The sequence below is a fragment of the Nonomuraea terrae genome, from assembly GCF_044465245.1.
GTDB classification, from domain to species: domain Bacteria; phylum Actinomycetota; class Actinomycetes; order Streptosporangiales; family Streptosporangiaceae; genus Nonomuraea; species Nonomuraea terrae.
In genome coordinates, this window is sequence record NZ_JBITLL010000009.1 from 247,562 (window position 1) to 303,984 (window position 56,423).

A 56,423-nucleotide genomic window follows, 5' to 3' on the forward strand; every position below is an offset into this window, starting at 1 on the left:
ACCGTACGAGGGTTACGAGGGCCAGTAGGTGTCGCCGGCGAGGAGGAGGGCGGCGGCGCCGACCAGGCCGGCCTCCTGGCCGAGTGCGGCGGGCACGACCTCGACGCGACGGGCGAACCCCATCCGGGCGTGCTCGCGCAGCGCCTCCTCCAGCGGGCCGAACAACGGCTGCCCCGCTTGGGAGAGCCCGCCGCCGATGGTCACCAGGTCGAGGTCGCACAGGTGCGTGGCGGAGGCGATCGCGATACCGATCGCCCGACCGGCCCGGCGCATCGCCCGGGACGCGATCTCGTCCCCGGCCCTCGCGTCCGCCGCCAGCTGCCGCGCCGTCACCACCCGGTCCTCGCGGTACGCCTCGTCCTGTTCGTACGGCCGCGCCCCGTGGTCGTGCGTGGTGAGGCGTGGCGCGGGGACGCCTGTGGGTGCGGTTCGGCCGGAGTGCGCCCCACCGGGGACGGCCACGGGCGCGGCCGCCGGACTCTCGGTCCTGCCGGCCCGCGTACCGGTCCAGTTGTCGGTGCGAGCCGATGGGACGCGGTCGGCGCCGGTTCCCGGTGGCGTGTCGAAGGCGGAGTCGGGCGCTGAGGCCTGGGTGGGGATGGCCGCACTGGGCACCCAGCCCTGGGCCAGGGCCCAGGTGGCGAGGGCGGGGCCGCGGGCCATCGCTTCCAGGCAGCCGTGGCCCCCGCAGCCGCAGCGGGGCCCGCCGTCCGGTTCCACCACCACGTGGCCGATGTGGCCGGCGTTGCCCGTACGGCCGTGCACCAGCCGGCCGCCCAGGATGAGCCCACCGCCCACGCCCGTCGACACGACCATGCCGAGCATGTCCTGGGTGCCCTGGCCGGCGCCCCTCCAGTGTTCGGCGACGGCCAGGCAGACGGCGTCGTTGTGGACGCGTACCGGAAGGCCGGGGAAAAGGGCCGTGAGGCGGGCGCGCAGGGGGAAGCGGCGCCAGCCGGGGATGTTCAGGGGGGAGACCTCGCCCTCGGGCCAGGCCATGGGGCCTCCGCAGCCCACGCCCACCCCTTCGACGTCGTCGGAGAGCGGGGCGATGAGGTCGGTGACGGTGTGCCACAGGGTTTCGGCGCCGGCGCCCTGGGGGGTGGTGACGCGTCTGGAGGTGACCACGGTGCCGTCGCGGGCCACCAGCCCGGCGGCCATCTTGGTGCCGCCTATGTCGATCGCGAGGATCACGGGCGGCCCGCCGTACCGGACGGGATCATGGCCCGTCCGCAGCGCTGGAGAACACGAGCAGGGACGCGGTGAAGCCGTGCACGTGGTTGTGCCCGGCGACCGGGCCGACCTCGCCGGCGGCGAAGAAGCCGGCCACGCCGACGGGCCCCAGCGTGTCGCGCACCGCGATCGCGTCGTGGTCGGGTGTGCCGAACATGGCCGAGCCCCGCCCGTTGCAGGAGAACAGCAGCGCCCCGTCCACCTTGCCGATCTCCTCGCGGTGGGCGTCGAGCAGGTCGTACAGGTCCTCGTCGGCGGTGGCGGCGTCCCTGACCTGGAAGCGTACGGTCCTGCCGACCTCGACGATGTCGCCGATGGCCACGGCCTCGCGTTCGGGGTCGATGCCGATGACGCCCCGGATGAGGAAGTCGCCGCGTTCGTGGCGTTCGGCGTATTCGTCCATCGCCAGGCCGATCTGCAGGCCGGCGGCGACGAGGTCGCGGTCGTCCTCGTCCAGCTCGGTGACGATGTCCTCCAGGCGGGCCAGAGCCGGCTGGCCGGCCAGTTCGAGCAGCAGGTTGTCCTCCGACGCGGTGACGACCATGCTCGGCCCGATCGGGCGGCAGCCCTGGCTGACCACGGTGCTGATCTTCACCGGGCCGCTGATCAGCACCCCGATCGCGCCCTCGGTGTAGACCTCGCCGTCGGCGAACAGCCGTACGGAACCGCGTCCCTGCAACCCGTTGGCGAGCCCCCCGACCAGCGGCAGGTCGCCCAGGACGTCGACCGAGCGCTCGACGAAGGCGTCGGTCGGAAAGCTGTACGGATCGGTCAGCAGAATCGCCACGTGGTCGTCCTGGCCGCGTTCCGGCAGCCCGACGACCACGAACCTGTCCTCGGCCGTCAGCGTCTCCAGCGCGAACGTCGTCAACCGGGCCCCGTCCAAGGTCGCGGCCCAGGCACTGACAGCGGGCGTCAGCTCGATCCCCTGCCCGTCGCCGATCACTCCCGTGGCGCTGCATCCGATCACGTTCGCCTCGGGCGCGAGTTTCATCGCGGCCTCTCCGGCCCGGGCGACGTCATCGGGATCGTCGCCGCAGATGAAGAAGCAGACCAAGTCGGCAGGGCCGCTGAGCCTCGACAGTGCCTGACCGACGGCGTTCTCCGCGGCCTCCACCAGGTCAGAACCCACGGCGAGGCCGTCGGCGAAGCGGCTTGTCATCAAGGCCACGCGTCTCGCCTCCTCGTCATGTCCAAGTTCCCTAGGCCCGATTCTCCCCACAAAGGGGACAAGCACGCGCACGAACCGTCACCTAATAGTCAAGATCCGAAATCTCCGCCAGGTGCGAAACTCCCTGCCACATTCTCCGTGGGGGACGTAGTCTCGGTTCCGTGCATCAGCCACGAATTCTCCGCGAGTTGCGAGAGAGCGGCCACGTTCATCGCACCGTCAAAGCCGAGGTCCGGGAAAACCTGCTGGCCAAGCTACGGGCCGGTGAGCCACGCTTTCCCGGCATCGTGGGCTTCGACGACACCGTCCTGCCACACCTGGAGCGGGCGCTGCTCGCCGGGCACGACCTCGTGCTCCTCGGCGAGCGCGGTCAGGGCAAGACCCGGCTCATCCGCACCGTGACGGGCCTGCTCGATGAATGGACGCCGATCGTCGAAGGCTGCGAGATCAACGACCACCCGTACGCACCGGTCTGCACCCGCTGCCAGGCGCTGGCGCGGGAGCTGGGCGACGAGCTGCCGATCGCGTGGAAGCACCGCGACGAGCGCTACGGCGAGAAGCTCGCCACGCCCGACACCTCCGTGGGCGACCTGATCGGCGACGTCGACCCGATCAAGATCGCCGAAGGGCGAACGCTCGGCGACCCTGAAACGGTCCACTACGGCCTCGTCCCGCGCACCAACCGCGGCGTCTTCTCCGTCAACGAGCTGCCCGACCTGGCCGAACGCATCCAGGTCTCGCTGCTCAACGTGCTGGAGGAGCGCGACATCCAGGTGCGCGGCTACAACCTGCGGCTGCCTCTCGACATCCTGCTCATCGCCAGCGCCAACCCGGAGGACTACACCAACCGGGGCCGGATCATCACGCCGCTGAAAGACCGGTTCGGCGCCGAGATCCGCACCCATTACCCGATGACCGTCGAGGACGAGCTGCGGCTCATCCGTCAGGAGTCCATGCCGGACATCGGGGCCGACATCCCCGAGCACCTGGTCGAGGTGATCGCCCGGTTCACCCGGCTGGTCCGCGAGTCGACGGCCGTCGACGCCCGTTCCGGCGTGTCGGCCCGCTTCTCGATCGCAGCCGCCGAGACCGCGGCCGCCTCCGCGGTGCGCCGGGCGGCCATCGCCCGCGAGGAGCAGGCCGTCGCGCGGGTGGTCGACCTCGCCTGCGTCGTCCACAGCCTGCGGGGCAAGGTGGAGTTCGAGGTCAGCGAGGAGGGCAGGGAGACCGAGATCCTGGCCCATCTGCTGCGCCGGGCCACGGCCGAGACGTTCAGGAACCGGCTGGGCGGCATGGACCTGTCGGCGGTGATCGACAAGTTCTCCGAGGGCAACCAGGTGGAGTCGGGTGAGCTCGTCCCGGCCGCCGAGCTGCTGCACCGTATGGGCCCGGTCACCGGGCTGGCCAAGGTCATGTCGCGGCTCGGCATGGGCGCGGGCGAGGAGTCGCCCGGTCACGCCGCCGCCGCCCTGGAGTTCGCGCTCGAAGGGCTCTACCTCATGCGGCGCCTGTCGAAGGAGGACGTCGACGGGGTGAGCGTTTACCGCACCTGAAAACATATGGGCGGTCTCCCGCGTCAAAAGGGATGACTGATCAGCAATCTCGGGGGAGACCGTCCATGCGTTCGTTCGTCTGCGCCGCGGCTGCCGCCGCGCTGGCCGTGAGCGGCTGCGCCGCGCCCGTCATGTCCGCGCCCACCACTGCGGGGGCTTCCGCCTCCACCCAGGTCGTGTACGGCTACGCCTGGGCCGACGGCGAGGGCCGCCTGCGGGTCGTGCCCAAGTCGGAGACCTTCGAGAAGCACGAGGGCGGCTTCTCCGGCTACCGGCTCTCGCCGGTCGCGGGGGCGAAGGAGCTGCGGCTCGACTACGGCGCGGCCACGTACGGGCGGGTCACGGTGGCGTGCGACCTGAAGGAGACCGAGGGGCAGGTCGCGCTCGACGACAAGGGCCTGGGCCGCACGGCGTGCAAGCCGTCCGATCTGGCCACCGAGCTGGAGCGCGGCCCGGTGGCGCTGCGGGCCGAACACCGCGACGGCAGGGCGACCCGGATCAACGAGATCCTCGTCCCCGACTGGCCCGACCTGAAGACGGCGCAGGGCACGATCCAGCGGGTGGACGACAGGACCGTGCTGTTCTCGTCCGGGGGCAAGCAGGTCAAGCTTGGCTACACGTACGCGACGGTCTTCTTCCGCACCACGGCGAAGTGCGGCGACGGCTGGCTCACCGGCCGGCCCGTGAACGCGAACCAGGACGGCCTCGGCACGAAGCAGTGCGCCGCCGACGACCTCTCCGAGGCGCTGTCGAAGCTGCGCCACCCGGTGCTGGTCAAGGTCGACTACACCCCGGAAGTCGACTCCCTGGAGCAGGTCTGGGAGGTCTTCGGGGACGCATGACCGGGCCCGGGGGGCACATGGGAGCGTTTCTCGGGTTAGCGTGGGTTTCGTGATGGCCTTCCGCTATGGCGAGTTCCACGACGGCCCTGACCCCCTGGCCCCTCCCTACGACGTACGCGCGGCGCTCGACGAGATGGGCGACGCCATCCTGTCGGGCTCGACGCCGGTCCACGCCCTGCGCGACCTGCTCAAGCGCGGCCTGCCCGGCGCCCAGGAGCGCCGCGGCCTCGACGACATGCTCAGGGAGGTCCGGCGGCGCCGGCGCGACCTGCGCGAGAGCGGGCGACTCGACGGCACGCTGGAGCGCGCCAGGGCGCTGCTCGACAAGGCGATCGGCCAGGAGCGGGCGGAGCTGTTCCCCGACCCGTCCGACGACGCCCGCATGCGGGAGGCGGGGCTCGACGCGCTGCCGGACGACACCGCCAGCGCCATCCAGGAGCTGAGCACGTACGACTGGCGGTCGGCCGCGGCCCGGCAGACGTTCCAGGAGCTGCGCGACCTGCTGCGCCGCGAGGTGCTCGACAGCCAGTTCAGGGGCCTGCGCGACGCCCTGGCCGACCCGGATCCCGAGGCCATGGAACGCGTCCGGCAGATGATGGCGGACCTGAACGACATGCTCGCCAAGGACGCCCAGGGCGAACACACCCAAGAAGACTTCGACGCCTTCATGGGGAAATATGGTGACCTGTTCCCCGAGAAGCCGCGCAACCTCGACGAACTCGTCGACATCCTGGCCCGCCGCGCCGCCGCCACGCAGCGCATGCTGGCCTCGATGACCCCGCGCCAGCGCGAGGAGCTGGCCGGCCTCATCAACCAGACCCTGGAGCAGACGGGTCTGTCCGACGAGATGCGCCGCCTCGGCGAGGCCCTCTACGCCCGCCGTCCCGACCTGGCCTGGAACGCGCCCGAGCGTATGACCGGCGACGAGCCGCTGTCCATGGGCGACGCGGTGACGGCGTTGGAGGAGCTGGCCGACCTGTCACAGCTGGAGTCCGCCCTGCGTCAGGACTACCCGGGCGCGCGGCTCGACGACATCGACGAGGCCGCCGTACGCCGTGCGCTCGGCCGCTCGGCGGTCGACGACCTGGAGGGGCTCAAGCGCATCGAACGCGAGCTGGAGGAGCAGGGTTACCTGCTGCGCCGCCGCGGCAAGCTGGAGCTCACCCCGAAGGCGGTGCGCCGACTGGGCGAGACGGCGCTGCGCCGGGTGTTCTCCTCGCTCGACGCCGGCCGCCGCGGCGACCACGACCAGCACGACGCGGGCTCGGCCGGCGAGCTCACGGGCTCCTCACGGCCATGGCGCTTCGGCGACGAGCAGCCCATCGACGTGGTGCGCACGCTCGTGAACGGCGTCCGCAGCGGCGGCGTCACCACCGGCGAACGCGTCGGTGTGCGGCTGTCCGTGGACGACTTCGAGGTGGCCGAGACCGAGCGCCGCAGCGCCGCGGCGGTCTGCCTGCTGGTGGACCTGTCGTACTCGATGGCGCTGCGCGGCACGTGGGCGGCGGCCAAGCAGACGGCGCTCGCCCTGCAGGCGCTGGTGGCCTCGAAGTTCCCGCAGGACGCCGTGCAGATCATCGGCTTCTCCAACTACGCCAGGGTGCTGCAGCCCGACGAGCTGGCGGGGCTCGACTGGGACATGGTGCAGGGCACCAACCTGCACCACGCGCTGCTGATCGCCGGCCGCCATCTCGACCGCCATCCCGACTTCGAGCCGGTGGTGCTGGTGGTGACCGACGGCGAGCCGACCGCCCACCTCATGCGCAACGGCAGGTCGGCGTTCGAGTGGCCGCCGTCGCGGGAGACGCTGGAGCTGACGCTGGCCGAGGTCGACAAGATGTCCCGGCGGCGGGCCACGATCAACGTCTTCATGCTGGCGGCCGACGAACGGCTGAAGGAGTTCGTGGACGAGGTGGCCCGCAGGAACGGCGGCCGCGTCTTCTCCCCCAGCGCCGAACGCCTGGGCGAGTACGTCGTCAGCGACTTCCTGCGCCTGCGCCGCGCCCGCTGACCCGGACTGTCGGTGCCGGCTGCCAGACTCGTCTGCCATGGAGGACATCGGGCTGCGTGACGTGGTGGAGGCCGACCTGGAGGTGTTCCTGGCGCAGGAGCACGACCCGGAGGCGGTGCGGCGGTCGACGTTCCCGCCACGGGAGCGGGAGGCGTTCATCGGTCACTGGAAGGCGCGGGTCCTGGGCGACCCGACCGTGCTGGTGCAGGCCGTCCTGGTGGGCGGCGAGCTCGCGGGCAACGTCGTGGCCTGGTGGGAGGGCGAGCGGCGGTTCATCGGCTACTGGCTCGGCAGGGAGTTCTGGGGCCGCGGGGTGGGCACGCGGGCGCTGGAGCTCTTCCTGCGCAAGGAGGCCAACCGGCCGTTGCACGCCGATCCGTTCGAGGGCAACACCGCGTCGGTGCGGCTGCTGGAGCGCCACGGGTTCCGCCGCGCGGGCGTCACCGACGACGGGCACGTCCTGCTGGTGCTGGGCGGGGAGGATCAGGCGTCGACGAGCCGGGAGTAGAAGTCGAGGGCGACGTCGAAGCCGTCGCGGCAGTTGCGGTGGGAGCGGTAGCAGGGCCGCCAGGCCGAGCTCGCGCCGACGCCCGATCGCGCGTCCTGCAACGCCTGGGGCACGCGCTCGGGCCTGGGCAGCAGGCCGTGACCGAGGTAACGCACCCCCGACAGCTCGGTGTGCTGCCCCGGGCCGCCGGAGACGAAGGTGCCGAGGCGCCAGCCGCTCTCCTCGTCCCACACCAGCGCGGTGCCGTCGGTGAGTTTCACGGTGGCGTCACGCGGCTCAGAAGGGCCCTCCCACCAGTCCGCGACCTCTGACCCGAGCAGGCCGACGACCCGCCGCACGTAGCAGATCGGCTGGTGCAGCCACTCATCGGTGTACGGCTCGACGTGCTTGATGGCCACGGACGGCACCCCCCTGCGCCCAAAAACGGTCGCCCAAATAGTGAGGAAACTGCGACGGGACCCAACCATACCCGCGCCTGAACTCAACCGGTCACAGAGCGTCTAGTCATAATGGACGATATTTGCGGCTGAATCGGGGAAGCAGTAGTTCCCATGATTGCCACGGTTCTCCTCATCATGTTCATGCTCTTCGCGGTGGTGAGCACGGAGCTGTGCATGCGTAGCTCCGCGGAGAGCAAAGAGAGTGTCGAGTCTCCGAGGGAGATCGTCGGCGACTAGTCTCAGCGGCATGGACCTGCTTCTCTGGCTGCACATCGGGTTCGCGATCTTCACGATCGGCCCGATCACCGCCGCGACGATGGCCGCGCCGCGCGTCATCCGCAACAAGAACGTCCCCGCGCTCCAGTTCATCCAGCGGACGACCCGGATCTACAGCATCGGCGCCCTGGGGGTCTTCGTCTTCGGCCTGGTGCTCGGCATCGTGATGGGTGGCGGGATCCTCGGCCGGTGGTACATGTCGGCCTCGATGACGCTGTTCATCGTGGCGGCCGTGCTGCTCGTCATCATCGACCGCGACCTGCGCGCCGCCGTACGCGCCCTCACGAGCGAGAGCGCCGAGGACGACGCGCAGGTGCAGAACGGCCGGATCGCCGCGATCAGCGGGCTGGTGTCGGTGATCTGGCTGGTGATCCTCTTCCTGATGGTGGTGCCGGAGTAGGCGCCTAGCCCAGCGCGCGGGTGAGGTCGGCGAGCAGGTCGTCGACGGTCTCGATGCCGACCGACAGGCGTACGAGGTCGGCGGGCACCTCCAGCGGCGACCCCGCGGCCGAGGCGTGCGTCATGCGGCCGGGGTGCTCGATCAGCGACTCCACGCCGCCGAGCGACTCGCCCAGCGTGAACAGCTCCGCCCGGTTGCACATCTCCACGGCTTCCGCCTCACCTCCGGCGACGCGGAACGACACCATGCCCCCGAACCTCTTCATCTGCTTGGCCGCCACCTCGTGGCCAGGGTGCTCGGCAAGCCCCGGGTAGAGCACCTCCGTCACGCGCGGGTGGGCCAGCAGCAGGTCGACGACGCGTTCCGCGTTGTCGCAGTGGCGGTCCATGCGGACGCCGAGGGTCTTCAGGCCGCGCAGTGTGAGCCAGGCGTCGAACGGCCCGGCCACCGCGCCCATCGCGTTCTGGTGGTAGGCGAGCTGCTCGCCGAGGCCGCTGTCGGCGGCCACGAGCGCGCCGCCGACCACGTCGGAGTGGCCGCCGACGTACTTCGTGGTCGAGTGGACGACCACGTCGGCGCCCAGCGCGATCGGCTGCTGCAGGTACGGCGAGGCGAAGGTGTTGTCGACGACCAGCAGCGACCCGTTGTCGTGGGCGAGCTGCGCCAGGGCGGCGATGTCGGCGATGCCGAGCAGCGGGTTGGTGGGCGTCTCGACCCAGACGACCTTGGTCTTCTGCGTCATGGCCGCGGCCACGGCGTCGAGGTCGTGCAGCGGCACGGGGTCGTAGTGCAGGCCCCAGGCCTCGTGCACCTTGGCGAACAGGCGGTACGTGCCGCCGTACGCGTCGTTGGGGATGATCACGTGGTCCTGCGGCTTGCACACCGCGCGCAGGAGGGTGTCCTCGGCGGCGAGCCCAGAGGCGAACGCCAGCCCCCTCGCCCCGCCCTCCACGGCGGCCAGCGCGGCTTCGAGCGCGGTCCTGGTGGGGTTCGCCGAACGGCTGTACTCATATCCGGAACGCAGGCCGCCCACGCCGTCCTGCTTGTACGTGGACGTGGCGTAGATCGGCGGCACGACCGCGCCGGTCAGCGGGTCGGGCTCCTGACCTGCGTGAATGGCCAAGGTCTCAAAACCGTTGCTCATACACCACACGTTAGTGGAAGCCGGCCCGCGCCTCGGTCCCCACCGAGTCGCGGGCCGCTCCAGGGCCGCCGTCCCCCGACGGCCCACCTGGGGCCCGCACGCCCTGCACACGCGAGCCCGAGGTCGTCAGGCGTCCGTACGGGAGAGCAGCACGGGGTCGGCCAGCGCCAGCAGCACTCCGACGACCAGCAGCACGATTCCGATGGCCAGCATGTCCATCTCCTTCCGACCTCTCCAGCATCCGCGACGCGCCCAGGCCGCCGCCTCCGCTGAAGGACGGGTTCGCGGCCGTGCTGTTCGGCCGAACGGTGGATACGAGCGGTACGACTCGCGGCCTAGGCTCGACACCGTGGCCGACTCCAAGCGCATCGTGTACTGGGTCCGGCGGCTGGGCGAGATCGCCATGCTCGGCTGCCTGGCCATGATGCTGCTGATGGACGTCCTGCTCGGCGTCGTCGTCGGGACGCTCCAGTGGGTGGTGCCGGTGTGCGGCGCGGTCGGCATGGTCGCCGTGATCCTGCGGCGCAGGTGGCGGCTGGGCGGGTTCGCCGTGATGCTGGCGCTGTCGCTCGCGACGTCGCTGCTGGTCGGCATCACCGGTTTCCGGGGCATACCGGGGGCCGCGGAGACGGGGGCGCTGCTCGTCCTGCTCATCGGGGTCCTGCGGCACGTGGAGCCGGTACGCCAGGCGGTCGTCCTGTCGTTCGGGGCGCTGGTCGTGCTGATGACCGAGGCGAGCGCGCGCGACTACAACGGCTCGGGCCTGGCGTTCTCCTTCCTGCTGTTCGTGGGCTGGTCGACGGCCGCCGGGATCGGCGGCTACCTCCGCTTCCAGCAGGAACGCCGGGTGGAGGCGGTGCACGCGGTGCGCAGGGCCGAACGCCTGGAGATCGCCAGGGAGCTGCACGACCTGGTCGCCCACCACATCACCGGCATCGTGGTGCAGGCCCAGGCCGCGCGTACGGTCGCCGCGACCAAGCCCGAGGCCGTGTCGCCCGCGCTCGACGCGATCGCCACGGCCGGGTCGGAGGCGCTGACCTCGATGCGGCGCATGGTCACGGTGCTCCGCACGGAGGACGACGCGGCCCGCACGCCGGGCGTCACCATGGCCGACCTGCGGATGATGACCGACCGGTTCTCCGCCGACGGGCCGAAGGTGGCCTTCGAGATCGGCTCCGGCTTCGACGACCGCACGCTGCAGCCGGAGGTCATGACGACCGTGCACCGGGTGCTCCAGGAGGCGCTGACGAACGTGCGCAAGCACGCGCCGCGGGCCGCCTGGGTCGAGGCGTCCCTGCGCCGCCACGAGGGCAGCGCGGTGCTGCGGGTGCGGAACTTCGGGTCCGGCTCAGACCCGCGGCTGGCCGGTCTGGGCGGCGGGTTCGGTCTGGTCGGGATGGCCGAGCGGGTGGAGGCGCTGGGCGGCCGGTTGTACGCCGGGCCCTCGCCGGAGGGGGCCTGGGAGGTGTTCGCCGAGTTCCCGCTGTCCTGACGCGACGGCCCGCTCGAACGCCTCCTCGCCCAGCCGGTCCCGCAGCCGCGCGACGATCCGTTCCACGTCGAGCCGCTCGGCCGCGGGCAACGGCACCCCCACCTCCTGCCGGATCGCCCCCGCCACCCCGACCAGCTCAGCCGCCCTGACGACCCAGGCGTCGGACGACGTTTCCACGCCCGACAGTGACAGGGCGCCGGCCAGGCCCTCCAGGGCCAGGGCGACGGCGCGGGGGTCGGCGGTGGCGCGGGCCGCCTCGTGGCCCTCGCGGTGGCGGGCCAGCGCAAGCCGTGCGTCGCCGCGCTGCTCGGCGGCGAACCCCAGCTCGGCCATGATGAACGCGATCCCGGACGTCCCGCGCACGTGCCGCAGCCAGCCGAGCACGGGCAGCAGGTACGCCTCGGCCTCGTCGTACCGGCCCTGCCTGCGGGCGCTCATGGCCAGGCCGAGCAGCGCGTTCTCCTCGGCCGACTTGTACGACTGCGCCACCGCCAGCCGCCTGGCCCGCTCGTGCAGGTCGTCGGCGGCCGCGTAGTCGCGCTCCAGCAGCGCGATCCGCCCCAGCCCGGCCAGCTTGTACGACACCTCGAACCCGAGCTCCTCCGCCAGCCGCAGCCCTTCCCTCCGCAGCCGGGCGGCCTTCGGGTGGTCGCCGCGGATCTCGGCCGCCCGGTCCAGCACGTCCATGGCCTCGATCTGTCCCCAGCCGTCACCCAGCTCCCGGAACAGCGCGAGGCCCCGCTCCCCGTCGCGTTCCATCGCGGCCAGGTCGCCGCGGCCGACGGCGAGCTTGGCCCGCAGGCACAGCGCCGCCGCGATCCCCCACCGATCGCCCAGCGCCTCGTACGCCGCCAGCGCCCGCCCGGCCGCCGCCTCATGCGCGGCGTGATCGCCGTACGCCCAACGGACGTGCGTCAGCAGCCAATCGGCCAGCGCCTCCCCCGCCAGGTCGAGCTCCTCCCGCCGTACGGACACGGCGGTCTCCCCGATCAGCGACTCCACCCCGGCCAGCCAGACCGCCGCCCGCCCCGCGTCGCCATCCGTGCCGGCGACCCGTGTGGTCGCCTCGGGGGCGTTCATGGCGGTGGTCAGGGAGCGGCGGGCTTCGCGGAGGCGGCCGCGCAGGATCCAGTACCAGGCCAGCGCGTTGACCAGGCGCAGCGGGTAGGGCCCCGCGAGCGCACGGCGGAGGTTGGCGGTTTCCGCGTCGAGCCGTTCCAGCCACTCCCGCTGCCTCGGCCCCCGGAGATCGGCGCGCTCGGCCAGCGCCGTGTAGTAGCGCGCGTGCCGCGCCCTGACCAGGTCGTACTCCCCTGCCTCGCGCAGCCGCTCCACGCAGTACGCGGCCACGGACTCCAGCAGGCGGAACCGTGGCCCGGGGACGCGGACGACCAGCGACCGGTCCACCAGGCGGGCCAGAGTGTCCAGCACGTCCACCCCGGGTTCCGCGGACACCTCCTCGGCGGCCTCCAGCGTGCACCCGTCGGCGTGCACGGCCAGCCGCCGCAACACCACCCGCTCGCCCTCGCCCAGCAGCTCCCAGCTCCAGTCGATGACCGCCCGGAGCGTACGCTGCCGGGCGGGGGCGTCGCGCGTCCCGGCGCTGAGCAGCCGGAACCGGTCGTCCAGCCGGTCGGCGAGCTCCTGAACGCCCAGCGCGCGCACGCGGGTGGCGGCCAGTTCCAGGGCCAGCGGGAGGCCGTCGAGCCGCCGGCAGACGGTGGCCACGGTCTCGTCCGGCTCGACACCGGCCCGTGCCGTGAACAGGCGTACGGCCTCGGGCTCCGGAAGCGGCGGCACGACCCGTACACGCTCGCCGGTCACCCCGAGCGGCTCCCGGCTGGTCGCCAGCACCCGCAGCCCGGGAACGGCCCGCAACAGCTCCGCCACGAGCCCGGGGACCGTGCTGCCACCAGCACCATCGTGCGTGGCCCGGCTGCCGTGCGGCGGGTTCGCCGCGGCCCCGCCTTCCCTCTCGCGGGTGGCCGGGTCCAGGAGGTGTTCGCAGTTGTCGAGGATCAGGAGAACGTCTTTGCCGGTCAGTGCGCCGGCCAGGCGGGAGGCCGGCGGGAGCGTGTCGTCGTCGCGTACCCCCAGCACCGCCGCCACCGCCTCGGACGGGTCGACCGCCCCGGCGAGCTCCACCAGCCACACCCCGTCGGGCGCGGTCACACCGCGGGCGGCCTCCAGCGCGAGGCTGGTCTTCCCGACGCCGCCCGGCCCCGTGAGCGTCACCAGCCGGGCGGCGGCCAGCAGCCCGCGCACGTCGGCCACGTCGGCGTCCCGTCCGATCAGCTCCGTCAGGGGCGCGGGCAGGTTCGTCGGTCCGCTCCTGACCGCCGAAGCCACCGGGCGGTGCAGGGCGGTGTCCTGGCGGAGGACGGCCTGGTGGACGGCGGTCAGCTCGGGCGACGGGTCCACCCCCAGCTCCTCGGCCAGCCGCCCGCGCAGCTCCGCGTACGCCGCCAGCGCCGCACCCTGCCGCCCGCCCCGGTACAGCGCCCGCATGTGCGCCGCCACCAGCCGCTCCCGCAGCGGATGCCGGGCGACCAGCGAGCCGAGGTCCACGGGCTCCCCCAGGTCGAGATGGAGCTCAGCCTGCTCCTCCAGCGCCGCGAGCCGCGCCTCCTCCAGACCGGCCGCCTCGGCGCGCACGAACTCCGCGTCGGCGAACTCCTCGTACGCGGGCCCGCGCCACAACGCCAGTGCTTGCCCGAGCTCCCCCGCCCGCACCCGCGGGTCACGCGAACGACGCCCGACGAGCTCCCGGAACCGCCCGGCATCACAGTCACAGCCCGCCAGCCGATACCCCCCAGGACCGTGCGGAACGGCGCCACGGTCGCCGAGCGCACGGCGCAACTCCGAGACACGAGCCTGAAGGGTGCCGAGCGGGTTACGACCGGCCCGCTCCCCCCACAGGTCCTCGATCAGCCGGTCCGCCGAAACCGGCCCGCCCCCGTGGACGAGCAGGTCGGCCAGGAGCGCCCGCACCTTGGGCTCGGCCACCTCGACAGGACGGCCGTCCTCCGTACGGACCAGCAACGGCCCGAGCACTCCGAAACGCAACACACCCGACCCAACCCGTGGCGGGCCCGAAGGATTTCCGTAGCGGCCGGCGGGATGGTCGAGGGCATGAGCGAAGTGACAGTGGTGGGACTCGGCCCGATGGGGTCGGCGATGGCCGTGGCATTCCTGGCCGCGGGCCACGAGGTGGCGGTCTGGAACCGCACGGCGAGCAAGACGGACGCGCTGGTGGACAAGGGCGCCAGGCGGGCGGGGTCGGCGGCCGACGGCGACCTGCTGGTCGTCAGCCAGACCGACTACCCGGCGATGTACGACAGCTTCGGCGAGGCGAGGCTCGACGGGAAGGTGGTGGTCAACCTCAGCTCCGGCACCCCCGAGGAGCTGCGCGCGGCGGCCGGCTGGGTCGCCGGGCGCGGCGGCACGCTGGTCACCGGGGGCGTCATGGTGCCACCGCCGGCGATCGGGCAGCCGGGGGCGTACACGTTCTACAGCGGCCCCGAGGACGTGCTCGACCGGCACGCCGGGACCCTGAAGGCCCTCGGCCAGGTCACCTACGTGGGGGCCGACCAGGGGCTGGCGATGACGTACTACCAGGCGCAGCTGCTGATGTTCTGGTCGAGCCTGACCAGCTTCATGCACGCCCTCGCCCTCATGCGCAGGTCGGGCGTGCCGGCGAGGGACTTCCTGCCGTTCGCGCGGGAGCTGTTCACCTCGATGGGCGGCGACGGCCCCATGGGGTACGCGAAGATCCTCGCCGAGGAGGTGGAGGCCGGCGTCTACCCGGGCGAGCTCAACTCCCTGCACATGCAGGCCGTGGGCCTCGGCCACGCCGTGGACACGCTGGCCGAGGCCGGTCTGGAGACCACGGTGCCGCAGGCGCTGCGGCGGCTCTTCGAGCGCGCGGACGCCGAAGGCCGCGGCGGTGAGGGCCTCGGCACCGTGATCGAGTCGATCATGAAGCCCTAGCGGTTGGCCAGGAAGGCGAGCAGGTCCTGCCGGGTGATCAGCCCGGCGGGCTTGCCGTCGTCCAGCACGACCGCCGCATCCGCCTTTTCCAGCGCTTCCACCGCACGAGCCACGGGTTCACCACTGCCGATCGTGGGTAGCGGGGCCGACATATGTTCGGAGATCGGGTCGTCGGACGAGAGCTTTCCGCGGTAGAGAGCGTCGAGGAGGTCGCGCTCGACGATCGAGCCGACCACCTCGGCCGCCATGACCGGCGGCTCCTCCTTCATCACGGGCAGCTGCGAGACGGAGTACTCGCGCATGATCGAGATGGCCGTGCCGACCGACTCGTGCGGGTGGGCGTGCACGAACTCCGGCAGCCCCGGACCCTTGCGCGCCAGCACGTCGCCGACCAGCCCCTCCTCCGACGACTCGGTCAGGAAGCCGTAGTCGGCCATCCAGTCGTCGTTGAAGATCTTGGACAGGTAGCCGCGGCCGCCGTCGGGCAGCAGCACGACCACCATGTCGTCGGGCGAGGCCGCGGCCGCCACCCGCAGCGCCGCCACCACGGCCATGCCGCAGGAGCCGCCGACCAGCAGCCCCTCCTCGCGGGCGAGCCTGCGGGTCATGGTGAAGGAGTCCTTGTCGGACACCGCGATGATCTCGTCGCAGATGGTGGTGTCGTAGGTGGCCGGCCAGATGTCCTCGCCGACGCCCTCCACGAGGTACGGGCGGCCGCTGCCGCCGGAGTAGACCGAGCCCTCCGGGTCGGCCCCGATGATCTTCACGCGACCGCCGGAGACCTCCTTGAGGTAGCGGCCGGTGCCGCTGATCGTGCCGCCGGTGCCGATGCCGGCCACGAAGTGCGTGACCCGGCCCTCGGTCTGCTCCCAGATCTCCGGCCCCGTCGAGTGGTAGTGGGAGTCGGGATTGTTGACGTTGGAGTACTGGTCGGGCTTCCAGGCGTTCGGGATCTCGCGGGCCAGCCGGTCGGAGACCGAGTAGTAGGACTCGGGGTGGTCGGGCGCGACGGCGGTCGGGCAGACGACGACCTCGGCGCCGTACGCCCGCAGGACGGAGATCTTGTCCTGGGCCACCTTGTCGGGCACGACGAACAGGCACCGGTAGCCCTTCTGCTGCGCCACGATGGCCAGCCCGACGCCGGTGTTGCCCGAGGTGGGCTCCACGATGACGCCGCCAGGGCGCAGCTCACCGGACTTCTCCGCGGCTTCGATCATGCGCACCGCGATCCGGTCCTTGACGGAGCCGCCCGGGTTGAAGTACTCGACTTTGGCGAGCACCTGCGCAGGCACCCCCGCATTGACTTTGTGCAGCCTGACGAGTGGGGTGTTCCCCATCAGCTCGACCAGGGAATCGTAAACGCGCACCGAGGTGTTCACCTTCTTTGCCGAAGCTTGATCAGCTTGTCGTCGGCCGAGGTCCCCTGGGGGTGACAGGGCCTCGGTTACTTTCAAGCAAACGCTACCGCCGAGTTCGACCGGGGAGGGCACGTACGTGGTGTGGCCAGCAGGGATGGCGCGGGCGGCACGCAAGATCGCTACCGCGGCGGCGCTCGGAGGGGGCGGGCTCACCGCCCTCGGAGCCACGGCGTACGGCCTGCTGATCGCTGAAGGACTGCTCGCACGCAGGGTCATCGGCCAGCCGCACGGCCTGGACGGCCCGGTCTCCGACGGCCTGTACGGCGACTTCCCCGGCGAGCCGATCAGGATGGCCATGCTGGGCGACTCGACGGCCGTGGGCCTCGGCATGACCGACCCGGCCAGGACCCCGGGCGTGCTGCTGGCCAACGGCCTGGCCTCGGTGGCCGAGCGCCCGGTGCGCCTCGTCGTCGCCGCCAGGTCCGGCACGCCGTCGGCCGAGCTGACCGAACAGGTGGACGTCGCCCTCGCCATGGAGGCCGACCTCGCGGTGATCTTCGTGGGGGCCAACGACATCATCACGCAGACGCCGCCCGCGACGGCCGTACGGCATCTGACCAAGGCGGTGCGGCGGCTGCGCGACGCGGGGGCGGAGGTGGTCGTGGGCACCTGCCCCGATCTGGGCACGGTGCGGCCGATCGCCCAGCCGCTGCGCTGGGTGACGCGGCGCTGGAGCCGCCAGCTCGCCGCGGCGCAGACGGTCGCCGTGGTCGACGCCGGAGGGCGTACGGTGGCGTTCGCCGACGTCCTGGGGCCCGAATTCGACGCAAATCCGGCAGAAATGTTCGGACCGGATCGTTTCCATCCATCTGACCGAGGTTACGCGCAGGCCGCTTACGCGGTGCTACCGTCGGTGTGCGCAGCGTTGGGGCTTTGGCCTGAACCGCACCCCCGGCGCGGCGAAGCACTGCAACCGATATACCTCGCGGCGGCGACGGCCGCGGAGGAGCCCGGCACCGAGGTCACCGCGACCCGGGTCGACGGGCGGGCGACGGGCCTGCACGGCAAGTGGGTGACGTTGTTCCGCCGGCGGCTCGGCGAGCCGCTCAACGACGCCTGACGGCTCAGCGAGACCGCGCCCGGTCACCCTCCGGGCCGGAGTCGCCACTCCCCGTTCTCATTGGAGTGGATTGCCTGTGCTCCGGTCCCTTTGGAAACCGTCCCTCGCCCTCGCCGGAACCCTCGCCGCGACGGCCTGCTCCGGCAGCGACGCGGCCACCACCGAATCCACGACCTGGCACAACACCCACGTCAACGCCGTCAGCCGGATGGCCGTGGCGGCCGGGGTCGTGGCCGCCACCTCCATGAAGCCCGACGGCACGCTCGAGACGGTCGCCCTCGGCCTGCGCGACGGCAGGAGGCTGTGGGCCCAGCCGGCCACGATGGCGGGCCGCCTGCCCGGCATGGGCGTCTCCACGCCGGCGGTCGTCGAGACGTCCCCGGGCAAGGCCGTGGTCGTCGCGCTCGACCCGGTCAAGAAGGGCCGCTGGAACGCCACCCTCACCGCCCGCGACGCCCATTCGGGCGCGCGCAAATGGAGCAGGCCGGTGCACTCGACGTTCGGACCGCAGCGATGCGGGCCCTATGTCTGCCTGTCGGAGCACACCGCCCTGGCCAAGGCGCGCATGGTCGTGCTCGAACCGTCGACCGGCAAGGTGCTGTGGCGGCTGCCCGGCATCTCGGAGGTCGAGTGGTACGACCGCTCCCGCGTGCTGCTGCTGCGGCTGTCCGCCAGCCCCTCGGTCGAGTCGTACGAGCTCAAGACCGGCAAGCTGCAGTGGCAGCAGCCGATCGAGCAGGCGCTCGGGCCGGGCATCGACATGTCGGGCGGGTGGGCGTTCGGCGCGGCGGGCGACGACCTGGTCGGCTACGTCGCCCCCTACACCCACCCGCAGACGCGGAAGGTCTCCACGTTCGGGCTGTTCTCCGTCAGGATCTCCGACGGGACGATCAACTGGATGCGCCCCTCGGTCGTACGCGTCTATCCGAGCGGCAACCCCGGCCACGCCCCCGTCGTCCGCCCGGTCGACCCGCAGGGCTCCTACGGCGGGTTCGCCCGGCTCGACCCCCAGAGCGGACGGGTGGTCGGCCAGATCCCGGCCGCCGATGTGCCGGGCTCCGGCTGGTGGCTGGCCTTCCCCGAGCGCATGGACAAACTGGGCTTCCTCACCCACAACGCCAAGGGCACGGCGTTCGACCTGGCCTCCGGCGGCCCCGTCTCGGTGGAGGAGCAGCGCGGCTGGTCGTTCTGTGTCACCGACCCCAAGCCGCTGCCCCTGCGCGGCCAGCCGCCGGGCTTCTACTCCACGGCCGCCATCTGCGAGTACGACCTGGCCACGGGCAAGCGCGTCTCGCCCGCGGCGGCTCCGCCGCTGTGGTTCACCGGCAGCCAGGAGGGCTGGCGGCTGTGGCGCGACGAGAAGGGCGCCGTCCACGCGGTGCACGACCACACGGGGACGACGCCGGGTATGTACGGATAACGCCGGGGGCGGCGCGGGCCCTGAGCGAAGAACTGGAATATAGTTCTACTATTAGCGCCGACAAAGGAGGGGCCATGCCCGAGGCAGTCATCGTCGCAACCGCGCGTTCCCCGATCGGGCGAGCCTTCAAGGGCTCGCTGAAGGACATCCGGCCCGACGACCTGACCGTGCAGATGATCCAGGCCGCGCTGGCGAAAGTGCCCCAGCTCGACCCGTCGTCGATCGACGACATCATGCTCGGCTGCGGCCTGCCCGGCGGCGAGCAGGGCTTCAACATGGCCCGCGTGGTGGCGGTGCTGCTCGGGCTCGACAACGTGCCCGGCACCACCGTGACGCGTTACTGCTCCTCGTCGCTGCAGACCACGCGGATGGCCTTCCACGCCATCAAGGCGGGCGAGGGCGACGTGTTCGTCTCGGCCGGCGTCGAGACCGTGTCGCGCTTCACCAAGGGCAACTCCGACTCGCTGCCCGACACGCACAACCCGGCCTTCCTGAGCGCGCTGGGCCGTACGAAGGAGTTCGGCAAGGGCGGCAGGACCTGGCACGACCCGCGTGAGGACGGCGAGGTCCCCGACGTCTACATGGCGATGGGCCAGACCGCCGAGAACGTCGCCCAGATCAAGGGCATCTCCCGCCAGGAGCAGGACGAGTTCGGCGTGCGCTCGCAGAACCTCGCCGAGAAGGCGCTGGCCGACGGGTTCTGGGAGAAGGACATCACGCCGGTGACCCTGCCCGACGGCACCGTGGTCAGCAAGGACGACGGCCCGCGGCCCGGCACCACGTACGAGAAGGTCTCCTCGCTGCAGCCCGTCTTCCGCCCCGACGGCACGGTCACGGCCGGCAACTGCTGCCCGCTGAACGACGGCGCCGCGGCGGTGGTCGTGATGAGCGACGTCAAGGCCGCCGAGCTGGGCATCACGCCGCTGGCCCGGATCGTCTCCACCGGCGTCTCCGGCCTGTCGCCCGAGATCATGGGCCTCGGGCCGGTCGAGGCGACGAAGCAGGCGCTGGCCAGGGCCGGCATGGCGATCGACGACATCGACCTGGTCGAGATCAACGAGGCGTTCGCGGCGCAGGTGATCCCGTCGTACCGCGAGCTGGGCATCGAGCTCGACCGGCTCAACGTCAACGGTGGCGCGATCGCGGTCGGGCACCCGTTCGGCATGACCGGCGCGCGGATCACCTCCACGCTGATCAACGGCCTCCAGCACCACGACAAGAGCATCGGACTGGAGACGATGTGCGTGGGCGGCGGCCAGGGCATGGCCATGATCGTCGAGCGCCTCGGCTGACCGACGCACCGCGTTCGCCCGGCGCCCGGCCTCGCGGCCGGGCGTTTGGCGTGTGCCCTTCCGGTCAGCCGTGGTGGTCGGGGCCGGCGTGGGCCGGGGTGACGCTCATGATGACGCGGTGTTCGCGCTCCATCGCGGCGCGGTAGTCGTCCCAGTCGGGGTGTTCGCCGGAGATGCCGCGGTAGTAGGCGATCAGGTGCTCCATGGCGTCCGGCAGAGCGATGATCTCCGTCGTGCCGTCGAGCTGGATCCAGTCGCCGTAGAAGCGGTCGGTGAAGACGCACAGCGAGACCTGCGGGTCGCGGCGGGCGTTCTTCACCTTGATCGCGGTTTCCCTGGAGCTGATGACCACGCGGCCGTTCTCGACCCCGGCGACGACCGGGGACATCTGCGGGCGCCCGTCGCGATGCCTGGTGAGCAGGACCGCGTGGTGGTTGGCGCGAAGGAAGTCAAGTGCCTTGTCGAGATCCATTCCCTCATGATGACGCGCCCGCGCTGGCAGCGCGGGCGCGGGGGACGGTGTGGGGTCTAGATGAAGCCCCGACGGTTACGGCGGTTCCGCTCGTGTTCGCGCACGATGGCGGCGGCATAGCCGTGAGTGAGCCCGTGCTCGTCGGCGAGCCAGTTGGCCCGCTCGTCACACCGTAGGAAAGACGGGCCGTTGTCGATGGCTTGGAACCACTCGGGGAGTTCGCGTCCCGTTATCGTTGGGACCCTTGCGATGAGCTTCGTCTGCGTCTCCGGTGAGTGGTTCAAGATCATGGGCACCTCCGCGGTTAACGCTTCTTTGCTTGACACTGCAACACAGATGTACAGATGGCAACCCCCCGTAAGGGCATCATTCCGTGACGGTCGGTAGATCTTCGATCGCACAGCGAAAAGGGCCCCGCCGGATCGGCGAGGCCCCCATCACGTCGCGGACGGTCAGTCGCTGTTGTTGAAGTAGTAGACCAGCCGCAGCACCTCGAGGTAGATCCACACGAGGCTGAGCGTCAGGCCGAACGCGCACTGCCAGGCGAACTTCTCCGGAGCGCCCTGGCGGACGCCCTGCTCGATCGAGTCGAAGTCGAGCAGCAGGAAGAAGCAGCCGAGCAGGATCATCGCGGCGCTGAAGATCCAGCCGAGCGGGGAGTCGGTGCGCAGCCCCAGGCCGCCGTCGACGAAGAAGCCGGCGACCAGGTTGACCAGCACCAGGGCGAGGGCCGCGAGGCCGGCGGCGATGGTGAACTTCACCAGCTTGGGTGTGACGCGCACGATGCGCAGCGAGTAGACGGTCAGCACCGCGCCGAAGGCGAACGCCGTGCCGAGCACCGCCTGCAGCACGATGCCGCTGACCATGCCCTCGAAGAGGGAGCTGATCGTGCCGAGGAAGACGCCCTCGAACACCGCGTACGCGAGGATGAGCGCCGGGTTGGTGCTCATGGTGAACGAGGCGATCAGCCCCAGCACCAGGGCCACGACGGCGGCGCCGATGGCGATCATCGGCGGGACCTGGAGATACCAGGCCGCGGCGGCGGCCACGACGAGTGCCCCGAGGGTCAGGAACCCTCGAACCACGACGTCGTCGAGCGTCATGGTGCGGAACGCCGGCCGGGACGGGGTGTACGACGGCGTGTCGTACATGTTCTGCAACTGGTCGGGGGACGGGGTGGGGCCGGCCCAGCCCGTCGCGGCCTGCTGCCGCGACCTGCTGAATACGGGGTTCTTGCTCTGCATCGCTGCCTCCTGTGTCGCCGACCTGCGGGGCCGACGGCACCTTGGTCAACTGTGACGCTCAGTCAGATGTTCCTACGAAACCTACGGCTGCGTTCACAACGAACATGCCCGTCGTGGAGTTCCCATGGTCATCCCGAGACGGAGAAATCTTCGTCATGGGAGCTCCTCGGCGGCGCCCACCGGGGGCGGCGGGCGGGATCGGGGGGCGACTATAGGCGCCGCCCGGGTTTTCACCGTCGAAAAGTCTCGCCGTGAAGCGTAGTCAACCTTTCACGGAAAGAAACGACGGGGCTCTCCCCAGAGAATGCAGAAGACCGGCGCGAAGTCAATATCGAGAGGAACACGATAAGTTTTCAGCCACGCAAACATGGACCGCCTGTCCGGCCCCGAGAGGGAGACTGCTGACCGCGTGCTCAGCCCCTACGCCACCGGGGCTGAAGCGCGTCGCGCCGCCTCGACTCAGTAACAACTCGATATCGGCTGCGCGAGTCCGTCCGTCGATCGCGGTAAACCTCCAGGTCAGTGACCTAAAGGGAAGGTAAAGAGGCAGTGCCCCCGGCGGGATTCGAACCCGCACGTCAACCCTTTTAAGGGGTTTGCCTCTGCCATTGGGCTACGGGGGCGCCGCAATCATACGAAACGGACCATGCTTCCGAGGAGCACAACTTCGCATCAAGCGTCACAACTGTGAAGACTAGTGTGAAGTGATAGGACTCCAGGCACTCTGTCCAAGAAGAGTAGACCGTCCAGATGGTCCAGTTGGTGCTGAATGCAGCGGGCTTCGAAGGCATCCGCTTCGATGGTGACGGCCTCCCCCGTACCTGGCAAATGCCCATGTACGGTGATACGCGTCGCGCGGGGGACGTCCGCGGTCAGCCCCGCTACGGAGGCGCAGCCCTCGCGCCCCTCGTTCCAGTGGGCGGCGCCGGCGAGCCGTGGATTGGCCACCACGAGCTCTCCGGCCCTTGACCGGGCCTTGGGGTGGCGACCGGCGTCGAAGGCGATGAGGCGCCAGCTCAGGCCGATCTGGGGGGCCGCGAGGCCCGCCGCGGCGGGCTCGTTGCGCAGGGTCGCGAGAAGGTCGGCCGCCGCGGCCACGACGTCGGGCGCGGTCGGGTCCACCGGTTCCGCCACGGCCGACAGCACCGGGTGGGGCGCCCCGAGCACCTGCCGCGGGGTTCCCTTCACAGCAGGTCCGGTTCGACGGGGCGGAAGGTGATCTGCGAGTCGAGGCTCGCGCCGACGGCCGCGAGCCTGCGCATGAGCGCCGCCACGTCCACGTCCTTGGGCAGGTCGACGTCGGCGATCAGCACGTAGAGGCGGCCGGTGAGCCGGGTGCTCATGCCGGTGATGTTGCCGCCGTCGGCGGCGAGCACGGCGCTGATGGCGGAGATGATGCCCGGCCGGTCGGGCCCGTGGACGGTCAGCACGTAGCCGACTCCTTCCGGGCCGCCGCCGTCGTCGCAGAAGTGCCGGCGCGCGTCGATGGCGGAGGCGGTCACGACCAGGTCGGGCGCGCCCAGGCGTTTCCTCAGCTCGGCGGGGTCGAGCTCGCCCGACACCAGCAGCATCATCGCCACGTGCCCGCCGAGCAACGTCATGGTCGAGTCCTGGATGTTCGCTCCGCACTCGGCCAGCGAACCGGTGACCGCGGCGATCACGCCGGGCCGGTCGACGCCGAGCACGGTCACCGCTGAGAGCCCCACCCCTTGTGCCCCTTCCCTTGCGACCAGGGGCGCCGAGACGCCCCGGCGGTGATCGCCGGGGCGTTGCCGTTCCCGGGCTAGCGGCGAGTCGTCGCCACGGCGGCCCTGAAGCCCTCGCGTGGATGTTCCATCTCACCCAGCGAGATGGTCTCGCGCTTGAAGAACAGGGCCAGGGTCCAGTCGACGACGACGCGGACCTTGCGATTCAGCGTCGGCACCCGCGACAGATGGTAGGTGCGGTGCATGAACCACGCAGGGAATCCGCGAAGCTTGACGCCGTAGACGTTGGCGACGCCCTGGTGCAGGCCGAGACCTGCGACCGATCCGACGTACTTGTGGCGGTATTGCAGCAATTCCTGACCGCGCAGGTGGCGGACGATGTTGTCGGCCAGCACCTTGGCCTGGCGGACGGCGTGCTGGGCGTTGGGTGCGCAGAACTGGCCCGGGTTGGTCACGTCGGGCACCCCGGCGGCGTCGCCGGCCGCGAACGCGTCGCGCGTGCCCGCCACGGTGAGCAGGGCGGTGGTCTTGATCCGGCCGCGCTCGTCGAGCGGCAGGTCGCTGTCGTTGACGACCGGGCTCGGCTTGACGCCGGCGGTCCACACGAGGGTGTCGGCGTCGAACTCCGTGCCGTCCGAGAGCACCACGCGGCCGTCCGTGCACGACTCCAGGCGGGTCTCCAGCCGGACGTCGATGCCACGCTCGCGCAGCTGCTCGAGGGTCCACCTGCCCATCTCGGGCCCGACCTCGGGCAGCACCCGGGTGGTGGCCTCCACCAGCACCCAGCGGATGTCGGACGGCTTGATGTTGCGGTAGTAACGGGTGGAGTCCTTGGCCATGTCCTCCAGCTCGGCCAGCGCCTCGACGCCCGCGAAACCGGCGCCGACCACGACGAACGTCAGCGCCCTGCGCCGCACCTCGGGGTCGTCGGTCGACTCGGCCACGTCGAGCAGGTGGAGCACGCGGTTGCGCAGCGCGATGGCCTCACCCACGGTCTTGAAGCCGATGCCGATGTCGGTGAGACCGGGGATGGGCAGCGTACGCGAGATGGAGCCGGCCGCCATCACGAGCACGTCGTAGGAGAGCTGGCGGGCCTCGCCCTCGGCCGGTTGGAACGTGACCGTGCGCCCGGCGTGGTTCACCTTCGTCACCGTCCCGTTGAGGATGTGGGCCTTCGGCAGGATCCGCCGCAGCGGGGCCACCATGTGGCGCGGCGAGAGGTTACCCGCCGCCGCCTCCGGCAAGAAGGGCTGGTAGGTCATGTAGGACTGGGGGTCGATGATCGTGATGCGGGCTTCGCCACCGCGCAGCTCACGGTGGAGCTTGCGCTGCAGCCGCAGCGCCGTGTACAGGCCGACGTATCCGCCGCCGACGATCAAGATGTGCTTGTTCATCCTGAGGCCCCATCCCTCGTCGAGTGCTTGTGAAAGCATTCACAAGCTTACGTCAAGCGCTCTCGACGAAGCCAATCCGGGCGTGGTGGGACGCGTCACACAGCCAGTGACCTGGCCCTGGTGAAGACGTCGTCCAGCATGTGGGCGGTGACGCGGCCGGTGAAGGTGTTCTGCTGGCTGGGGTGGTAGCAGCCGAGCAGGGTCACGGGGGCGCCGGCGTGGCTGAGCTCGACCTCGGCGCCGTGACCGAACGGCGGGCGCAGGCGCGGCAGCTCGTAGCCGGCCTCTTTCAGCACCGGCCACACGGCCTGCCAGGCGTAGCCGCCGAGCGCCACGATCACCCGCACGTCCTCCGCCACGAGCGCCAGCTCCCGCGACATCCACGGCTGGCAGGCGGCCTTCTCGGCGGGCGTCGGCTTGTTCGCCGGCGGGGCACAGCGCACCGGCGCCATCACCCTGGCGCCCAGCAGTCTCTGCCCGTCGCCCGCGTGTGTGCTGGTGGCCTGTGCGGCCAGCCCGCAGCGGTGGAGCGAGGCGAACAGCCAGTCGCCGCTGCGGTCGCCGGTGAAGATGCGCCCGGTCCTGTTGCCCCCGTGGGCGGCCGGGGCCAGGCCCACCACCAGGATCCGGGGATGCTCGTCGCCCCACCCCGGGACGGGCCGGCCCCAGTACGTCTCCTCCGCGAACGCGCGCCGCTTCACCCGGGCGACCTCCTCGCGCCATTCCACCAGGCGCGGGCAGGCACGGCAGACCGACTGCCTGGCCGTGAGCTCCGCGAGGGTGTCGCTGGCGGCGGCGAGGCGGCGCACGTCGGCGGGGTCGAGGGCGACGGGCGTGTCGGCGGTCGCCGGATCGTCGGGCCAGCCGGTGCCCGGGGGTACGAAGCTCATGACACCGATCTCATCACCTTGACCGGGCCGGTGAGGGCGTCGGGGTGCCGCTGGGCACAGGGCGTACGGTGACGGCCGGGTCAGGGGTGGCGGCCGGCGTCGCGGTGGGCCCGGGCGCCGGGCACACCGAGGGGGCCGGTCTGGGCATGCCCCGGTGATCGCGCGGGACGGCCTGCTCGTCGATCAGGGGCAGCGGGTAGCGGTTGAGTATCGGCTCGCCGCACGAGCGGTCGACCGTGTGGCCGTAGCGCTCCGGGTGGGTGATGAGGGGGTTGCCGTCCTGGTCGTAGAGGTAGACGTCGGCCAGCGGGGTGCCGTCCTTGGCGTACGGCTTGATGTTGTAGACGCCGTCGGACGACGCGTTGCGCACCCACACCTCGGGACGGGCGACGGCCACCTGCGTCCTGTCGCCGGCCGATGCCGCGAGGTCGAGGCCCGCCATCAGGGCGATCACGGCCAGCGCGTTGGCCGTGACCGCCACCACGCGACCGGCGCGCCGTCCGCGACCGCTGCGCCGGCCGAACCACACCGAGGCCCAGACCGCGACCGCGACCACCACCCAGCCCACGACGTCACCGGGGACGAGACCGCCGTTGTCGGTGACCATCAGCAGCAGCATGGCCAGCAGGTAGCCGCGCAGCACCCACCATCCCGGCCGCAGCTCCGGCAGGAAGCCCGCGAACGAGCGGTAGGGCGCCTGGGCCATCAGCCGGGTGTGCGCCCCCACGGCCCACCCGCGCGGGTCCACCCGGCGCCGGCGGACCCGCTGGGGACGCTCGCCGTACGCGGCCGCCAGCTCCTCGGCGTAGGCCTGCGGCGGGCCGAGCCTGGACTCCAGCGGCTGGTCGGTCTCGGCGGCGATCTCGGCGAGGTGCTCGTCGAGGTCCTCCAGCAGCTCGTCCCGCTCCGGGTGGTCGGCCAGGGCGGCGCGTACGGCCTGCGCGTACTGGTCGGGGGTCATTCTGCCTCCTTGAGCAGGGATGCCATGGTGGCCGAGAATTCGGCCCACGTCCTGGCCGAGGAGGCGTGCATGCCGCGGCCGACGTCGTTGAGCCCGTAGTACTTGCGGTGCGGCCCCTCGTCGGAGGCCACCACGTAGGAGGTCAGCGCGCCCGCCTTGAACAGGCGGCGCAACGTGCCGTAGACGGAGGCGTCGCCGACCCCGTCGAGCCCGGCCTCCCGCAGCCTGCGCACCACGTCGTAGCCGTAGCCGTCACGCTCCTTGAGCACGGCCAGCACGGCGAGGTCGAGCACTCCTTTGAGCAGCTGACTGCTATCCACGCGAAGCACACTACTGCGCTTTGCGTAGTAGTGGCAACAAAAGAGAACCGGGTGGCGCCCGAAGGCCCCACCCGGTTCACCTGATCAGCGTCGCGCCGCTCAGGCGGCCGACGGCGAAGGCGAAGGCGTAGGCGTCGGCGTCGGAGCCGACTCCACCTTCTGCGTCTCAGCCGGCTTCTCCACCTGGGTCGTGACCCCGCAGGACCGGTAGCTCTCGCTGTCGGAGCTGCTGTTGTTCGGGCCGGTCACCGACAGGGTGACGGTGCCGCCCTTGACGGCCTCGCCGCTCACCGTGGTGGCGACCCCGGGGATGCTCTTCGTGCCGCCACCGCGGCCGAAGTAGACCTCACCGCCGCCGAGCGAGCTGCCGTTCACCCGCCAGGTGTACGACACCTTGCCCGCGCCGGTCGCCGAGACGAAGCCGCTCGCCTTGACGGCGCAGCTGTCGTCCACGCTCACCGAGGCCGAGGCGGACACCTTGGTGCCGTGACCCTCGGGCTTGTGCGGGGTGTAGTCCTTGCACCAGACCTTGTAGCCGGCCCGGTTCGAGTAGGAGCCGTCGGAGCCCAGGATCTGCAGCTGCGCCCAGCCACGCTGGCTGTGCCGCGGCGAGAAGGCGAAGCCCACCTTGCGGGCGTCGTGGACCTTGACCTTGCCGTAGTCGACCGCGTCACCGTTGAGCAGCCAGCGGTAACGCACCCACGTCGGGCGGTCGGCCTTGATCAGGCCGACGAAGCCGATCTTGTTGCCGGGGGTGCAGCGGCCGGCGTACGAGCTCGGGGTGGCCCAGGCGCGGGCCGTGACCGACACGTCGAGGTGCGTACGGACCTCCTTCAGCGGCTCCTGGCAGGAGACGGAGAAGTAGCCCTTCTTGGAGGTGACCTTCTTCGGGCCGAGGACCTGGATGGCCTCCCAGCCCTTGACGTCTTCGTCGAAGGTGACGGACTGCTTGACCGTCACCGACTTGACGCCCTTGCCCTTGAGCTTGACCGTGTAGACCTTGCTCTTGGACCCGTCACCGTGGAGCCAGCGGTAGGCCAGCTCCGTCTTGCCCTTGACCGGGACGTTGATCTTGGCCGAGAAGTCGACCTTGGCCGGACAGGACCCTTCGAACTTCCCTGGCGTGGCCTTCGGCGCGGACACCGAGACCTTCGGCGCCTTGCCGGCGGTCGCCGCCTGCGCGGGACCGGCGACCAGGCCCGCGGACAGGGTGGCGAGCACCGCGGCCGACGCGCCGAATGCGGCGGCCTTACGAGCTAACCCAACAGAAACCATGTGAGAGTGCTCCATTCCGTGAGGGAAAAGACGCGCTCGGGAACGGTCGCCACGCCGGCACCTTCCGCGCACAGCGATATGGCAAAGCCCCCGTAATGCACCTTTACCTAATCACAATACTGATTGCACACTCAACACGATCGAGACAGGAGAAATGTCCGGATTTTTCGTCATCTATCGGGCAATAGACCAGGCGATTCCGTCCAGAATGTCGTGTTCACTCACCACGACCTGGGAAAACCCGAAACGGCGTACGATGCGGTCCAAAATGAGCGACCCCACTCCGATCACGTCCACGCGTCCCGGATGCATCACGGGCAGGTCGGCGCGCTCACGATGGGTCATCGCCAGCAGCCGCCGCGTCACGTCGTGCACCTGCTCGGCCGAGATCCGCGAGTGGTGGATGCGCGCCGGGTCGTAGGACGGCAGGTCGAGCGCGATGCCCGCGACCGTCGTGACCGAACCCGCCAGGCCCACGAGCGTGTGCGCCCGGCGTACCGGCACCTCGGCCTCGACGCGGTCGAGCGCGGCCTCGATGTCGGCCACCACCGCCTCCAGGGCGGGCGCGGACGGCGGGTCGCCGGCCTCGCGCAGGTGACGCTCGGTCAGGCGGACGCACCCGATGTCCACCGACAGCGCCGCCTCCGCGTGCTGGGAGCCGATCACGAACTCCGTGGACCCGCCGCCGATGTCCACCACCAGGAACGGCGGCAGCGGCCCCTGCGGCACCTCCGTCTCCGGCGACAGCCGCACCAGGCCCTTGGTGGCGCCGGTGAACGACAGCTCGGCCTCCTCGGCCCCCGTCACGACCTCCGGCTCCACCCCGAAGATCTCGCGTACGCCGGCGGCGAACTCCTCGCGGTTGGCCGCGTCCCGCGTCGCGCTCGTCGCCACCACCCTGGTCGCCGTCGCGCCGTGCCGGTCGATCAGCTCCCGGTAGGAACGCATCGCCTTGAACGTGCGCTCCAGCGCGTCGGGCGCCAGCCTGCCGGTACGGTCGACGCCCTGGCCCAGGCGGACGATCTCCATCCGCCGGTCGACGTCGACGATCTCGTCATCGCGCACGTCGGCGATGAGCAGGCGTACGGAATTGGTGCCGCAGTCGATGGCGGCTACACGCATGGTCCGTCACTCCACCAGTCGGGGAGGGCGTCGAGCGCCTCCCTGCCGAACGGGTTGACCCCGGGCGCCGCGAGCTCGTGCGCCACGAGCGCGTGCAGGCACTTGACCCGCTCCGGCATGCCTCCCGTGCTCTGCATGTCGCGCGGCAGCGGCTCCAGGCCCTGCTCCTCGGCGGCCCTGTCGCGCCGGGCGACGTAGTCGTCGTGCGCGGCCCGGTAGGCGGCCGCCAGGTCGGGCTCGGTGGCCAGCCGGGCCTGCATCTCCCGCATCAGGCCCGAGCCCTCCAGCGTGCCGATGGCCGAGGCCGCCTTGGGACACGTCAGGTAGTAGAGCGTCGGGAACGGCGAGCCGTCAGGCAGCCGCGGTGCGGTCTCCACCACGTCGGGGTTGCCGCACGGGCAGCGGTGGGCCACCCCGCGCAGCCCTCGGGGCGGACGCCCGAGCTGCTCCTGCACGATCTCGACGTCCTTAGCGTCCAACGCTCTCCTTCCCGGTGACCGCCCTGCGCCCGGTGCCCTTGTCGGCTGCCTCCACGGACTCCCAGAGCGTCTGGTACCACGGCGGCACCGCCGCCGGCTGTTTCGCGGCCGTCTGTTCCTTGCCCTGGTGGGGCTCCATCACCACGTAGCACTTCTCGCCGGGGCCGCAGTAGTGGAGCCGTTCCTTGGCCGTCTTCTTGATCCAGTTGGGGTCGTCGCTCTGCCGGTCGCGGGCCAGCAGCTCCTGCCGCTCGGCCTCCACCCTGGCCTTCTCCGCCCGCAGCTCGGCGATGCTGCGGCGCAGGCTGATGTACTCGCGCACCGGGTAGGCCAGGCTCATCGCGATCGCGCAGACCACGATCGCCAGGATGGCGGCCCGCCCAGTGAGCTGCGGCCTTTTCGTGCCCATCGCCCTCCCTGCTTATTTGGCCTCGCTCCGCGAGGCCGGCTCGGTCGCCCCCAATGCCGCCGCGTGCCTATTGGCCTCGCTCCGCGAGGCCGGCTCGGTCGCCTCCAATGCCGCCGCCTTCCTCCGCTCCGGTCGCTGCGCTCCCTCCGTTCCCCCAGGCGACGGCAGCTCCCTCGCGTGCCTACTGGCCTCGCTCCGCGAGGCCGGCTCGGTCGCCTCCAATGCCGCCGCCTTCCTCCGCTCCGGTCGCTACGCTCCCTCCGCTCCCCCAGGCGACGGCAGCTCCCTCGCGTGCCGTCGCCTTTTCGGGGACTTTTTGAAACTAGCGGCGGAAACGGGGGAACGCGGCGCGGCCCGCGTAACGGGCGGCGTCGTCGAGAAGCTCCTCGATGCGCAGCAACTGGTTGTACTTCGCCACCCGGTCGGAACGGGCGGGCGCGCCGGTCTTGATCTGGCCGCAGTTGACCGCCACCGCGAGGTCGGCGATCGTCGTGTCCTCGGTCTCGCCGGAACGGTGGCTCATCATGCACCGGTAGCCGCTGCGGTGGGCCAGGTCGACGGCGTCGAGCGTCTCCGACAGCGTGCCGATCTGGTTGACCTTGACCAGCAGCGCGTTGGCGGCGCCGTCCTTGATGCCGCGCTCCAGCCGCTCGGGGTTGGTGACGAACAGGTCGTCGCCGACGAGCTGCACCTTGGCGCCCAGCGAGGCGGTGATGGCCTTCCAGCCCTCCCAGTCCTCCTCGTCGAGCGGGTCCTCGATGGAGACCAGCGGGTAGTTGGCGACCAGGTCCTCGTAGAAGGCGATGAGCTCCTGGGCCGACAGGCCCTTGCCGTCGATGGTGTAGACGCCGTCCTTGTGGAACTCGGAGGCGGCCACGTCGAGGGCCAGCGCGACGTCCTCGCCCGGCACGTAGCCGGCCCGCTCGACGGCGACCAGGATGAGGTCGAGCGCGTCGCGGTTGGACGGCAGGTTGGGCGCGAAGCCGCCCTCGTCGCCCAGGCCCGTGGCGTACCCCTTCTCCTTGAGCACGCTCTTGAGCGCGTGGTAGACCTCGGTGCCCATGCGCACGGCCTCGCGGAACGTCTCCGCCCCGATCGGCGCGATCATGAACTCCTGGATGTCGACGTTGGTGTCGGCGTGGGCGCCGCCGTTGAGGATGTTCATCATCGGCACGGGCAGCACGTGGGCGTTGGGCCCGCCGAGGTAGCGGAAGAGCGGCAGGTCGGCGCTGTCGGCGGCGGCCTTGGCCACGGCCAGCGAGACGCCGAGGATGGCGTTGGCGCCGAGCTTCGACTTGTTGGGCGTGCGGTCGAGGTCGATCATGATCTGGTCGATGATGCGCTGGTCCTCGGCCTCGATGCCGTTGATCTCCTCGAAGATCTCGTCGGTCACGGCGAGGACGGCTTTTTCCACGCCCTTGCCGCCGTAACGCTTGCCGCCGTCACGCAGCTCGACGGCCTCGAACTGGCCGGTGGACGCACCGCTCGGCACGGCCGCCCGGCCACTGCTGCCGTCGTCGAGCACGACCTCGACCTCCACCGTGGGGTTGCCCCGGGAGTCGAGGATCTCGCGAGCGTATACGACCTCGATGGTAGCCACGGGATGCGCTCCTAATTCGATCAGGCGATATGCCCTCAGAGCCTATCGGTAGGCCCGCTCGCGGGTGCGGCGCGCCTCACCCGGCCGACGACTCCCAGCTGCGGACACGATCCCGGTAAGCCCGCGCCGCCGCCCGCAGCTCCGCCTCGGCGTCGACCCCGGCCTCGGCGGCCCGGCGTACGAGGTCGAACAGCTCGCGTGCGACGCCCTGCCCGACCGCGGCCGCCAGCGATTCCGGCGCACCGGCCCGCTCGGCCCTGCGCAGCAGCTGGGCCGCCAGCGACAGCGCCGGCTGACCCATCGGCACGCCCTCCAGCACCGACTCGCGGCCCTTGGACGCCCGCTCGGCGGCCTTGATGGCCTCCCAGTTGTCGTTGACCTCGTCGGCGCTCTCGGCCCGCACCGAGCCGAACACGTGGGGATGGCGGCGTACGAGCTTGTCGACGATGCCCGCCGCCACGTCGTCGATGTCGAAGCCCTCGGCCACCCGCGCGTGGAAGACCACCTGCAGCAGCAGGTCGCCGAGTTCTTCGCGCAGCGCCTCGTGGTCGGCCTGCTCGATCGTCTCGAGCACCTCGTACGCCTCTTCCAGCAGGTAAGGGACCAGCGACTCGTGGGTCTGCTTGCGATCCCACGGGCACTCGGTGCGCAGCCGGTCCATCACCGCCACGAGGCCGAGCACCCGGCCGCCCGGCAGGTCGTACGAACCGGGCACGACCTCGATCACCGGCGGCTCGTCGAGCGCGAGCGCGGCGTGCCCCACCGCCCGCATGAACGCCTCGTCGTCGGCCTCGGACTCCGACGCCAGCCACACCACGGTCTCGGCGACCGCGCGCGCGACCAGCCCTCGCGGGTCGGGCTCGACCACCTCGGCCTGGATCCCGGCCTCGGCAAGGTAGGGCAGCTGCCGCTGCGCGGCGGAGGCGGTGAGGACCGGCCCCGAGCGCAGGGCCTGCCAGGCCTGGTGGCTCAGCAGGCCCGGCGCGACCGTGGGGGAGGTGGTGACGACGATCAGCGGCACGGTCAGCCCTGCGCCTGCGCCTGCTGGGTGAGCTTGCCGAACCTGCCGGTGTCGACGAACAGCGCGGGGTTCTCCTGCGTGCGCTGCGGGTTGAGGGCGCCGTAGCGGGGGCTGAAGACCGGCTTGATCGAGATGAACTCCTGGGTCAGGCGCTGCTGCCCCGCCTGGCCGCCGAACTGCTGCTGCAGCTTCGACAGGCCGACGATCGCCCGGCCGTAGTCTCGGGCGTCGGTCGGCGTGACGCCGTTGGCCAGCAGGTTGATCTCGGGCGACTCGAACTGGCCCGGATCGCGCAGCGCGGCGTCGACCTCCGACTCGCTCACCTGCACCTTGTAGCGCGCCGCGAGCTGCCGGGACACGCTCACGTTGACCAGCCGCTGCAGCACGATCTGGCTCGCCGGGACGCCGCCGAGCGCCGACTCGTCCAAATTGGCCCGCTTCAGCGCGGCGAGATAGGCCTGCGTGTCCTCGCTGAGCTCACTCGTCGAGATGCGTTCCTTCCCGACCACGGCCGCGGCCCCGGCCTGCATGGGAGAGGAGCAGGCGGTCAGTGCCATGGCCACCGCGGCGGCGGCCACGGCCACTCGTATCGACTTCACGTAAGTCCCTTTCCGACCCGAAAACCGCCGCTAGCTTACCCGGGCGGGCTCGAGGAACATCGCCTCGACCAGGTCGCCGCACCATTTGAGCAACTCGAGATCGCGCAGGGGCTGACCGCCCAGCGGCTTGGTCTTGGGCACCGGCACCAGCAGCGTCTCCGCCGCCTGCTTGTATATCGCCTTCTTGTACAGCCGGTCGAGCCGGACCTGCTGCGACTCCTTCAGCCTGGCCGGGCCGAACTTGATGTTCTGCCCCTGCAGCGTGACGTCGGTGAGCCCGCCGGCGCGCGCCTTGATGCGGAACCGCGCGACCTCCAGGAGGTTCTCCACCTCCGCCGGCGGCCTGCCGTAGCGGTCGGTCAGCTCGTCGCGCACCTCGTCGATGTCGGCCGTCGTGGCGATGGCCGCGATCCGCTTGTACGCCTCCAGCCGCAGCCGCTCGGAGGTGACGTAGTCGTGCGGGATGTGCGCGTTGATCGGCAGCTCCACCTTGACGTCGGGCTGCTCCTCGCGCACCTCCTCGCCGGACAGCTTGGCCCGCTGCTCCTGCACGGCCTCGGACATCAGCCGGACGTACAGGTCGAAGCCGACGCCCGCGATGAACCCGGACTGCTCGGCGCCCAGCACGTTGCCCGCGCCGCGGATCTCGAGGTCCTTCATCGCGACGTACATGCCGGCGCCCATCTCGGTGTGCTGCGAGATGGTGGCCAGCCGTTCGTGCGCGGTCTCGGTCAGCGGCTTCTCCGGCGGATACAGGAAGTACGCGTATCCGCGTTCCCTGCCTCGGCCGACCCGGCCGCGCAGCTGGTGGAGCTGCGACAGGCCGTAGTTGTCGGCGCGGTCGACGATCAGCGTGTTGGCGTTGGGCACGTCGAGACCCGACTCGACGATCGTGGTGGAGACGAGCAGGTCGTACTCGCGTTCCCAGAAGCCGACCATGATCTTTTCGAGCTGGTGCTCGTTCATCTGGCCGTGGGCCACCGCGATGCGCGCCTCGGGCACCAGCTCGCGCATCCGCGCGGCGACCCGGTTGATCGAGGCCACCCGGTTGTGCACGAAGAAGATCTGGCCGTCGCGCATCAGCTCGCGCCGGACCGCCGCCGCGATCTGCTTCTCCTCGTACGGCCCCACGAACGTCAGGATCGGGTGGCGCTCCTCCGGAGGCGTGAGGATCGTGGACATCTCGCGGATGCCCGTCAGGCCCATCTCCAGCGTGCGCGGGATCGGCGTGGCGGACATGGCGAGCACGTCGACCTGCGTGCGCAGGTGCTTCATCGCCTCCTTGTGCTCGACGCCGAACCGCTGCTCCTCGTCGACGATGATCAGCCCGAGGTCCTTGAACCTGACCTCAGGGCTGAGCAGCCGGTGGGTGCCGATCACCACGTCGATCGCGCCCGACCTGAGCCCCTCGATGGTGCCCTTGACCTCACCGTCGGTCTGGAAGCGCGAGATCGGCTTGATCGTGATCGGGAAGCTGGAGAACCGCTCGGCGAAGGTGGACATGTGCTGCTGCACCAGCAGCGTCGTCGGCACGAGCACCGCGACCTGCTTGCCGTCCTGCACCGCCTTGAACGCCGCCCGCACCGCGATCTCGGTCTTGCCGTAGCCGACGTCGCCGCAGATCAGGCGGTCCATCGGGACGCCGCGCTCCATGTCGCGCTTGACCTCGTCGATGGCCTCCAGCTGGTCGGGCGTCTCGGCGTACGGGAAGGCGTCCTCCATCTCGCGCTGCCACGGCGTGTCGGAGCCGAACGCGTGACCCGGCGAGGCCATGCGGGCGGAGTAGAGGCGGATCAGCTCGCCGGCGATCTCCTTGACCGCCTTCTTCGCCCGCGACTTGGCCTTGGCCCAGTCGGCGCCGCCCATGCGGTTGAGCGTGGGCGCCTCGCCGCCGACGTAGCGGGTGACCTCGTCGAGCTGGTCGGTCGGCACGTAGAGGCGGTCGCCCTTGGCGTACTCGATGACCAGGTATTCGCGGGTCGCGCCCTGCACCGTGCGCTGCACCATCTCGACGTAACGGCCGACGCCGTGCTGCTCGTGCACCACGTGGTCGCCCACCTTGAGCTGCAGGGGGTCGACCATGTTGCGGCGGCGCGACGGCAGGCGGCGCATGTCCTTCGTGGACGCCTTCTGCCCCACCAGGTCGAGGTGGGTCAGGACGGCGAGGCCCGGCGTGACGAAGCCGTGCTCGATCAGACCGGTCGACACGTGCACGACCTTCGGCTCGGGCGCCTTGTCCAGATGACTCTGCAGACGGGCCGGGACGTCGACGCCCTTGAGCACCTCGACCATGCGCTCGGCCGGGCCGTGGCCCTCGCTGAGCAGCACGACCGCCTTGCCCTCGGACAGCCAGCCCTTGATGTCGGCCAGCGCCCGCGCCGTCTCGCCGCGGTAGGCCTCGGAGTCCTGTGCGTCGAGCTCCACCCCGCCGCCGAACGGCGCCATCGTCCACCACGGCTGGCCGAGCGCGCCCGCGTGCTCGCGGATCTCGTCGAGCGTGCGGAACGCCGCCGCTCCCAGATCGATCGGCGCCTCGCCGCCGGCCGCCGCGTTGATCCAGGACGCCTCCAGGAACTCCTGCGAGGTGCGTACGAGCTCCTCGGCCCGGCCCCTGATCCGCTCGGGGTCGCAGACGAACACCGCCGACCTGGCCGGCAGGTGGTCGATCAGCAGGTCCATCTCGCCCGCCAGCACGGGCGCGAACGCCTCCATGCCCTCGACCGGCGTGCCCTCGGCGAGCTGGTCGAGCACCTCGGCCAGCGCCGGATGTTCCTCCGCCAGCGCCCGCGCCCTCGCCCTGACCTCGCCGGTCAGCAGCAGCTCGCGGCACGGCGGCGCGAACAGGCCGTCCTCGGCCGCCTCCAGCGAACGCTGGTCGGCCACCTTGAACCAGCGGATCTCCTCGACCGTGTCGCCCCAGAACTCCAGCCGCAGCGGGTGCTCCTCGGTCGGCGGGAACACGTCGAGCAGCCCGCCGCGCACGGCCACCTCGCCGCGCTTCTCCACCATGTCGACCCGGTGGTAGCCGTTGTCGACCAGCTGGTCGACCACGTCGTCGAGGTCGGCCTCGTCGCCGGCGCGCAGCCTGATCGGCTCCAGGTCGCCGAGCCCCTTGACGATCGGCTGCAGCAGCGCCCTGACCGGCGTCACGATCACGCTGAGCGGCCCGGCGGCGGCGTCGCCCTTGACCGGGTGGGCCAGCCGCCGCAACACCGCCAGCCGCTGGCCCACGGTGTCGCTGCGCGGCGAGAGCCGCTCGTGCGGCAACGTCTCCCAGGCCGGGAACACCGCGACGGAGCCGGGCTCCATCAGACTGGTCAGCGCGGCGGCGAGGTCTTCCGCCTCGCGCCCGGTCGCGGTCACCGCGAGCACGGTGCGCTGGTCGTGCGTGGCCAGCGCGGCCACGCCGAACGGCCGCAGCGCGGACGGCGCGACGAGCGCGACGTCGCCGCCCTCTTCGAGAGCGGCGGTCAGCTTCGGGTCGGCGCGAACAAGGTCAAGTAGCCCGGAAAGACTCATCAGATACGTCCACAGCCCCACGACGGCAACACGACTACCCCCGGCCGGGTCAGGTCGCGGGGGTCTTCCACCAGGGTACCCGCCCCCCACCCACCGAAGACGCCGTCCACCGCGCCCCCGGCCCCGCCCTCAACCACCCTGAACGCGGGACCGTTCGCCGTCCGGAGCCTGGGTGCCGTCACCGTCCGGCACCCGTGGGCCGTCGCCCTCCGGAACCCGATAACCGGGCACGGAGGGCCACCGTACGGTCAGCACGGTCGACGGCTCCTCCGCCCGCCACGAGTGGTCGACCCCCTTGCCCCAGACCACGTAGTCACCGGGCTCGGCCAGCAGCACACCGCGTCCGGGCAGCTCGACCCGGAACCGGCCGCTGATCAGCACCAGCAGCGCCGTACGCTCCTCACCCCGGACCCACTCCGCGCGCTCGTCGCCCGCCGGGTGCACACCCCACTTGATCTCGACGTCGTCGCTGTGCCTGGGGTCTCCTGGAGGCTTGAAGTGGCCGAGCAGCCACCCTCGATCAAGAGCCGCATCGACCCCGGCGTTCCCGACGTAGACCTCACCACTCACGCCCAGCGACGCTAGCAGCCCCCTCGCTTCGCCAGCCCCACGGCGCCGAACGCGGGCCGAGGTCCCTCGGGGAGGAGATCGGAGCGGGGGTGGCGGGGTAAATGGCTCACTGATCGGGATCGGTTGATTACTGTAGGTGACATGTCTGAGGTGAAATCGGTCGCCCGGCGAGGCGACCTCTTCGGTCAGCGGGTCCGTGAGCACTGCGCCGGGCAGCCGATCAGGCGGCTCGACGTGCTGGTCGCCGGCTGCGCCTACGACGAGCCGCTGGTCCTCGACCACATCGAGATCAGGGCCACCGGGGTCGACGAGGACCTCCCGGCGATCAGGAAGGTGCTGGAGGAGCGGGCCGACCTGGTCGCCTGGTCCCTCGGCGACCTGCGCAGCGTGGCGCTGCCGCCGAGGTCCTTCGACGTCATCCAGCTGTCGTTCCTGCTCGAACGGGTGCACCACGCCGAGCTGGTGCTCGACCGCCTGCTGCGGGCGCTGCGCCCGGGCGGCCTCGTCCTGCTGCGCATGCGCGACCGCAAGTCGGCCTACGGCCTGCTCGACCGCATGACGCCGCCGTTCCTGCGCCGCCTGCTGTGGCCGGCCATGGTGCCGGCCGGCACGCCTGGCCCGCTGCCGGCCGTGTACGAGCCGCTGGCCTCCGGCGACGGGATGCACGCGTTCTGCCTGAGCCGCGGGCTCATGATCACTGACGACCGGCGCACCACGAGCGGGCCCGCCAGGTCGCGCAGGCTCGGCGCCGCGGCGGTGGCGATGATGTCCAACCTGACCAGCGGCCGCTTCCCCTCCTCCCACGACGAGATCACCATGGTCATCAGGAAGCCTCAGCACCACTTCGCCCGGCTCATCTAGTGACACACTGGCATCAGCCGGTAGACTCCTTCCCCACCAATTCAATCGGAATAGTTGGGATGTAGGAACCGTGGAGTGGACCCCCGACCAGCGCGAACTGGCCGACCTCGAGCTGCTGCTCTGCGGAGCTTTCGAGCCGCTGACCGGGTTCCTCGGCCACGACGACCTCCATACGGTGCACGAGCGCGGCACCCTCGCCGACGGCACCCCGTGGCCCGCGCCCGTGACCCTCCACCTGCCCGCCGACGTCTCTCCCGGCGACGAGGTCGCCCTGCTCGACCCCGAGGGGCTGCCGCTGGCCGTGCTGACCGTGACGGCTCACGAGCCCGACGGGCTGACCTCCGGGCCGATCAAGGCGCTGAGCACGCCGGAGCACGGCCCTTTCGCCCGGCTGCGGCGTACGCCCGCCGAGGTCCGGCAGGAGCTCGGCGGCCGTCCGGCGCTGGGCGTCACCATGCGCGGCCCGCTCGACGACCTGTCCGAGGTGATCGCCACCGCGAAGGAGCTCGACGCGGTGATCCTGCTGCTCCCGCTCGCGTACGGCGAGGCCGGCCCCGCGGTCGTGCGCGCCGCGCTGCGGGCGAAGGATCAGCTGCCCGAGGGGACGCTCGTCGTCCCGGTGCCGCTGGCCCCGCGCGACGAGCCCGAGATCGACCTGGAGCTGCGCGAACACGTCGCCACCCGCTACGGAGCCACGGAACACCTCGCCGGCCCCGACCCCGTGCACATCCCGGGCCCGCCCCACCGCCGCGGCCTGGTCGTCTTCTTCACCGGGCTGTCCGGCTCCGGCAAGTCCACGATCGCCCGCGGCCTGCGCGACGCGCTGCTGGAGCTCGGCTCCCGCACGGTGACCTACCTCGACGGCGACGTGGTGCGCCACCTGCTGTCCAAGGGCCTGACGTTCTCCAAGGCCGACCGCGACCTGAACATCCGCCGGATCGGCTTCGTCGCCGCCGAGGCCGCCCGCCACGGCGGCCTGGCGATCTGCGCCCCGATCGCGCCGTACGAGGCCACCCGCGCGGAGGTGCGCGAGATGGTCGAGTCCGTCGGCGCCGACTTCCTGCTGGTGCACGTCGCCACGCCGCTGGAGGAGTGCGAGCGGCGCGACCGCAAGGGCCTGTACGCCAAGGCCCGCGCCGGCCTGATCCCCGAGTTCACCGGCATCTCCGATCCGTACGAGGAACCGGACGACGCCGATCTGGTGATCGACACCACCCACATGTCGATCGAGGCGGCCGTCTCCAGGGTGCTCGACACGCTGAAGTCCGGGAGGTGGGTCCGTTGATCGATCTCCCGCTGATCGCCGGGTCCTTCGTCGTCGCCATCGTGGTCGGCCTGACCGGCATGGGCGGCGGCGCCCTGATGACCCCGATGATGATGCTGTTCTTCAACGTGCCGCCGCTGGCCGCGGTCTCCAGCGACCTGGTCGCCTCGGCGGTGATGAAGCCGGTCGGCAGCTTCGTCCACCTGCGTCACGGCACCGTCAACCTGCGCCTGGTCGGCTGGCTGTGCGCGGGGTCGGTGCCGACGGCCTTCTGCGGGGTGTTCCTGGCCAGGGCGTTCGCGGTCACCGACGCGGTGAAGTACGCCCTCGGCGTGGCGCTGCTGCTGGCCGTGGCCGGCATGGCGCTGAAGAGCTGGTTCGCCGGGCGGGGTGGAACGTCGAGCCCGCACGAGATCGTCGTGCGCCCAATGCCTACCCTACTGGTCGGTATGGTAGGCGGGTTGGTGGTCGGTGTGTCCTCCGTCGGCTCCGGATCGCTCATCATCGTGGCCCTGCTCGTGCTGTATCCGGCGCTCAAGGCCAACCAGCTCGTCGGCACGGACCTGGTGCAGGCCGTGCCGCTGGTCGCCGCCGCCGCGCTCGGCCACCTGCTGTTCGGCGACTTCCAGCTCGACCTCACCGTCTCCCTGCTGATCGGCTCGATCCCGGGGGTCTACCTCGGCGCGCGGATCTCCTCACGCGCCCCCGGCGGCCTGATCAGGGCCATGCTGGCGATCGTCCTGCTCGCCTCGGCGCTCAAGCTGCTCGACGCCGGCAACACGTTCACCGTGTGCGCCCTCGTCGTGGCCGTCGCGGTCACCGTCGCCGGCTGGCGGCTGCGACGCCGCGCGGACGCCAGGCGCGCGGCGGCGGAAGCCGACGGCGCCCCGGCGGCCGGGCAGCCGCATGAGGTCAGCCCCTAGGCTACGGACGCGGCACCGGGGTCGAGCGGAAGTACGGATCCCGGGCCAGCCCGGCGAAGGCGCGGTCGGCGCCCTGGTCGGAGTCGAAGCTCGTGTCGCCCCGCGGCGCCTGCGGCGAGTCGAAGTAGAGCAGCGCCTTGATCTGCGGATACCGCTTGATCTGCCGGCTCACCGACTCGAAGAAACGGCGCTTGAACGACCGGTCGTGAGGACGTTCGAACACCCCCCACTCGGCCACCATGACCGGCTTGCCGGGGAAGCGCGCCTGCATCCACCGGTAGAACCCTGGCCAGTCCGGATATTCCTTGCGGGTCTTGTTGACGAGGCCGTCGAAGTCCTGCACCCGATGGTCGGCGTACGGGTCCATGGCCACCCAGTCCACCACGTCGTCACCCGGGTAGAGATCCTCGAACCAGGGCTTGGCCGCCCAGTTGGGCGCCCCCATGTACGTCATGACCACGACCGCGTTCCTGACCCCACGCTCGCGCAGCCGCAGCACGACGTGGCGGAACATGGCCGCGTAGTCGGTGGCCTGCATGCCCGAGCCCCGTGCGGGGTTCACGTCGTTCTCGGGCTCGTGGTGCACGGTGAGGAAGAAGCGCTCGGGGAACTTGCGCCTGAGGTGGGCGGCCAGCCGGTCGATGCGGCGGTCGAGGGCGCCGCCCGCGATGTCCGCCCACGTGTGCTCGAACGACGGCTTCCAGTTGATCATGAGCAGCCGCGGCCGCTCGGGGTCGCGGGCCAGCCTGATCTCCGCGCCGGTCGGGAACAGCTCACTGCCCCGGTGATAGACGTGCAGCACGTCGGCGGCGGTCCCCATGCGCGCCTCGGCGCCGTGCAGCGCCTGCTCCACCGGGGCGCCGGTGAAGACCTCCGGCGCGATCCCCCACCAGGCGCCGCAGGACGGGATGAGTTTCGAGGTGGCCGTGCAGGTGGGCGAGCGCACGGCCGGCCGCACCGAACGGCTCTCGACCGGCGGCACACTTCCGGCGCCCTCCGCGCCGGAGCAGGCGGCCAGCACCGTGACCACGGCCATGGCGGCGCCCGTGAGCGCGGTGTGCGTAGTTTTGTGAGTTTTACCCCGTAGCTGCAAAGCCTTCCTACCCCCTTGTCGAGTGACCCCCGCCTATCACACCTGAACCTTGCCACGCCATTCTTGGAACGTCAGCCAGTGTGAGAGTCTCCCCAGTTCATGACAGGGATCGGGTCGCCCGACTTTTTCTGATATTTCGATTTATCAGGTGCCTTCTTTCTGGCCGTACCGGAGAAAATCTTGCGTATTCCACCTGGGTGATAACCGTCCGTCCTATAGTGAGCGCGCGTCCGGACAGTGACGCAGTGTCGCCGGTCCGCGACGATCCGCACACATCCCAGGAGACCTCCCATGAGCTCCGGCACCGGCCTGGACGAGCACCTCGCGCTGTTGCGCCGGCGGTGGCTGCCGTTCGTGGGCTGCGTCGTGTTCGGCGGCGTCGCGGCGCTCGCACTCCTGTTGCTCACACCGGCCGTCTACACCGCGACCACCCAGGTCCACGTCCTGCCGGTGGGCGTGCCGGAGCCGCTCAACCAGGTCACCAACCGCCAGCGTGAGGCGCTCAACCTCGACACCGAGGCCCAGGTCGCGCAGTCGGCGGCGGTCGCCGCCCGCGCGGCCAGGGTCCTCGGCGGTGAGGAGCCCGAGCCGGCCGAGGTCTTCGTGCCGCCCAACTCGGGGGTGTTGTGGATCTCGGTGACGGCGGGTGACCCCGACAGCGCGGCCGCCCGGTCGCGCGCGTACGCCGAGGCGTACCTCGACCATCGCCGCGCGGGCGCCCTGAGCGCGCTGACCGCGCAGCAGCAGGCGATGCTGACCAAGTACAAGCAGGTCAACGCCGCACTCGACCAGGTCGTCAGGGAGCTCGTCCGGCTGCCCAGGGGCACCCCGGAGCACACGCTCGCCCAGCAGCGCCAGAGCGTGCTCAACCGCCAGTCCGCCAGTCTGGCGCTCAAGTACGACGCGCTGCGGACGGTCGCGGTGACCCCGGGCTCGATCCTCAGCCGGGCCACGCCGCCGGACGCCCCCAGCTCCCCCAGCCTGCCCCTCTATCTCGGCACCGGGCTGATGGCAGGCCTGCTGGCCGGCTCGGCCGCCGCGTACGCCCGCGACCGGCTCGACAGGCGGCTGCGCACGGCCGCCGACGTGGAGCGGCTGACCGGCCTGCCCGTCCTCGGCGACCTGTCCGGGCCGCGCCCGCACGGCGTGCTGGCGGAGCTGGCCGGTGAGGTCGTCGCCGCCTGCCCGGGCAGGCGGCTCCTGATCAGGGCGCTCCCCCACGACCTGCAACCCGCCCGCCGCCGCGCCGAGCCGCTGCCGGTGAGCCTGCCGCTCGTCGTGCTGGACGGCTCCGACGCCCGCGACCTGGCCAGGGCCGAGGCCGCCCTGCTGGTCGTGGGCCTGGGCCGGGTCACCTCCACGGACGTCGCCGCCGCCGTACGGCGACTGGCCCGGCACGGCGTCCCGGTCGTCGGCGTGGTCGCGGCGGCCGAGGCGGTGCCGACGTTCGTGCCGCTGCTGGAGCCGCACCCGCACCACCACACGCTCGGCAAGCTCGTCGCGAGCGGCGAGCTCGATCTGGGCCTGCCGCCCGACACCACCCCCATCCAGCACTTCCACCACCCGCAGCGGCCGGGCATGCCGACGTGAGCAGAGCCGCCTGGCCCATCGCGGCGCTGCTGATCGGCTACCCGGTCTGGTGGGCGCTCGGGTTCGGGGGGCTGTCGGTGATCGTGGTGGCGGTGCCGATGGCGGTGGTGCTGTGGCGGCGCCGGCCGATCAGGGTGCCGCGCGGGTTCGGGCTGTGGGCGCTGCTGCTGGCCGGCTACCTCATCAGCGGGCTGATGCTGGCCGAGTCGCCCCCCGGCACGTACGGCGAGCTGAGCGCCGGCCGCGTCATCGGCTACCTCATGCGGCTGGCGCTCTACACCTCCGTCGTGGTCATGATGCTCTACCTGGGCAACCTCACCGAGCGCGAGCTGCCGCAGCTGCGGCTGGTGCGGATGCTCGGCGTGCTGTTCGTGACCACGGTCGCCGGCGGGCTGCTCGGCGTGTTCTTCCCGGCCTTCTCCTACACCGCGCCGGTGCAACTGCTGCTGCCGGACTGGATCGGCGGCAACCCGTTCGTCCAGAACCTCATCCAGCCCACGGCGGCGCAGACCCAGAAGGTGCTCGGGTACGCCGCGCCGCGGCCCGAGGCGCCGTACGAGTGGGCCAACGCGTGGGGCAGCAACGCGTCGGTGCTGCTGGTCTGGTTCGTGATCGGCTGGTGGGTGTACGGCCGGACGCGGCACAAGGTCTTCGCGACCGTGGTGCTCGCCCTGGCCGCGATCCCCGTCGTGTACTCGCTCAACCGGGGCCTGTGGATCGGCCTCGGCCTCGCGGTGCTCTACCTCATCGTCCGGGTGGGCGGACGCACCCGGATCCTGACGTGCGGGTTAGTGGCCACGGCGGCGCTGGCGTTCGTGCTCAGCCCGCTCGCGTCGCTGGTCGCCCAGCGGCTGGACCGGCCGCACTCCAACGACATCCGGGCCTTCACCGTGAGCGCGACCCTCGCGGCGGCCACCCACTCGCCGGTCATCGGCTACGGCAACACCCGCAACGCCACCGGCAACCACCGCTCGATCACCACGGGCAAGACCCCGTGGTGCCCGACCTGCGGACATCCGCCGCTGGGCGGTGACGGGCAGCTCTGGCTGCTGATCATCACCCAGGGGTTCACCGGCGCGCTGCTGTACGCGGGGTTCTTCCTCGGCGCCATCCGGCGCCACTGGCGTGACCGCAGCCCGATCGGGCTGGCCGGGGTGTTCGTGATGGGGCTCGTGCTGCTCTACATGTTCATCTACGACGGCCTGGTCTCGCCGCTCAGCCTCTATCTGATCTCGTTCGCCCTGCTCTGGAGAAACTGATGACCGACGCCGCGACCCGTCTCGGCTACCTCGCGGAGACCGTGCGGCTGCTGTACCCGGGGACGGGCTCGCCCCGGGCGTACACCGTGCTGCCGCTTCCCGCCCTGCCCCGGCGGCTGGCGCCGCGCCGATGGTGGCATGTGGGCTCCCGGGTCATGGTGCCCGACGAAGGGTCGATCGCGACGTACCTGAGCGAGGTCTTCGAGCGGCCGGTCGAGACGGTCCTGCACGTGCGTCCGGCGCGGCGGGCCAACCGCAAGCCCGTGCTGGAGGCGCGCTCGCAAGGGCGGCGGCTGGCGTTCGTGAAGGTCGGCGACACGCCCCGCACCCGCGAGCTGCTCGCCACGGAGGCGGCGGCGCTGCGCCGGCTGGCCGGGCTGTCCCTCGACGTGGTGGCCACCCCTTACGTGCTGCACCACGGCGAGTGGCGGGGCCTGTCGGTGCTGGCCGTCTCACCGCTGCCGGTGTGCCGCCGCCGGGTGCCGCGCCCGCTGCTGCTCGACGCCGTCAGGGAGATCGCCGGGACCGGCGGCACCCGCCCGGCCTGGCACGGCGACCTCGCTCCCTGGAACATGTGCCCGTCGCCCGACGGCCGGGTGCTGGTGTGGGACTGGGAGCGTTACGAGATCGGCGTCCCGTACGGGTTCGACGCGGTCCACCACTTCTTCCAGCGGGCGCTGCGCCGGATGCGCCCGCCGGTCGCGGCGCGGGCGTGCCTGGCCCAGTCCGTACGGGTGCTCGCTCCCCTCGGGCTGTCGGCGGCGGCGGCCCGGCACACCGCACTGCGGTACCTGATCGCGCTGGCCGACCGGCACGCCGCCGACGGTCACGAACCGCTGGGCCCGCCGGAGACCTGGCTCAACCCGGTCGTCGACCACCAGGAGTTGCTGACATGAGGACGATGAAACGCTCGGCCCTTTCCCTGTCGCGGTCGGCGGGGCGGTTCACGGCGGGGGCGCGGGTGCTGCCGTCGTTCCTCATCGTGGGGGCTCAGCGGTGCGGCACCACCTCGCTCTACCGCGCGCTCGCCCAGCACCCGCTGCTGCTCAAGCCGGTGCTGCACAAGGGCGTGCACTACTTCGACATGGCCTACGACCGCGGCCTGCGCTGGTACCGGGCCCACTTCCCGTTACAGGCGGGCGCCGCCCTGCTCGGCCGCCGGCACGGCGGGCCTGCTCATGCGTACGAGTCCTCCCCCTATTACCTGTTCCACCCGCTGGCCGGCGAGCGCATCGCCGCGACCCTGCCGGGCGTGAAGCTCGTCGTGCTCGTGCGCGACCCCGTCGAGCGGGCCTGCTCGGCGCACGCCCACGAGCTGGCCAGGGGCTTCGAGACGGAGTCGCACCTCGAGACCGCGCTCGAACTCGAGGAGCAGCGCCTGGCCGGAGCCGACGAACTGCTGCGCGCGCTCCCCTACGCGCTGCACCACTCCCACCGCCACCACGCCTACGTGACCCGGAGCCGCTACGCCGACCAGCTCGACCGGCTGGAGCCGCTGTTCGGCCGCGACCGGATCCTCGTGCTGGACAGCCACCGCTTCTTCGCCCATCCCGAGGCGGTCTACGACCGGGTGCTGGAGTTCCTGGAGGTGCCGCACCTGGGGTATCCGGTGTTCGAGCGGCACAACGGCCGGGCGCTGCCGCGTCCGGTGCCGCCCGCGCTGGAGCGGTCGCTGCGCGAGCGGTTCGAGCCGTACGACGCCCGGCTGGCGCGGTGGCTGGGCGAGGAGCCGTCGTGGCGGCGTTGAGCCTGGCCGGTGCCGCCGGGGTGGTGGGGGCGGGCTGCAGCGCGCTGGCGCAGTTCGCGCTGGTGGTGGTCGTCACGCGGGCGTTCTCCGCGGCGGAGGCGGGGGCGTTCTTCACGGCGACCGCGCTGGCGCTGATGGTGGCGGGGATCGCCAAGCTCGACGCGGGGAACGGGCTGGTGTACTTCGCAGCGCGGGCGGTCGACGGTATTTCCGGATATATCCGGGCGGCGCTGGTGCCCTGTCTGGTGGTCTCCGGGCTCGCGGCGGTGGTGCTGTATCCGTGGCTCGGACCGCTCGCGCTGGTCCTGCCCGTCATGGTGGCGGGCGACGTGCTGCTGGCGGTCACCCGGGGGTTCGGCTCCATGCGGCCCACGGTGCTGCTCGACGGGGTGCTGGTGCCGTGTTGCCAGCTGGCTCTCGTGGCGGGCGCGGCCCTGGCGGGGGCGGCCGGGTGGCTGCCGGCGGCGTGGGGCCTGCCGTACGTGCCGCTGCTGGTCCTGGCCGTGGTGGCGGTCAGGGGGCGGGTGACGCGGACGCCTTACCTGCCGGGGACCGTACGGGATCTGTGGCGTCACACCGCTCCCCGGTCGGTGGCGGGGGCCATCCAGGCGGTGTTCCAGCGGGTGGACATCGTGATCGTCGCCGCGCTCGCCGGCCCCGTCCAGGCCGCCGTGTACACCGCCGCCACCCGCTTCAAGGTGGTCGGTCAACTCGCCAACCAGGGGCTGGCGCAGGCCCTCCAACCGCGGCTGGTCAGGGCGCTGGCCGACGGCGAGCACGAGCTTGCCGGGCGCCTCTACCAGAGCGCCACGCTCTGGCTCGTGCTGCTGACCTGGCCGGTGTGGCTGGCGTACGCGGCGCTGGCCCCGTGGGTGCTGCGGCTGTTCGGCCCCGGGTACGAGGCGGCGGTTCCGGTCGCGCTCGTGCTGGCCGGGACGATGATGGTCGCGACGGCCTGCGGGATGGTGGACGTCGTCCTGACCGCCGCAGGGCACACCGGGACGAGCCTGGCCAACCTGCTGGCCGCCGTCGCCTGCACCCTCGTCCTCGATGTGGCGCTGATCCCGGCCCACGGGGCGCTCGGGGCGGTCGCGGGGTGGTCGGGCGGCGTGCTCGTGAAGAACCTGCTGCCGTTGTGGCAGCTGCACCGCCGCTACGGCCTGCACCCGTTCGGCCGCCACACCCTCGCGGCGCTGCGCGTACGCGGCTGGGCCGCGGCATGAGGGGGCGCCCCGTCCTGGTGACCGGGCTGCCGCGCAGCGGGACGAGCTGGGCCGGCAAGATGCTCGCCGCCGGAGGCGACCTGGTCTACGTCAACGAGCCGCTCAACCCGCAACACCCGCCCGGCCGCTGCCCCGGTGTCCTGAACGCCCGGGTGACCCACCGCTTCCAGTACATCTGCGACGACAACGCCGGCGACTGGCTGCCCGCCTTCCGCGACACCGTGGCGCTGCGGTACCGGTGGCTCGCCGAGCTGCGTGCCAACCGGTCACCGTACGATCTGGCGCGTCTCGTCCGATACGGCACCGCGTTCACGTACGGCCGGCTGACGGGGCGGCGGGCGCTGCTGGACGACCCGTTCGCGGTGCTGAGCGCGGGCTGGTTCGCCCGGCGGCTGGGATGCCGGGTGATCGCGCTCGTCCGGGACCCCGTGACGTTCGTGGCGAGCTGGCAGCGTCTGGGCTGGACGGTGCACTTCGAGGAGCTGCTGGACCAGCCGCTCCTGGTACGCGACCATCCGGAGGTTCTGCAGCTGCGGCCGCTGGTCGGCTCCGAGGACCGGATCGCCAAGGCCGCCGCCCTGTGGCGGGTGACCCGCGCGATCCTCGACCGCACCCAGGGAATCCTCGTCACCCCATACGAATCGCTGGCAGCCGACCCTCTGCCGGTCTTCCGCCACCTCTACGACTACGCGGACCTGCCCTGGACCACATCCGCCGAACGTCGCATCACCCGTGCCTGCCTGAGCCCCACCTCCACCGCCCCAGGCCGCGGCTTCACCTGGACCGGCCTGTCCCGCACGGCGTACCGCCCCATGAACTCCCCCGCCTCCCTGAGCACCGCCGCACACGGCCTGACCCCTGAAGAGACCACCCGCATCCGGGCCCTCACCTGACCGGGCGACAACCCCCGGCCACCGTCGCAGGACGGGCCAGATCCGTGGAGTCGCTTCCGCACGACACCGACGACAGGCCACTCCAGGTCCCGCCCACGCGCCAGAGGACATGGACCGGCACCCTAGAAGACCCTCACCTTCGCCTGAGGCGGGCGGCCAAGGAGGCGGCGACGATGCGAGCAGCCGTGGCGGCAGCCACGAACCGGACGGCTGGAGAGGCGGCGACGAGCCGGGCGGCCAAGGCGGTCGTGAGGAGCCGGGCGGCGAAGGGCAGGTCGTTCGCCAGGTAACGGCGGGTCAGACGCCGCGGCTCGCAAACCAGCCGGAAGGCCCACTCCAGCCCCGCCCGGCGCATCCACTCCGGCGCTCTGGGCAGGGTGCCGGCCGCGAAGGCGATGGCCGCCCCGCATCCCAGGAGCCACGCGTCAGGCAGTTCCTCCCGCAACTCGGCGACCAGCCGGTCCTGCCTCGGGAACCCGAGCCCGACGAACACGATCCGCGGCCGGGCCGCGACCACCTCCCGCCGCACCCGCGCCCGCCCCTCAGCAGTGGCATCGAACCCGTACGGAGGCGTACTCACGCCGCAGACCCGTAACCCCGGAAAGCGCCTGGTGAGCGCGCGAGCTGCCGCAGCCGCCGCTCCCGGCGGCCCGCCGAGCAGATGGACCGGCCACCCCCTGCGGGCGGCGAGCCCACTCAACGACCAGAGCAGATCAGCTCCCGTGACCCGCCCCGGCACCGGCGTGCCGAGCAGCTCCGCCGCCCACACCAACGGCATCCCGTCCGCGACCACGATCTCCGCCGAACACACCAGCTCCCTGAGCGCGGGATCCCGGGCAACAGCCCGGCAGATATCCACATTGGGCGTGACGATCCGCCCACCGCGCCCACGCTCCAGCGCCGCCTCCACCCACCGGACGACGTCATCCTCCCGAACCGCGTCAACAGCCACCCCACCGACGGCCACCCGCCCCCCGAGAGCCACAGGGACCGGCCCGCTCAAGGCCACCGCCTCGCCCGCGCCCGCCATCCCGCTCACGGACGTCACCGGCGCCGCCGCCGTGCCCCCGAACGCCACCGCGCCCGAACCCGCCACCACGCTCATGGACACCACCTCGCCTCCTGGCGCCACTTCTCCTGTGACCGCCACCCCATCCCGGCGCACCGCCTCAGCCGAGGCCGCCACCCCGCCGTGGACACCCATCCCGCCTCCGGACGCCCGGCGGCCGAACGGAACCGGCACCGCGAACCTGGAACGATCCACCACCATCCCCGCACCCGGCTCCCCCAGCCCGCAGGACACCGCCTTGAGGGCCGGGACGTGCTCGTCGTCCGGCACACCGCATCCGGCGGGCAGAACCGGATCGGTGGGTGGGCGGGTCAAATGCCGTGTCCCCGGTGGTGGAGGGCCGAGAGCACGGTGGGCGCGGAGACGAGGCCGGCCGCCACCGCCAGCGCGATCGGCGCACGCGGCTCACCCAGCCGGGCCGCGAACGTACGCGCGGCCCAGCGGGCGGCCGCGCGCCGGTGCCCGAGCGCGGCGTGGGAGAAGGCCAGCTGGCCGTAGACCCGCGCCGCGCCGCGCGGATCCACGGCCAGTTCGGGGTGCCGGGCGAGCATCCACTCCAGCCCGGCGATGCGATCCGCCCAGCGGGCGGCGTAGTGGGACCCTGCCCAGCGCACGCGTACGAGCGGCTGATCGACGTGGACGAGCGGACGCCGCTTGGCGGCGCGCAGCGCCAGGTCCCAGTCTTCGTTCTGGCCGCCGGGCGCGCTCTCGTCGACCCAGAGCGACCCGCGCTTGAACACGAACGTCGATGAGTGCACCATCACCATCCGCGAACGCACGAGGTCGGCCGCGGTCACGCAGGAGGCACCGGCGAGGCGGGGCACGCGGCGGTGGCCGTGCTCGACCTCGATGCCGCAGCTGGCGAACTCCCCGCCGTCCAGCAGCTCCCGCACCTGGGCGGTGAGTTTGCCGGGCAGCCACAGGTCGTCGTCGTCGCAGAAGGCGACCAGGTCGGTGTCACAGGCGGCGATGCCGGTGTTGCGCGCGCCGGGCAGCCCGGGGCTCAACGCGTTGGCCACCACGCGCACGCGCGGCCCGGCGACCGCCCCCGCGACCTGCACCGCCACCGCCGCGGAGCTCGCCCGCACCCGCCCGCCACTGGGCAGCGGCGCGTCGGCCACCACGACCGCCGACAGCTCACCCGGGTAGTCCTGCGCCAGCACGGCCGCCACGGCCTCCCGCAGCAACCCCGCCCGGTCACCACACGTCGCGACGATCACCCCGACCGAGGGCCAGCCGCTCACGCCGCCTCCCCCGGACGGCCACAGCGAACCAGCGCAAACCCCGGACCGTCACCACCCGTCGCGACGATGATCCGCACCGCGGGCCGGCTCACGCCGCCACCCCCAGGTAGCCGTAGCGGGCCCGCAGCGGCCACGTGAGGGCGGCCACCACGCGACGGTCGCCGCCCGGCAGCCCCGATCGCCAAGAGTCGTCGCGCTGCAGCTCGACCCGCCCGACATGGAAACGCATCGGGTTGCCGGAGGCCGTGTGGGACGGGCCCAGCCAGGCGGTGTGGCCCTCGATGAACGACAGGTCGGGCTCCGCCAGCGCCAACTGGCCGGCCAGCCCCCGCAGGGTGGCGCCGGGAGTGGCGACGAGGTCTTCGTACCTGACTCTGGTCACGCGCGCGCCGCGGCCGGGAAGGAGCTCGAGGGCGGTGTTCTGGGCCCACCAGTGCAGGGCCGTGCGGGCGGGACCCCAGCGGGTCATGGGCCGGCCGTCCTCGGGGCGCGGCACGAGTTTGCCCCAGGAGTGGGCGACCGCGCGCGGGTCCCGGACCACGTGGACGACGCGGACGTCGACCCCGCTCGCGACCAGGCAGCAGGCGAGCGAGGCGTGTTTGCTGGAGTCGACGACGACCGGAGCGCCGACCGCCTCGTACAGCGATCGATAGGCCCGCGCGTATTCGGCCAGGTCGGGGTGGTCGATGCGGGCGATCCTGCGGGTGCGGTCGATCCTGCGCCGCAGCGTCAGGATGCGTTCGGCATGCCCGCGTGTCCACCCCCCGAACGCCCGCTGCCCCACCTGCCGCCAGAAGGGGCAGGCGGGAAAGGGCCGGCCGCACCCGCAGAGCTCTTCCGCGATGACCCCGCGCTCCCACAGGTGGACGACCTCGCCGAGCGCCACCACGCCGGGCAGCTCACCGAGGAGCCGTTCGAGCAGCGTGGTGCCGCTGCGGCCGAGGCCGCCCAGATAGATCACCCGTACGGGCGAGCGGTCAGTCACAGGACAGGGCCCATCGCGATCGCTTACACGGAACGCGACGACCCTAGCACCGAGGGTAATCGAAGGGTAAACGGAACCCTAAAAGATCTACCTCAGCTGGCGTCCAGGATCATGCCGGCGCCGACCGTGGTGTGGGTGGCCTCGTCGATGAGGATGAAGCCGCCGGTGAGCCGGTTGCGGGAGTAGTCGTCGACGAACAACGGCTGCGTGACCCGCAGCGACACCCGGCCGATCTCGTTGAGGGAGAGCGAGGACGCCTCCTCGTCGCGGTGCAGGGTGTTGACGTCGAGCCGGTAGTGCAGGTCGCGCACCAGCGCCCGCGCGGTGCGGGTGGTGTGCTTGATCGTCAGCTTGGTGCGCGGCGTCAGCTTGCGGACGTCGGTCATCCAGCAGACCATCGCCTCCAACTCCTGCGCGGCCTGCGGCTGGTTGTTGGGCCGGGCGATCATGTCGCCGCGCGAGATGTCGATGTCGTCCTCGAAGCGCAGCGTCACCGACATGGGCGGGAACGCCTCCTCCACCGGCCCGTCGTAGGTGTCGATCGAGGAGATGCGCGTGGTGAGCCCCGAGGGCAGGTGGACGACCTCGTCACCGGGCTTGAGCACGCCGCCCGCCACCTGGCCGGCGTAGCCGCGGTAGTCGTGGAAGGCGTGGTCGGTGGCCCGCTGGGGGCGGATGACGTACTGGACGGGGAAGCGCACGTCGGTCAGGTTGCGGTCTGAGGCGATGTGCACGTTCTCCAGGTGGTGCAGCAGCGAGGTGCCGAGGTACCACGGCATGTTCTCGGAGCGCGACACCACGTTGTCGCCGTTGAGCGCGGAGATCGGGATGAAGGTGAGGTCGCCGACGTTGAGCTTGGAGGCGAACGCCGAGAACTCCTCCCTGATCTCGTCGAACCGCTCCTCGGAGTAGTCGACGAGGTCCATCTTGTTGACGGCCAGCACCAGGTGGGGCACCCGCAGCAGCGAGGTCAGGAACGCGTGCCGGCGCGACTGCTCCAGCACGCCCTTGCGCGCGTCGATGAGAATGATCGCCAGGTCGGCCGTGGAGGCGCCGGTGACCATGTTGCGGGTGTACTGGATGTGGCCGGGCGTGTCGGCGATGATGAACTTCCGACGCGGCGTCGCGAAGTAGCGGTAGGCCACGTCGATCGTGATGCCCTGCTCGCGCTCGGCCCGCAGGCCGTCGGTGAGCAGCGACAGGTCGGTGTATTCGGTGCCGCGGTCGCGCGAGGTGCGCTCGACCGCTTCGAGCTGGTCCTCGAAGATGGCCTTGGAGTCGAAGAGCAACCGTCCGATGAGGGTGGACTTGCCGTCGTCGACGCTTCCCGCGGTGGCAAAGCGAAGAATGTCCATCTTAGAAGTAGCCCTCTCGCTTGCGGTCCTCCATGGCGGCCTCGGACGAGCGGTCGTCGGCCCTGGTGGCCCCGCGCTCGGTGATCCGGGTGGCCGCGATCTCCTCGATGATCTCCTCGACCGTGACAGCCGTGGACTGCACGGCGCCGGTGCAGGTCATGTCGCCCACGGTGCGGTAGCGGACGACGGACTCGAACAGCGGCTCGTCGTCGCCGCGCTGCACGACGTCGGCGTCGGGCAGCAGCATGCCGTCGCGTTCGAACACCTTGCGGGTGTGGGCGAAGTAGATGGACGGGATCTCGATCCCCTCGCGCCTGATGTAGTCCCAGACGTCGAGCTCGGTCCAGTTGGACAGCGGGAAGACCCGGATGTGCTCGCCCTTGCGGATGCGCGCGTTGTAGAGGTTCCACAGCTCTGGACGCTGGTTCTTCGGGTCCCACTGGCCGAACTCGTCGCGGAAGGAGAACACCCGCTCCTTGGCCCTGGCCTTCTCCTCGTCGCGGCGGGCGCCGCCGAAGACCGCGTCGAACTCGTGCTCCTCGATCGCGTCGAGCAGCGTGGTGGTCTGCAGCCGGTTGCGCGAGGCGCGCCGGCCGGTCTCCTCCACGACCCTGCCCTGGTCGATGGAGTCCTGCACGCTGGCCACGATCAGCCGCGCGCCCAGCTCGGCGGAGCGGCGGTCACGGAACTCGATGACCTCGTCGAAGTTGTGGCCCGTGTCGACGTGCATGAGCGGGAACGGGATGGGCGCGGGCCAGAACGCCTTCTCCGCGATGCGGAGCATGACGATCGAGTCTTTGCCTCCGGAGAAGAGCAGACATGGGCGCTCGAACTCGGCGGCCACCTCACGCATGATGTGGATGGCCTCTGCTTCGAGCACGTCGAGCTGCGACGTCGTGTAGTCGCGCTGGAGCATGGGTGCTTCCTCCGGCGGTTCAGCGGTGCAGGTCCCGGATGCCGGCGAGCAGGGATGCCGCCAGCTCCGGTAGGGAAACCAGGATATCGGGTAGTGACGGGTCGGCTTGGTTGTAGACCAGCTCGGACCCGTCGATGCGGCTCGCGTGGGCCCCGGCGGCCAGCGCGACGGCGACCGGCGCGGCGGAGTCCCACTCGTACTGGCCGCCCGCGTGGACGTACGCCTCGACCTCGCCGGTGAGCACGGCCGAGATCTTGGCCCCGGCGGACCCGATGGGAACGAGGTCGGCGCCCGCGGCGGCGGCCAGCTTCTGGACGAACTCCGGCGGCCGGGTGCGGCTCACCGCGATGCGGAAGCGGCCGCTGTCGTGGGCCGGCAGCTTCGGCGGGTCGGCGGTCGTCAGTGTGCGGCCCTGGGCGGGCAGCGCCACGGCGCCCGCGGCGAGCCGGCCGCCTTCCCACAGGGCCACGTGGACGGCCCAGTCGGACCGGCCCTCCTCGGAGAACTCGCGGGTGCCGTCAAGGGGATCGACGATCCACACCCGATCGGCGCCCAGCCTGCGCGGGTCGAGCCGCTCCTCGCGCGTGGCCTCCTCCGACAGCACGCTGTCGCTCGGGCGCAGTCGCGCCAGCGCCTCCATGAGGTGGACGTGCGACCCGCGGTCGCCCTCGGCCTTCAGCGCCTTGGGATCGGCGAACCCCGTGCGCTCGCGAATGCGCAGCAGCAGCTCGCCTGCCTCGGTCGCCAGGTCGGCGGCGAGGGCGTGATCGTCGCGAATCGTCATCAATATGCTCCTTGCCCGCGGGCGACGGCCGACCAAGTCTTCCACAGGATCTGAAGGTCCAGTGTCAGGGACCAATTTTCCACGTAGCGCAGGTCTAGACGTACGGATTCCTCCCACGATAGGTCAGATCTACCACTGACCTGCCACAAGCCGGTCAGCCCGGGGCGTACGAGGAGTCGTCTGCGCACGTCGTCACCGTAGCGTGCCACCTCCTCGGGAAGCGGCGGGCGCGGCCCGACGAGCGACATGTGGCCGAGCACGACGTTGAGCAGCTGGGGCAGCTCGTCGAGGGAGTGGCGGCGCATGAACGCGCCGAGCGGCGTGACGCGCGGATCGTTGCGGAGCTTGAACAGCACGCCGTCGCGGTCGCTGACCAGAGTGATCTTCTGCCGCTCGGAGCCTCGCCGCATCGTGCGGAACTTCAGGATCGTGAAGAGCCGGCCGTCCTTGCCCACCCGGGTCTGCCGGAAGAGCGCCGGCCCGGGGCTCGTCGCGCGTACGGCCACCGCCAGGCCCGCGAGCAGCGGCGCCAGCAGCACCAGCAGGACCGCCGCCACCATGCGGTCGAAGACGTTCTTGACGAGCTGGCGGACGCCGGTCAGCTCCGGATGCTCCACGTGCAGCAGCGGCAGCCCGGCCACCGGCCTGATCATGATGCGCGGCCCGGCGACGTCCATCAGGGCGGGGGCGACCACCAGCTCGGTGCGGGTACGCTCCAGCCGCCAGGCCAGCCGGCGCAGCGCCTGGCCGTCCATCTCGGGGCAGGCCAGCACGGCCACGGTGTCGGCACGGTAGAGGTCGACGGCGATCGGCACGTCGCTGAGGTCGCCGGCGACGGGCACCTCGTCGATCCGCTCACCGGCGCGCCCGCCGGGCACGCAGGCGGCCACGACCTCCATGCCGTGGTGGCGCTCCTTGCGGAACAGGCCGACGATCTCGGCGATCGAGGCGGCGTGGCCGACCGCGACCACCCGGCGCATGCACGCGCCCGCGGCTTGGCGGCGGTGCAGCGAACGGCGCAGGGCGTAGCGGAACAGCAGCGTGCAGAGGGTGACCAGGGGCAGGGCCAGCACGACGTAGCCGCGGGCGACGTCGGTCTTGGTGACGTAGGAACCGATGGCGGTGGCGGCGGTCAGCGCCACGCCCGCCTGCACGACCCGGCGGAACTCCTCTGAGCCGACGCCCAGCATGCGCGCCTCGTACGCGCGGGCCAGCGCCACCGCGCAGCACCACACGAGCGGCAGCGTCAGGCTGACCAGCAGGTAGGGCAGCGCGTAGGGGGTGAGACCGCCGAACCTGAGCGAGAACGCCGCCGCGGCGCCGATGCCGGCCCCGCACAGGTCGCCGAGCACGGCCCCCAGACGATAGAGGCGGACCCACGAAGGC

51 protein-coding genes, 1 tRNA gene and 1 pseudogene (1 of these 53 cut by a window edge) are annotated in these 56,423 nt (G+C 71.5%); 20 read left to right on the forward strand and 33 right to left on the reverse strand.

Annotated elements, in window-relative coordinates:
• Positions 1–12 precede the first annotated feature (12 nt).
• Both ACIBP6_RS43440 and ACIBP6_RS43445 read right to left on the reverse strand, forming a co-directional pair.
• Positions 13–1,194, reverse strand: a complete 1,182-nt coding sequence (locus tag ACIBP6_RS43440; protein ID WP_397060658.1) for an ROK family protein — start codon at positions 1,192–1,194, stop codon at positions 13–15.
• A gap of 25 nt (positions 1,195–1,219) precedes the next feature.
• Positions 1,220–2,395: an FIST signal transduction protein gene (locus tag ACIBP6_RS43445; protein WP_397061284.1), complete on the reverse strand. Its 1,176-nt coding sequence runs from the start codon at positions 2,393–2,395 to the stop codon at positions 1,220–1,222.
• 170 nt (positions 2,396–2,565) lie between these two features.
• Between ACIBP6_RS43445 and ACIBP6_RS43450 the strand changes: the two genes are divergently transcribed.
• From ACIBP6_RS43450 to ACIBP6_RS43465, 4 genes are all read left to right on the forward strand, one after another.
• Positions 2,566–3,957 carry a sigma 54-interacting transcriptional regulator gene (locus tag ACIBP6_RS43450; RefSeq protein WP_397060659.1) on the forward strand — a complete coding sequence of 464 codons (1,392 nt, stop codon included), beginning with the start codon at positions 2,566–2,568 and terminating at the stop codon, positions 3,955–3,957.
• A 65-nt stretch (positions 3,958–4,022) separates the two neighbouring features.
• Positions 4,023–4,799 carry a hypothetical protein gene (locus ACIBP6_RS43455; RefSeq protein ID WP_397060660.1) on the forward strand — a complete coding sequence of 259 codons (777 nt, stop codon included), beginning with the start codon at positions 4,023–4,025 and terminating at the stop codon, positions 4,797–4,799.
• Between the two features lie 52 nt (positions 4,800–4,851).
• Positions 4,852–6,810, forward strand: coding sequence for a VWA domain-containing protein (locus tag ACIBP6_RS43460; protein ID WP_397060662.1), 1,959 nt, complete (start codon positions 4,852–4,854; stop codon positions 6,808–6,810).
• Between the two features lie 37 nt (positions 6,811–6,847).
• The gene (locus ACIBP6_RS43465; protein WP_397060664.1) at positions 6,848–7,318 is read left to right on the forward strand and encodes a GNAT family N-acetyltransferase; all 471 of its coding nucleotides are present in this window, start codon (positions 6,848–6,850) and stop codon (positions 7,316–7,318) included.
• Here ACIBP6_RS43465 and ACIBP6_RS43470 read toward each other — a convergent pair.
• Positions 7,294–7,716: a DUF6292 family protein gene (locus ACIBP6_RS43470; protein ID WP_397060666.1), complete on the reverse strand. Its 423-nt coding sequence runs from the start codon at positions 7,714–7,716 to the stop codon at positions 7,294–7,296. The two genes, ACIBP6_RS43465 and ACIBP6_RS43470, sit on opposite strands and share 25 nt — an antisense overlap.
• A 153-nt stretch (positions 7,717–7,869) precedes the next feature.
• Between ACIBP6_RS43470 and ACIBP6_RS43475 the strand changes: the two genes are divergently transcribed.
• A complete protein-coding gene (locus ACIBP6_RS43475) occupies positions 7,870–7,995 on the forward strand; it encodes a hypothetical protein (RefSeq protein WP_268958793.1) in 126 nt (41 codons plus the stop codon).
• 10 nt (positions 7,996–8,005) lie between these two features.
• A complete protein-coding gene (locus tag ACIBP6_RS43480) occupies positions 8,006–8,434 on the forward strand; it encodes a hypothetical protein (protein WP_132610380.1) in 429 nt (142 codons plus the stop codon).
• Between the two features lie 4 nt (positions 8,435–8,438).
• Here the strand turns inward: ACIBP6_RS43480 and ACIBP6_RS43485 are convergent, their stop codons facing one another.
• Complete coding sequence (locus ACIBP6_RS43485; protein ID WP_132610378.1) at positions 8,439–9,578, reverse strand: cystathionine gamma-synthase; 1,140 nt, start codon at positions 9,576–9,578, stop codon at positions 8,439–8,441.
• Positions 9,579–10,302: 724 nt separating this feature from the next.
• On the opposite strand from ACIBP6_RS43485, the pseudogene ACIBP6_RS43490 reads away from it, so the two are divergent.
• Positions 10,303–11,004 (forward strand): annotated as a pseudogene (locus ACIBP6_RS43490) (sensor histidine kinase); the annotation flags it as partial.
• On the opposite strand, the gene ACIBP6_RS43495 reads toward ACIBP6_RS43490, so the two are convergent.
• On the reverse strand, positions 10,927–14,139 hold the full coding sequence (locus ACIBP6_RS43495; RefSeq protein ID WP_397060668.1) for a BTAD domain-containing putative transcriptional regulator: 3,213 nt from the start codon (positions 14,137–14,139) through the stop codon (positions 10,927–10,929). The pseudogene ACIBP6_RS43490 and the gene ACIBP6_RS43495 overlap by 78 nt on opposite strands.
• A 63-nt stretch (positions 14,140–14,202) precedes the next feature.
• On the opposite strand from ACIBP6_RS43495, the gene ACIBP6_RS43500 reads away from it, so the two are divergent.
• A complete protein-coding gene (locus ACIBP6_RS43500; protein ID WP_397060670.1) occupies positions 14,203–15,060 on the forward strand; it encodes an NAD(P)-dependent oxidoreductase in 858 nt (285 codons plus the stop codon).
• Here the strand turns inward: ACIBP6_RS43500 and ACIBP6_RS43505 are convergent.
• Complete coding sequence (locus ACIBP6_RS43505) at positions 15,057–16,427, reverse strand: cystathionine beta-synthase (protein WP_132610372.1); 1,371 nt, start codon at positions 16,425–16,427, stop codon at positions 15,057–15,059. The two genes, ACIBP6_RS43500 and ACIBP6_RS43505, sit on opposite strands and share 4 nt — an antisense overlap.
• Positions 16,428–16,554: 127 nt before the next feature.
• Here ACIBP6_RS43505 and ACIBP6_RS43510 point away from each other — a divergent pair, with 127 nt between their 5' ends.
• The 3 genes from ACIBP6_RS43510 (at position 16,555) to ACIBP6_RS43520 (ending at position 20,250) form a co-directional block, all read left to right on the forward strand.
• Positions 16,555–17,538, forward strand: coding sequence for an SGNH/GDSL hydrolase family protein (locus tag ACIBP6_RS43510; protein WP_397060672.1), 984 nt, complete (start codon positions 16,555–16,557; stop codon positions 17,536–17,538).
• A 76-nt stretch (positions 17,539–17,614) separates the two neighbouring features.
• Positions 17,615–18,958 carry an outer membrane protein assembly factor BamB family protein gene (locus ACIBP6_RS43515; protein WP_397060674.1) on the forward strand — a complete coding sequence of 448 codons (1,344 nt, stop codon included), beginning with the start codon at positions 17,615–17,617 and terminating at the stop codon, positions 18,956–18,958.
• A 74-nt stretch (positions 18,959–19,032) separates the two neighbouring features.
• Positions 19,033–20,250 carry an acetyl-CoA C-acetyltransferase gene (locus ACIBP6_RS43520; protein ID WP_397060676.1) on the forward strand — a complete coding sequence of 406 codons (1,218 nt, stop codon included), beginning with the start codon at positions 19,033–19,035 and terminating at the stop codon, positions 20,248–20,250.
• A gap of 64 nt (positions 20,251–20,314) precedes the next feature.
• Here ACIBP6_RS43520 and ACIBP6_RS43525 read toward each other — a convergent pair whose 3' ends face one another.
• The 19 genes from ACIBP6_RS43525 to ACIBP6_RS43615 form a co-directional block, all read right to left on the reverse strand.
• Entirely contained in the window at positions 20,315–20,722 is a 408-nt protein-coding gene (locus ACIBP6_RS43525; protein WP_397060678.1) for a PPOX class F420-dependent oxidoreductase, read from the reverse strand.
• A 56-nt stretch (positions 20,723–20,778) separates the two neighbouring features.
• Positions 20,779–21,012, reverse strand: a complete 234-nt coding sequence (locus ACIBP6_RS43530; RefSeq protein ID WP_397060679.1) for a DUF4287 domain-containing protein — start codon at positions 21,010–21,012, stop codon at positions 20,779–20,781.
• A gap of 162 nt (positions 21,013–21,174) precedes the next feature.
• On the reverse strand, positions 21,175–21,966 hold the full coding sequence (locus tag ACIBP6_RS43535; protein ID WP_397060681.1) for a Bax inhibitor-1/YccA family protein: 792 nt from the start codon (positions 21,964–21,966) through the stop codon (positions 21,175–21,177).
• Between the two features lie 550 nt (positions 21,967–22,516).
• Positions 22,517–22,589, reverse strand: a tRNA-Leu gene (locus tag ACIBP6_RS43540).
• Between the two features lie 49 nt (positions 22,590–22,638).
• Entirely contained in the window at positions 22,639–23,154 is a 516-nt protein-coding gene (locus tag ACIBP6_RS43545) for a peptide deformylase (protein ID WP_397060683.1), read from the reverse strand.
• On the reverse strand, positions 23,151–23,672 hold the full coding sequence (locus ACIBP6_RS43550; RefSeq protein WP_397060684.1) for a glycine cleavage system protein R: 522 nt from the start codon (positions 23,670–23,672) through the stop codon (positions 23,151–23,153). Before ACIBP6_RS43550 ends, ACIBP6_RS43545 begins: the two co-directional genes overlap by 4 nt.
• 77 nt (positions 23,673–23,749) lie before the next feature.
• Complete coding sequence (locus ACIBP6_RS43555) at positions 23,750–25,066, reverse strand: NAD(P)/FAD-dependent oxidoreductase (RefSeq protein WP_132610356.1); 1,317 nt, start codon at positions 25,064–25,066, stop codon at positions 23,750–23,752.
• A 95-nt stretch (positions 25,067–25,161) separates the two neighbouring features.
• Positions 25,162–25,956, reverse strand: a complete 795-nt coding sequence (locus ACIBP6_RS43560; RefSeq protein ID WP_397060686.1) for a uracil-DNA glycosylase — start codon at positions 25,954–25,956, stop codon at positions 25,162–25,164.
• 13 nt (positions 25,957–25,969) lie between these two features.
• Positions 25,970–26,917, reverse strand: a complete 948-nt coding sequence (locus ACIBP6_RS43565; protein ID WP_397060687.1) for an HAAS signaling domain-containing protein — start codon at positions 26,915–26,917, stop codon at positions 25,970–25,972.
• Entirely contained in the window at positions 26,914–27,237 is a 324-nt protein-coding gene (locus ACIBP6_RS43570) for a PadR family transcriptional regulator (protein ID WP_397060689.1), read from the reverse strand. The genes ACIBP6_RS43565 and ACIBP6_RS43570 overlap by 4 nt, the downstream gene beginning before the upstream one ends.
• 99 nt (positions 27,238–27,336) lie before the next feature.
• The gene (locus ACIBP6_RS43575) at positions 27,337–28,512 is read right to left on the reverse strand and encodes a hypothetical protein (RefSeq protein ID WP_397060691.1); all 1,176 of its coding nucleotides are present in this window, start codon (positions 28,510–28,512) and stop codon (positions 27,337–27,339) included.
• Between the two features lie 174 nt (positions 28,513–28,686).
• On the reverse strand, positions 28,687–29,634 hold the full coding sequence (locus ACIBP6_RS43580) for a Ppx/GppA phosphatase family protein (RefSeq protein ID WP_132610346.1): 948 nt from the start codon (positions 29,632–29,634) through the stop codon (positions 28,687–28,689).
• The gene (locus ACIBP6_RS43585; protein WP_397060693.1) at positions 29,625–30,113 is read right to left on the reverse strand and encodes a DUF501 domain-containing protein; all 489 of its coding nucleotides are present in this window, start codon (positions 30,111–30,113) and stop codon (positions 29,625–29,627) included. Before ACIBP6_RS43585 ends, ACIBP6_RS43580 begins: the two co-directional genes overlap by 10 nt.
• Positions 30,103–30,522 carry a septum formation initiator family protein gene (locus ACIBP6_RS43590; RefSeq protein ID WP_397060694.1) on the reverse strand — a complete coding sequence of 140 codons (420 nt, stop codon included), beginning with the start codon at positions 30,520–30,522 and terminating at the stop codon, positions 30,103–30,105. The genes ACIBP6_RS43585 and ACIBP6_RS43590 overlap by 11 nt, the downstream gene beginning before the upstream one ends.
• A gap of 322 nt (positions 30,523–30,844) precedes the next feature.
• A complete protein-coding gene (gene eno, locus ACIBP6_RS43595; protein ID WP_397060695.1) occupies positions 30,845–32,122 on the reverse strand; it encodes a phosphopyruvate hydratase in 1,278 nt (425 codons plus the stop codon).
• Between the two features lie 76 nt (positions 32,123–32,198).
• A complete protein-coding gene (locus tag ACIBP6_RS43600) occupies positions 32,199–33,143 on the reverse strand; it encodes a MazG family protein (protein WP_397060697.1) in 945 nt (314 codons plus the stop codon).
• A 2-nt stretch (positions 33,144–33,145) separates the two neighbouring features.
• Complete coding sequence (locus tag ACIBP6_RS43605; RefSeq protein ID WP_397060698.1) at positions 33,146–33,742, reverse strand: SurA N-terminal domain-containing protein; 597 nt, start codon at positions 33,740–33,742, stop codon at positions 33,146–33,148.
• 30 nt (positions 33,743–33,772) lie between these two features.
• Positions 33,773–37,261, reverse strand: a complete 3,489-nt coding sequence (gene mfd / locus ACIBP6_RS43610) for a transcription-repair coupling factor (RefSeq protein WP_397060700.1) — start codon at positions 37,259–37,261, stop codon at positions 33,773–33,775.
• A gap of 129 nt (positions 37,262–37,390) precedes the next feature.
• Positions 37,391–37,831, reverse strand: a complete 441-nt coding sequence (locus ACIBP6_RS43615) for a signal peptidase I (RefSeq protein ID WP_397060701.1) — start codon at positions 37,829–37,831, stop codon at positions 37,391–37,393.
• A 141-nt stretch (positions 37,832–37,972) separates the two neighbouring features.
• Here ACIBP6_RS43615 and ACIBP6_RS43620 point away from each other — a divergent pair, with 141 nt between their 5' ends.
• The 3 genes from ACIBP6_RS43620 (at position 37,973) to ACIBP6_RS43630 (ending at position 40,879) form a co-directional block, all read left to right on the forward strand.
• Positions 37,973–38,692 carry a class I SAM-dependent methyltransferase gene (locus ACIBP6_RS43620; protein WP_397060702.1) on the forward strand — a complete coding sequence of 240 codons (720 nt, stop codon included), beginning with the start codon at positions 37,973–37,975 and terminating at the stop codon, positions 38,690–38,692.
• A 70-nt stretch (positions 38,693–38,762) separates the two neighbouring features.
• A complete protein-coding gene (gene cysC, locus ACIBP6_RS43625) occupies positions 38,763–39,977 on the forward strand; it encodes an adenylyl-sulfate kinase (RefSeq protein ID WP_397060704.1) in 1,215 nt (404 codons plus the stop codon).
• The gene (locus ACIBP6_RS43630; protein WP_397060705.1) at positions 39,974–40,879 is read left to right on the forward strand and encodes a sulfite exporter TauE/SafE family protein; all 906 of its coding nucleotides are present in this window, start codon (positions 39,974–39,976) and stop codon (positions 40,877–40,879) included. The genes cysC and ACIBP6_RS43630 overlap by 4 nt, the downstream gene beginning before the upstream one ends.
• Position 40,880: 1 nt before the next feature.
• On the opposite strand, the gene ACIBP6_RS43635 is transcribed toward ACIBP6_RS43630, so the two are convergent.
• Positions 40,881–41,915: a glycoside hydrolase family 26 protein gene (locus ACIBP6_RS43635; RefSeq protein WP_397060707.1), complete on the reverse strand. Its 1,035-nt coding sequence runs from the start codon at positions 41,913–41,915 to the stop codon at positions 40,881–40,883.
• A gap of 348 nt (positions 41,916–42,263) precedes the next feature.
• Here ACIBP6_RS43635 and ACIBP6_RS43640 point away from each other — a divergent pair, with 348 nt between their 5' ends.
• From ACIBP6_RS43640 to ACIBP6_RS43665, 6 genes are read left to right on the forward strand one after another with little or no spacing between them, the layout of a single operon-like run.
• Positions 42,264–43,562: a hypothetical protein gene (locus tag ACIBP6_RS43640; protein ID WP_397060709.1), complete on the forward strand. Its 1,299-nt coding sequence runs from the start codon at positions 42,264–42,266 to the stop codon at positions 43,560–43,562.
• Positions 43,559–44,821 carry a hypothetical protein gene (locus tag ACIBP6_RS43645; RefSeq protein ID WP_397060710.1) on the forward strand — a complete coding sequence of 421 codons (1,263 nt, stop codon included), beginning with the start codon at positions 43,559–43,561 and terminating at the stop codon, positions 44,819–44,821. The genes ACIBP6_RS43640 and ACIBP6_RS43645 overlap by 4 nt, the downstream gene beginning before the upstream one ends.
• Complete coding sequence (locus tag ACIBP6_RS43650) at positions 44,821–45,717, forward strand: hypothetical protein (RefSeq protein ID WP_397060712.1); 897 nt, start codon at positions 44,821–44,823, stop codon at positions 45,715–45,717. The genes ACIBP6_RS43645 and ACIBP6_RS43650 overlap by 1 nt, the downstream gene beginning before the upstream one ends.
• Positions 45,714–46,568: a sulfotransferase family protein gene (locus tag ACIBP6_RS43655; RefSeq protein WP_397060713.1), complete on the forward strand. Its 855-nt coding sequence runs from the start codon at positions 45,714–45,716 to the stop codon at positions 46,566–46,568. Before ACIBP6_RS43650 ends, ACIBP6_RS43655 begins: the two co-directional genes overlap by 4 nt.
• Complete coding sequence (locus tag ACIBP6_RS43660; RefSeq protein WP_397060715.1) at positions 46,556–47,791, forward strand: lipopolysaccharide biosynthesis protein; 1,236 nt, start codon at positions 46,556–46,558, stop codon at positions 47,789–47,791. Before ACIBP6_RS43655 ends, ACIBP6_RS43660 begins: the two co-directional genes overlap by 13 nt.
• Complete coding sequence (locus ACIBP6_RS43665) at positions 47,788–48,684, forward strand: sulfotransferase (protein ID WP_397060717.1); 897 nt, start codon at positions 47,788–47,790, stop codon at positions 48,682–48,684. Before ACIBP6_RS43660 ends, ACIBP6_RS43665 begins: the two co-directional genes overlap by 4 nt.
• Positions 48,685–48,817: 133 nt before the next feature.
• On the opposite strand, the gene ACIBP6_RS43670 is transcribed toward ACIBP6_RS43665, so the two are convergent.
• From ACIBP6_RS43670 to ACIBP6_RS43700, 7 genes are all read right to left on the reverse strand, one after another.
• The gene (locus ACIBP6_RS43670) at positions 48,818–50,023 is read right to left on the reverse strand and encodes a WecB/TagA/CpsF family glycosyltransferase (RefSeq protein WP_397060718.1); all 1,206 of its coding nucleotides are present in this window, start codon (positions 50,021–50,023) and stop codon (positions 48,818–48,820) included.
• A 41-nt stretch (positions 50,024–50,064) separates the two neighbouring features.
• Positions 50,065–50,997: a glycosyltransferase family 2 protein gene (locus ACIBP6_RS43675; RefSeq protein WP_397060720.1), complete on the reverse strand. Its 933-nt coding sequence runs from the start codon at positions 50,995–50,997 to the stop codon at positions 50,065–50,067.
• Positions 50,998–51,085: 88 nt separating this feature from the next.
• A complete protein-coding gene (locus tag ACIBP6_RS43680; protein WP_397060722.1) occupies positions 51,086–51,982 on the reverse strand; it encodes a sulfotransferase in 897 nt (298 codons plus the stop codon).
• Between the two features lie 92 nt (positions 51,983–52,074).
• On the reverse strand, positions 52,075–53,337 hold the full coding sequence (cysN, locus tag ACIBP6_RS43685; protein WP_132620137.1) for a sulfate adenylyltransferase subunit CysN: 1,263 nt from the start codon (positions 53,335–53,337) through the stop codon (positions 52,075–52,077).
• Between the two features lies 1 nt (position 53,338).
• Complete coding sequence (gene cysD / locus ACIBP6_RS43690; RefSeq protein ID WP_397060724.1) at positions 53,339–54,253, reverse strand: sulfate adenylyltransferase subunit CysD; 915 nt, start codon at positions 54,251–54,253, stop codon at positions 53,339–53,341.
• A 19-nt stretch (positions 54,254–54,272) separates the two neighbouring features.
• Complete coding sequence (locus tag ACIBP6_RS43695) at positions 54,273–55,037, reverse strand: 3'(2'),5'-bisphosphate nucleotidase CysQ (RefSeq protein ID WP_397060726.1); 765 nt, start codon at positions 55,035–55,037, stop codon at positions 54,273–54,275.
• Positions 55,037–56,423, reverse strand: the 3' portion of a protein-coding gene (locus ACIBP6_RS43700) for a sugar transferase (protein WP_397060728.1). It continues 44 nt past the right edge of the window; 1,387 of the gene's 1,431 nt are visible here — the last part of the coding sequence; its start codon lies beyond the right edge, outside the window — the gene reads right to left on this strand; its stop codon occupies positions 55,037–55,039. The genes ACIBP6_RS43695 and ACIBP6_RS43700 overlap by 1 nt, the downstream gene beginning before the upstream one ends.

Coding starts and splice junctions, on each gene's coding strand:
- ACIBP6_RS43460 (WP_397060662.1), top strand. CDS start 4,852: ATGGCCTTCCGCTATGGCGAGTTCCACGACGGCCCTGACCCCCTGGCC.
- ACIBP6_RS43620 (WP_397060702.1), top strand. CDS start 37,973: ATGTCTGAGGTGAAATCGGTCGCCCGGCGAGGCGACCTCTTCGGTCAG.
- ACIBP6_RS43665 (WP_397060717.1), top strand. CDS start 47,788: ATGAGGGGGCGCCCCGTCCTGGTGACCGGGCTGCCGCGCAGCGGGACG.
- ACIBP6_RS43485 (WP_132610378.1), bottom strand. CDS start 9,578: ATGAGCAACGGTTTTGAGACCTTGGCCATTCACGCAGGTCAGGAGCCC.
- cysN (WP_132620137.1), bottom strand. CDS start 53,337: ATGGACATTCTTCGCTTTGCCACCGCGGGAAGCGTCGACGACGGCAAG.
- cysD (WP_397060724.1), bottom strand. CDS start 54,253: ATGCTCCAGCGCGACTACACGACGTCGCAGCTCGACGTGCTCGAAGCA.
- ACIBP6_RS43480 (WP_132610380.1), top strand. CDS start 8,006: ATGGACCTGCTTCTCTGGCTGCACATCGGGTTCGCGATCTTCACGATC.
- ACIBP6_RS43575 (WP_397060691.1), bottom strand. CDS start 28,512: ATGGTTTCTGTTGGGTTAGCTCGTAAGGCCGCCGCATTCGGCGCGTCG.
- ACIBP6_RS43475 (WP_268958793.1), top strand. CDS start 7,870: ATGATTGCCACGGTTCTCCTCATCATGTTCATGCTCTTCGCGGTGGTG.
- ACIBP6_RS43655 (WP_397060713.1), top strand. CDS start 45,714: ATGAGGACGATGAAACGCTCGGCCCTTTCCCTGTCGCGGTCGGCGGGG.
- ACIBP6_RS43555 (WP_132610356.1), bottom strand. CDS start 25,066: ATGAACAAGCACATCTTGATCGTCGGCGGCGGATACGTCGGCCTGTAC.
- ACIBP6_RS43445 (WP_397061284.1), bottom strand. CDS start 2,395: ATGACAAGCCGCTTCGCCGACGGCCTCGCCGTGGGTTCTGACCTGGTG.
- ACIBP6_RS43520 (WP_397060676.1), top strand. CDS start 19,033: ATGCCCGAGGCAGTCATCGTCGCAACCGCGCGTTCCCCGATCGGGCGA.
- ACIBP6_RS43695 (WP_397060726.1), bottom strand. CDS start 55,037: ATGACGATTCGCGACGATCACGCCCTCGCCGCCGACCTGGCGACCGAG.
- ACIBP6_RS43530 (WP_397060679.1), bottom strand. CDS start 21,012: ATGATCTTGAACCACTCACCGGAGACGCAGACGAAGCTCATCGCAAGG.
- mfd (WP_397060700.1), bottom strand. CDS start 37,261: ATGAGTCTTTCCGGGCTACTTGACCTTGTTCGCGCCGACCCGAAGCTG.
- ACIBP6_RS43635 (WP_397060707.1), bottom strand. CDS start 41,915: ATGGCCGTGGTCACGGTGCTGGCCGCCTGCTCCGGCGCGGAGGGCGCC.
- ACIBP6_RS43500 (WP_397060670.1), top strand. CDS start 14,203: ATGAGCGAAGTGACAGTGGTGGGACTCGGCCCGATGGGGTCGGCGATG.
- ACIBP6_RS43525 (WP_397060678.1), bottom strand. CDS start 20,722: ATGGATCTCGACAAGGCACTTGACTTCCTTCGCGCCAACCACCACGCG.
- ACIBP6_RS43580 (WP_132610346.1), bottom strand. CDS start 29,634: ATGCGTGTAGCCGCCATCGACTGCGGCACCAATTCCGTACGCCTGCTC.
- ACIBP6_RS43465 (WP_397060664.1), top strand. CDS start 6,848: ATGGAGGACATCGGGCTGCGTGACGTGGTGGAGGCCGACCTGGAGGTG.
- ACIBP6_RS43565 (WP_397060687.1), bottom strand. CDS start 26,917: ATGACCCCCGACCAGTACGCGCAGGCCGTACGCGCCGCCCTGGCCGAC.
- ACIBP6_RS43560 (WP_397060686.1), bottom strand. CDS start 25,956: ATGAGCTTCGTACCCCCGGGCACCGGCTGGCCCGACGATCCGGCGACC.
- ACIBP6_RS43455 (WP_397060660.1), top strand. CDS start 4,023: ATGCGTTCGTTCGTCTGCGCCGCGGCTGCCGCCGCGCTGGCCGTGAGC.
- ACIBP6_RS43650 (WP_397060712.1), top strand. CDS start 44,821: ATGACCGACGCCGCGACCCGTCTCGGCTACCTCGCGGAGACCGTGCGG.
- ACIBP6_RS43535 (WP_397060681.1), bottom strand. CDS start 21,966: ATGCAGAGCAAGAACCCCGTATTCAGCAGGTCGCGGCAGCAGGCCGCG.
- ACIBP6_RS43640 (WP_397060709.1), top strand. CDS start 42,264: ATGAGCTCCGGCACCGGCCTGGACGAGCACCTCGCGCTGTTGCGCCGG.
- ACIBP6_RS43590 (WP_397060694.1), bottom strand. CDS start 30,522: ATGGGCACGAAAAGGCCGCAGCTCACTGGGCGGGCCGCCATCCTGGCG.